This window comes from Catenibacterium sp. co_0103 (assembly GCF_004168205.1).
GTDB classification, from domain to species: Bacteria; Bacillota_I; Bacilli_A; order Erysipelotrichales; family Coprobacillaceae; genus Catenibacterium; species Catenibacterium mitsuoka_A.
The window spans coordinates 1-50,217 of sequence record NZ_RCYB01000009.1 but is presented as its reverse complement, the minus strand read 5'-3'; the positions used below and the strand labels follow the sequence as shown (position 1 = coordinate 50,217).

Below are 50,217 nucleotides of genomic sequence, written 5' to 3'. Positions count from 1 at the left end.
ATCAGGACTTCTTTTCGTCGTGGAGATAGAGAGATAGAGGGCGCGAAAAAAAAGAGCATCACCTTACGGTGATGCTCTTTTGGCAAGGACTGTCAACATTCTGTCCTTGACTTTTGAACCAGTTTAAGGATCAGGCTGGAACTTTAAGGGAAGTATTCGTATACACGATGAACTCCCCTCATAAGGATGTTCCGGCAAAACCATCGAAATTTTATCTGGATGGAATTCTGGAAGGATGTCTGGAAAATGGCTTGCCGACAAAGGCAGTGATGGATGCAGTAAAATGCACCAGACAGGAAATGAAAAAAGCAGAAAAGCAATACACAAGATAAATGTTACCGCAGAGGGAGAACCTTCTGCGGTATTTTACTGAACAATGTATTTATTATCAGAAAGGAAACACACATGAAGGTGAAGAATTTAAAAACCAGAATCGCAGCCTTTGGACTGGCTGTCCTGGTGGGCGTCAGTACCTTAAGCAGTGCCAATGCGTTTGCTGCCGAGCAGACGGATGTGGGGCAGGAGGTACAGGCATCCGAACAGGCGGCTACGAGTCGGAAAGAGAAGGCAGTTACGGCAGACGATATCACGAAAGAGATTTCGGATGAAACATTTGCAGTGGAAACCAGTATGGAAGGAATCCATTATGATGCAGAAAAAGAGGATGTTACGCTTGTCAGCATCCAAGATGAAAAGGGTGGGGAATACCATCCGGACAAAGCTGGAACTTACATTGCCTCTTACATGGTTGTACCAAAGGATCAGAGTGACAGCTACATCATCAGCCGAAAGGTGATCCTGACGGATACGGAAGGTCAGGCATATGCACAGGACAATGGTGGAGAAAAGCAAAAATCAGATACAAAATCTGAAGATGATTCGGACTCGCCTGTGCAGAACTATACCGATGTAGAGATCGAGGCATCCGGGGAAGATGCATCTGCACAGGCAATCGAAGAACTCAAAGAGGATATTGAAGAAGGGAATGTCATGGTACTGTCTGCGGCTGAAAGAGCCACAAGCAGTGGTTCAACAGTCACACTGACAAAAGGAAGAACGATTTATTATCCAAGTTATCTTGGAAATTATCTTACGTGTCTGTTTACCGTAAACGGAAAGATCGCATACTGTCTCCAGTCCCAGAAAGCATCCCCACCGAGTGGAAGTTATGTGGCACAGGTATTGGACAGTAACAAGAATCTGCAGAAAGTCCTTTACTATGGCTATGGCGGGGCAGGAGATCTGACAGGAAGTTATCTGTCCGGGAAATCAGAGGATGAAAAGTATGTGTATACGCATATTGCAGCCAGCTACGCTTACGCAGGAGAAGCCGGATTTACCGGATGTAATTATAATGACCTTGTAAATGCAGGGGTTATCGCATATATCAATTATCTGTTCGGACAGGAAGAACCGCCAAAAGGTGAACTGAGCTTTTCAAGCACAAAGCTGAATGCAGTACGGGATGGAAACATCCAGAAAACACCAAATATCACACTGTCTGGAGATCACAGAAACTATGTGACATTGAGTGTACCGGAAAATGTGACTGCACATAATCTTTCTAAAGGAACAAGTGTTACAAATGGAAAAATCCAGATTTATGGTGGAGATACATTCTATCTGTCTGCGGATTTATTACTGACAGGCAGTTATGCTTCCGGCAGCTTATATGGTTCTGTCGGAAAGACATGGAGAACGCTGGTGCTGACGACCGGAGATTCCAAACAGGATATCGGTGTATTTGAAAGCGAAACAGCAGCTCCGGTAAGCTTCAGCGTACAGTGGCTGAACATGACACGTATTGAGTTGACGAAGAAAGATATCAATACACAGAACCCACTATCTGGAGCAGTATACGGTATTTACACCGATAAGAAGTGCGAAAATCTGCTGATGACAATGACTGCAACCGGAACAGACGGAAAAGCAGTCAGTGATTATTTTGATGCCGCACTCAAAACTGTGTATGTAAAAGAAGTGACTACACCGACCGGATATAAACGGAATCAGGAAGTCTATCAAGTGGATGTTGCAGCCGGAAAGACATTGACGGTAACAGCAACGGATGAGAGGGTCACCGGAAAAGTAAAAATCGCAAAGATTGATAAGGAAACACTTGCATTCCAGCCACAGGGAGACGGCGCTCTTCGAGGTGCGGTGTATGGTCTGTATGCCAAAGAAGATATCGTGCATCCGGATGGAACAACAGGGGTGCTGTATAAACAGGACAGCCTGATCGCACAGGGAGTCATCGGTGATGATGGAACACTGGAGTTCTCAGAATTATACCTTGGGGAAATGTATGTAAAAGAGATCACTCCGCCGGAAGGATATACACTGGATACTACAAGATATGAGGTATCCGTAACCTATGAGGGACAAGATGTTGCAGAAGTGACAAGAGACCTTACGGTAAAAGAACAGGTGAAGAAACAGGCATTTCAGTTGATCAAAATCAGTGAAGATGAAGAGCAGACAGAAACAGACCTGGTCGCAGGCGCAGGATTTCAGGTATATCTGATTAGCAGCCTGTCACAGGTGAAAAATGGAAAGCTGAAACCGGTCAATGGAGAAAGCTACACGGCAAGTGATTTTAAAAATTATGATTTCAGTAACGAGCAGGTGGCAGTCACCTATGAAAATGGAACAGCCGTACCAGTGCCGGAACTGATCACGGATACAAAAGGATATGCAGTCAGCCCGGAACTGCCTTATGGAAGTTATGTTGTGGTAGAAAGCACGACACCGGAGAATCTGAAGACCATCGATCCATTTGTGGTGAATGTGGAAGATGACAACAGAGAACCTATGCAGTGGCGAGTGTTTGATGACCGTCCGTTTGAATTCTTGTTGAAAATTATAAAGAAGGATGCACAGACTGGAAATACGGTTTTAAAGGCTGGTGCTTCTTATAAGATTTACGATGTGACAAATAAGAAATATGTGGAACAGGTTGTTCAGTATCCGAAGAAAGAAAAGATCAGTGTATTCGAAACAAACGAGGAAGGATATCTGATCACACCGCAGGAACTGAAGTGCTCTACCTATCGAATCGAAGAAGTGAAAGCACCAGAAGGATTTGTAAGACAGGGAAGCGAAGAGTCCCTGTATGATGGAACAACGATTATTTCACCATTAGAGCAGACTACAAAAGGAACATATAAAGAAAATCCACAGAGCGGTATTGTAATTACAGTATCCTCAAACACTGCACATCAGATTGATCCAGATACAGGAGCAACGATTGTAGAGGTAGAACAGAAAAACGATGAACAGGTAGGAAGCCTGCTCCTGACGAAAAAGGGAGAACAGCTTACCGAAGTAACAGGAGATTCTGTTCTGGAAAAAGTAAAGACGCTTGTGTCAAAGGTAAAAAATGCGGTATCAGGGAAAGAAGAAACAGGTATCTATAAAGAATTTAAATATGAAGAAACCGGAGTAGAAGGTGCCCAGTTTGAAGTATATGCTAAGGATACTATTTATTCACCGGACGGAGCAAAGGACGAAGAAGGAAATCCAGTTGTCCGTTATGAGAAAGATGACCTGGTAGCCAAACTGACTACAGATGAAAATGGAACAGCAGTTATCTACAATCTGCCACTGGGAACTTATTATCTGAAAGAGGTTGTAGCAGGAGAGAATTTTGTCCTGAATACCGAGCAGAAAGAATTTACCCTGACAGCCGAGGATGATACACAGGCAGTTGTTTATGAAGGTGTTACCTATAAAAATGAAAGACAGAAAGTTTCCGTATCAGTAGAAAAGAAAGATGCTGTCACAGGCGAAAAGCTGGAAAGTGTTATTTTTGGACTGTATGCTGCGGAAGATATCGTTTCTAATCAGGGAGAAGTTCTTGTAGAGAAGGATACCCTGCTGGAAAAGAAAGCAACCAATAAGAACGGAAATCTGACTTTTGACAGTGACCTCCCACATGGAAAATATTATGTCAAAGAGGAAGTCAGAAAAGCCGGATATCTTCCGAACGAGGAAGTATGGAAGGTAGATGCATCCTACGAAAACCAGAATCTTGAAAAGATTGTACTGAGTAAAGAAGTTGAGAACCAGCCGACCGAGACACGTATCACCAAGACAGATGCGACTACCGGAAAAGAGCTGGAGGGAGCAAAACTTCAGGTGATCGACAAAGACGGAAATGTCGTGGAAGAATGGACCAGTACCAAAGAAGATCATGTGATTTATGGTCTGCCGGAAGGAACTTATACTTTGCATGAAGAACTGGCTCCTTATGAAGACGGCTATGTGTCTGCCAGCGATGTGACCTTTGAAGTCAAAGAAGATGGAAGTGTGACAAAGGTTGAAATGAAAGACGAATATTCCAAAGTGGAAATTTCCAAAACAGACATTAGCACAGGGAAAGAACTGGAAGGGGCAAAGCTTCAGATCATCCGAAAAGACGGAACTGTTCTGGAAGAGTGGATCACGGACGGAAAGCCACATTCTGTTGCGAAGCTTCCGGTCAATGAGGAACTTACCTTGCGTGAGATCACAGCACCGGATGGGTATGAGATTGCCGAAGATGTTACATTTACATTGAAAGATACGATGGAAGTGCAGAAAGTAGAAATGAAAGATGCCAGAACACCGGAGAAAACAACCGAAAAGACCAATGCACCAAAAACAGGGGATAACCAGAAAGTGTGGGCATTTGTCTTGCTTGCACTGGCATCTGCCGGAACAGTTACAGGAGTGACTGTGTACCGCAGAAAGAAGTCAAGAATGACAGAAAATAAAGAAGAAACAGAAGAAAAATAAAAGAAGAATAACTGGATAAATCAATCCGGCAGGGCAGGAGATGTGCATCAGGCAGCTCCTGCCCTGTCTATCTTGCCATGCATTCGTAAGTAAAGATTTGCTAGTGGCAGGACTTGTAGATATAAGGAGAAGAAAAATGAAACGTTATTATACAGCAGAATCAGTAACAGAAGGACACCCGGATAAAGTATGTGACCAGATCGCAGACGCAATCTTAGATGAATGCCTGAAACATGATCCGTCTTCAAGGGTTGCATGTGAAGTGCTTGCGACAAGAGGAAATGTGTTTGTGGCAGGAGAAATCAGCAGCGGATATGAGCCGCCAGTGTTTGATGTGATCCGAAAGGTTCTGGGGGAATGCGGATATTGTACAGATGGAATAGAAATGGATACATTTGTACACCAGCAGAGTCCGGATATCGCAAAAGCAGTGAGTGTATCAAAAGAATTCCGGGACAACAATGGAAAAAAGGGAAGAGACAGAAGCCGGGGAGCTGGAGATCAGGGCGTTATGGTCGGTTATGCGTGTGACGAAACCGCACAACTTATGCCAATGCCTATCGTCTTGGCACACCGAATCACCCGTGAACTTTCGGCTTGCAGAAGAAGCGGATATATCAAAGATATCTTTTCGGATGGGAAAGCACAGGTAACCGTAGAATATGAAGATGAAAAACCAGTGAGACTGGAAAGCGTGGTTGTTTCCTGCCAGCACAGTGCAGAAAAGAGCCTGAAGAAGTTAGAGACCGAGATTAGGGAGAAGGTGCTTCGTCCGGCACTCCGATTACTGCCTCCGGATGAGGATACGAAGATCCTGGTCAATCCGTCAGGGAGATTTGTGTGCGGAGGGCTTGATGCAGATACCGGACTGACCGGAAGAAAGCTGATGGTGGATACCTATGGCAGTATGGTTCCGCATGGCGGAGGTGCATTTTCGGGGAAGGACTGTTCAAAAGTAGACCGTTCTGCAGCATATATGGCAAGATATATTGCCAAAAATATGGTAGCTGCCGGACTTGCAAGCAGATGTCAGGTGTCTCTGGCTTACGCAATCGGAGTGGCAGAGCCGGTGATGATCGCAGTAGATACCTTTGGTACAGGAAAAGTGTGTGCAGATGATTGTCTGGCGAGAGCAATCCCACTGGTGTTTGGAGTGACACCTGTCCAGATCATGGAATCTCTCAGACTGAACCGTCCGATTTTCCGGCAGACGGCAGTTTTTGGACACTTTGGAAGAAAGGAGTTTCCTTGGGAGCGAACTGATAAGGTACTGGCTCTTCAGGATACCATTCTGTAATGCCTTGGGTAACGGAAGAGGAGATTCAGGCAGCAAAGAACATGACTGCATATGAGTATCTACGAACGCATCAGGCACAGAGACTGCAAAAGACAAGAACCAGAAATGAATGGCAGTTGACGGACCACGACAGTTTTAAAATCAATGAACTGTCCAGCAAATGGCATTGGAAGTCCAGAGATATCGGCGGCGTGTCTGCACTGCGTTTCCTCATAGAAGTGGATGGGATGAAATTTACAGATGCCGTAAAGCTGTTGTGCGAAGAGAGTCCGTCTTTTCTTCCAACACAGTCAGTTGAAAAAGAAAAACCACCATTTAAGCTGCCGGAGAGATTCTTAAACTGCCGGAGAATCCGGGCCTATCTGAACCACCGTGGGGTTAGCGATGCGGTGATCACGTATTGTATCTCACAGGAAATCCTTTATGAAAGTGTTCCGTACCATAATGCTGTTTTTGTCGGGAAAGATGAATCGGGAAAAGCGAGATATGCCTTCCTGCGAGGAATCTATGAAAAAAACAGGAAAGGATTCAAGATGGAACAGGTCGGGAGTGAAAAGAAGTACAGTTTTTGTATTCCTCCAAGAAAAGAGACGAATCGGGTTGCTGTTTACGAAGCCTGTATTGATGCACTGGCACATATGACACTGGAAGAGGGAAAGCAGGATAAATACCGGCTTTCCCTTGGGGGAATTGCTGCTCCGAAAGAAAACGCACAGATACAGAGTGAACGTTTTAAAAAGCCGCCGGACGCACTGGAAGCGTTCCTTAAGAACCATCCGGAAATCAAGGAAATTGAAATCTGTACGGATAATGATTTTGCCGGAAGATGGGCAAAAGAACAGATGAAAAAGCATTATGAAGGAAGATACAAGATCATCAGCAACCTGCCGGAAAGAGAAGGGGCAGACTATGCAGATCTTGCAAAAGAAAGAAAGCAGACGAATCTGTGCAGAGACAGACCATTGGAAAGCAGGTGATAGAAAATGGAAGAAAAAGAAACGATACACATCAATCTATTGACAGAACTAACTGGAAATCTTATTTCGGAAGAATCAGAATGGGAAGAAGAGTGGACAGAAAATGATGCATATGGAATGCCTTTGTATGGGACAGACCTTGCCTGGTATGAAAGTGCAATCCGTGAGGAACTGAACCGATATGGGGAAGATGACCTTATGCAGTATTTTTCCGGCAGTGCATCCATTCAGGAAAAAGTAAAAAGTGCAGTTGTTACCATAGAAAATCAGGAAGGAACCTTATATGGCTGTACAAAACTGGAATTAAATGAATTCCTGAACCCGGAAGAACTAAAAGAGCTTGGTGATTATATTACAGGGCAGTACAGTGATGGCTGGGGAGAAGGATTTGAACAGCAGGACATTCAGGTAGAGGAAGGAATTTTGAATGTCCATTTCTGGCATCCGGGGATGGAACGGGCAAAAATGCAGGAAGAAACCAAAACACAAAATGAAACACAAACAGAGAAATCACATCCGAACAAACCACGTCCCAAGTTACCGCTTCTGGGACATGATGGAAATATCTTTTCTATTATGAGCGATGCCTCAATCCTTCTGAAAAACAATGACCAGACAGCAGAAGCAAAAGAAATGTGTAAAAGGGTAAGGGAGAGCGGTGATTATAACAAGGCTCTTTGTATCATCAGTGAATATGTGGAAACGGAGCTAAGTTCACCGCCAAAAGAAAATAAAAAGGTAAAGAAAAAGCATCAGCCAGAACGATGAAAGGAAAAATATGAGAAAGTATAAGATTACAGAGAGTAAACATCCGAAGTATCCCTGGCTTCATAGAATACAGGCATTAACAGACGTGAATGATAAAGTACCAAAAGGAACAATGGGTGGTTTTGTTGAGAAGGAAAGCAATCTGTCACAAGAAGGTGCTTGCTGGATTTATGATGATGCGATTTGTTGCGAAAACGGTGAGATAAAGGAAGAGGCTGCACTCTACGACGGCAGCTTGGTCAGAGGTTCTGCTGTTGTTACCGGAGATATTACTTTTTATGACAGGGCAGTTGCAAAGAGCGACTGTTATATTTGTGGCGGTGAGATAAAAGAAGATGCCGTAATCAGTGGAAAAGCATTTATTGATACGGTAGGAATAAATGCACCTATCATCGGTGGGGAAAGTCATGTGTATGGAGAAGTAAGGGGAAATATCTATATTAAAGGGGATGTTTTTCCATGGGATATATTCGATAACCACATGAAAGATATGTTCTTATATAAAAAGGGGAAGTGGAGTGCATTCGCTATTCCTGAAAAATTGAAGCCACCGGAGTCCTACCGGAAAAGACAAATAAAGAAGAAAAATCAGCCGGAGCGCTGAGAACAGAAAGGATGATGCCTATGACAAATGACCTGAGTTTGGAAGAACTTATGAAAGAGGGAACATACCCGGAGGAATATGCCGAAGGGGAAAACTGGAGAATATTACATGGAGATACATTAAAACTGGTCAAAGCATTCCAGCCGGGAATCTTTGATGCAGTCATTACCGATCCACCGTATGCGTCCGGTGGAACAAAGCAGAATGAAAGAAATCGTACTACAAACCAGAAATACAGCAGTATGAGTGCTGCGAATGCACTTCCGGATTTCGATGGAGATAATAAAGACCAGAGATCTTGGACACACTGGATGGCTGAGTGGCTTTATGATGTGCGGAAAGCCTGTAAGAAAGGTGCTCCGATCTGCCTGTTCATTGACTGGCGTCAGTATCCATCGATTACCGATGCATTGCAGTGGGCAGGATGGATCTGGAGAGGAACAGCGGTGTGGGATAAGGGAAACTCCCGTCCACAGAAAGGCCGTTTCCGCCAGCAGGCTGAATACATTGTGTGGGGCAGTAACGGACCGATGCCGATCAACCGTCCGGTATCTTGTCTGCCGGGTGTTTTCCGATATGGAAATCCGCAGAACCGGATTCATGTGACAGAGAAACCATTGCAGCTTATGAAAGATGTCATTCAGATTTGCGAACCGGGAGGTCTGATCCTGGACCCGTTTGCCGGAGCAGGAACGACTGTCCTTGCAGCGGTTATGACAGGTTATCGTGCAGTGGGAATTGAGGTAACAGATGCCTACTACAAACTGGGAAGTGACAGAGTGAGAATTGCATTAGAAGCAGAGCAGAAAGAGGATGAAAAGTAGTCGGGATGTCCAATAGGACATCTTGTTTTTATAGAGAAAAAGCAGTGGCATCCAACTGGATGCAGGAAGGAGATGGAGCGTATGGAACAGGCGCTGGCTTATGTGTGCTGTTCAGCAGAAGAAAGCCGGGTAAAAGTGCAGAAATATTGCAGAAAAATCTATGAACTTGGGTATGTACCAATCTGTCCGAGATTTGTATTCTCACCATTCTTGGAAGAGTCCGATGCAGAAGATATGCAGGGATATGGAAGAATGTCACATATCCTTTTACGGAGATGCCGGATGGTAGTCGTATGTGGAAAAGAAGTGACAGGAACAATGAATACCGAAATCAGTATGGCAGACAGACTCCATATCATTTGTACGACACTTGATGGATTGGTACAGATAAAAGAATCAAAATAAATCAGAATCGAGTCAATCCAGTGCTACAGAAACTGGTGGTACTCGTATTGCAAGCATAGCGTTTGGATATCCAAACGCACTTTGGGGAGAACCCCAATCCCCCGGACACAGACGGAAATGGAAAGGAAGGATCAAGTCATGTTAAGAAATGGAGTAATGATTGTAATCGCATTGATGAGCGGAGGATTTATAGGAGTGATAGTGACCTGTTGCATGGTTGCAGCGAAAAAATCCGATGAGGATCTTGGCGGTATGATGAAAGAGGAAGAGAAAAAAGAAGGGACGGTGATGCAATGCGAAAACGAAACCATGTGATCCCGGTACGGCTTAATGCAAGGGAAGTCAGGGAACTGAATGAGCAGGTCGAAAGAAGCGGTCTGAGCCGGGAAGAGTTTATGCGTTCGTTGATTTTAGGAGCGCAGGTTCATGCAAAACCCTGTGAGCATCATCCCGAATTGCTCCGAAAGATTGCAGGCTTATGCAACAATGCCAATCAGCTTGCACATGTTGCCAATGCTTCTGGTATGGCAAGCGAGCAGAGTATTCAGGAAATGCTGCGGCTTACCAAAGAGACATGGCATCTGGTAAAGGAAGAGTGGTAATGACCGATGGCTTATACAAGTGTTATCCCCGTCCACCGCCTGGACCGTTCCATCGAATATGTGAAAGACAAAGAAAAAACCACACAGAAAGCAGACTCTTTGGAGGCTGCCATTGATTATGCCATGAACCGGACAAAGACGGAACAGGCGGTCTTCGAAGATACCATCGGATGTACCAATGAAAATGCGTATGCAGATATGGTGGCAACAAAAAAGAGATTCCATAAGATGGGCGGTGTGGAAGGATACCATCTGGTACAGAGTTTTGCAGAAGGTGAGGTGACACCGGAACTGGCACATCTCATCGGACAGGAACTGGCAGACCGGCTCTTAAAGGGACAGTATGAAGTCGTTATCACAACGCATCTGAATACCAGACATTATCATAACCACATTGTCTGGAACTCTGTGAGCATGGCAGACGGGCGTAAGTACCACAGCAATGCAAAGAGTTATTATACGGAGATCCGGAAGATCTCCGATGAGCTGTGCAGAAAATATGGTCTGTCTATCATTGAATCCAATCAGAAAAAATCAATCCCTTATGTACAGTGGAAAGCAGAACAGGAAGGAAAGCCGACATGGAGAACGGCGATCCGTTTGGATATCAGGGAATCGGTACAGGAAAGCTACTCCTGGTCACAATTCCTAAAAGAGATGGAAAAGCGGGGTTATACATGGAAACTGAACAGGAAATACATTTCTTTAAAAGCTCCGGGAATGGAGCGGTATATTCGTCTGCGTTCCCTTGGAAAAAATTATTCTGAAGAGGAAATACGTGGGCAGATACTACAGCCCAAGGTGAAACGAGTCTATCAAAAGGCAGTACAGATTCATCCCAAAAAGAAACTGACCGGGATTCAGGCACTGTATTATTCCTATTTATATCAAATGGGGGTACTGCCAAAAAGACCGAAAAGGAGTCCATACGCTGTCAGAGAGGATATCCGGAAACTGGATCAGAGGATTGAACAGATTGAGTTTTTAATGAAGCATGACATTACGACCAGAGAACAGCTTGCCACATACCGTGAGCCGTTACAAAAGCAGATTTCAGAACTGATGAAGGAACGCAGAAAGCTCTATCGGAATGACAGTGAAGACAGTGGAAAAGCACGGCTGTCTGAAATCAATGAGGAATTAAAAAATCTCCGAAAAGAAGTCCGTATGACCGTCCGGATTGAAAAGCATTCATTGGAAATCGAAGAAAGACTTCGAAAGGCAGAAGAACAAAACCAGAATGAGAAACGTGTGGAACACAAAGAAAAAGAGAGTCAGGAGGTGAGATAAGTATGAATTACGGAGCAGAACCGGCAGATCAGGTGGTGCGGTACAGTCTGGAAGGAATGGAATACTCTTTGAAGATTACCGGAAATGTGGCAAAGCATGTGGCAATCTTTATTGCGGCCGCCCTGAAAGATCAGAAAAAGACAAGAGGGAAAACAAGGCTTACCAGAATGTTAAAGGAACAGCGCCCGATGAAATTTTTTACCGTTCCGGGTGACCGCTTAAAAGAATTTGCGAAAGAAGCCAAAGCGAGAGGTATCTTATATGTTGTCATCAAAGATAAGGTGAATCCGGATCAGACAGAGGTCATGGTATTTGCAGATGATGCAGCAAAGATGAACCGGGTATTAGACCGGATGAATCTGGATTTTGTAAAAGCAGAATCAGGCTCTATGGTTACAGAAGCAGTGGAAAAAGAGAATGCACCGGAAAAGGCAGAGAACCAGATGGAAAAAGAAACCGGGGAGAATGTACGGACAGAGACTGTTGTCCTGCCGGAAGGCAAGATAGAATTTGAACTGGATGATGCGGAAGAAATGTTCCAGATCGGGGATGAGGCTTTCCCGGAAGGAAATTTTACACATGCGCAGGAGGGGAAAGCAAAGAATCCGTCCGAACCTTTCTCGCGCAACAAAAATATTTCTTCCGGTCGGGAAACTAGCTGGGAAGAAAAGAATGAAAAACCATCTGTGCGGAAAGAACTCGGAGATATCCGTAAGGAACAGGAAGAGAAACGTAAGAGGCCGGACAGACGGAAAAATGCCAGAGAGAGCAGGAAGAAACGTAAGAATATGAAAACGAAAGGCAGGTAATGTATATGGATTTAACAGACATGATTTCAGGTGGAACGGAAGAACAGCAGATTCCTGAACAGAAATTGACCAAGGAAGAATATGCAGCCAAGAAGCAGCAGGAAAGAGAAGAGGTATGGGCTGAAGTAGATTCACAGGCACAGGGAGTTTTTCAGGATGGAGAAAAACTGAAAGGCTTTCTGGATTTTATGGCAGAGTGTAATACACAGAGAACTCCGAATCTGCTTTTGATCTACGGACAGCATCCGGATTTTAAGGTGGTAAGGTCTTATGAACGCTGGAGAGAAGAACACCGTTCAGTAAAAGCAGGGGAGCATGGCATTACTTATATGATTTCCACTGAATACGAAAAAGACGGAGAAATGCGGAGAGGATATACGATCGGAAAAGGATTTGACATCAGTCAGATGTCAGGAAAGCCATTAGAAGAACGCCCACAGCGAAGTCTGACAGAACTGGTAGGAGTTGTCTTAAAAGACCAGTCGGTGCGTGTACAGATTGAGGATAATCTGCCAGACAAAGTGCAGGCCCAGTACAATCCGAGATACCGTACCATTTATATCCGCAACGGAATGAGTGAAGTAACGACATTCCATGCACTGAACAGAGAACTGGCATGTGCAGCACTGGACCAGCATACCGGAACCTACAGCCGACAGAAAGTCAGCGCACAGGCATATTGTGCGGCCTATGTGATTGCAAAACGTTATGGTGTGGATGTTACCGGATTCAATCTGGAGTATATTGCACAGAGAAATGAATGTGGAAAGAAAGATCCGCAGGAACTGAGAGACTTTTTAAATGATGTCCGTCAGGCTTCCTACAGTATACGAAACCATATCGAACGCAATTTTGGTGCAAAGGAACAGGAGTATATAACCGATGAGTTCGCAATCGGAGATCCTGTAAAAATACCGGAAACCAAGGATGAAAAACCATCTGAAAAAGCATCCGGAAAAGAGAAAAAAGCAAAGAGCCAGCCGGAACGATAAAAGTGAAAAAGTTGGACGGTTGGAGTAGCTATTACGGAGGTCTTGTGATATGTTTGGTGTAACAAAAAAAGGAGGTCAGCCAGATGACAAAATACTATTTGAAGATGGATAACATTATGAAAAATATGTTCGTGGTGGCACTGAATGATGAGCTGCAGGCACAGAGTGAGCAGGATGAATGTTTGGAAGAAACGAAAGCTCTTCTGAAAAAAGTAAGTGAATACGACCTCGCCCAGAAACGGCTGCAGATTACAGCCGGGGAACAAAGGCAGATCCGTAAGGCACTGAACAGGCTTAGAAGTAAATATCTTGCAGCCGGAAGATATAGTGATGGAATAGATAAAATCATTATTCAGGTTGCAAAACCGAATACCACCAGACACATGTTCTGGTAGAGAAAGGAGTGGTTGATTGGTCATTTATTCAAGAGAAAAAGTGGCACGACTTAGAGAACAATATCCGGCAGGAACAAGAATCTGTCTGGATTCGATGGACGGAGAAGCGGGTATGCCGCAGGGACTGGAAGGAACTGTGCAGTATGTGGATGATGCAGGTCAGCTCGGCATCAGTTGGGACAACGGCAGAAGTCTCTCACTGATACCGGGAGTGGATTCCTTTCATAAGAAAGAAGGACAGGAACATCCAGAAGAAAAGCCACGCAAGAAAAGAGAATCTGACTTGCAGAGATAAGTAAAAAAAAGCAGGACTTGGTTCTGTGTCTTGTCTTTCTGCCATTTGTCTGGTGGGCGGCAGCGATTACCGCTTGTGCCATTGCACCGGATAAGAATTTTATTCAAATCTTAGAAACGCTGAGCGAAAAACTCGAACAGCCGTTTTTTATCACGTATACACCGTATACGTTCAAATGTATTCTGATATTCACAGCAGCCTATTTCTTAGGCATTGGTATTTATGAATCCCAAAAAAGAAATTATAGAAGAGGTGTGGAACATGGTTCCGCAAAATGGGGCAACGTGTCCGAAATCTGCAGACGTTACTGCGAAAAACGATACACGCAAAATCTGCTTTTAACACAGCATTTCCGTATGGGACTGGACGGCTATAAGCACAAACGAAACCTAAATGTGCTGGTAGTCGGAGGTTCAGGAGCTGGAAAGAGCCGGACGTATGCAATCCCAAACATCATGCAGTGCAACTGTTCGATGGTGATTACTGATCCCAAGGCAGAACTTTTGCGTAAAACCGGAGGTGTTCTGGAACGGAATGGATATGAAGTCCGGGTTTTTGATTTGATCAATCCGGAGACTTCCTGGTGTTATAATCCGTTTGCGTATGTCTGGGATGATAAGGATGTACTGAAGCTGATCAATAACCTGATCCGCAACACAACACCGAAGGGAGCGCAGAGTTCAGACCCGTTCTGGGAGAAGTCCGAGACTGCACTTTTACAGGCACTTATGCTGTATTTGCTGCATGAGGCTCCACCGGAAGAACAGAACTTTCCGATGATCATGGAAATGCTTGGAAGCGCTCAGGTCAAAGAAGATGATGAGGATTACCAGTCCCCATTGGACATTTTGTTTGAAAGACTGGAAATGCGGGACCCGGAGAGTATTGCGGTCAAGCAGTATGCCATTTATAAGCAGGCAGCCGGAAAGACTGCAAAGTCTATTTTGATCTCGGTTGGTGTCCGTCTGGCAGCTTTTAACCTGAAACAGATTGCAAATCTGACCTGTACAGACGAACTGGACTTATACAGTATCGGGGAGAAAAAAGTAGCACTGTTTTGCTGTATTCCGGATGCCGACACCAGCATGAATTATCTGGTCGGCATGATTTACAGTAATCTGTTTCAGACACTGTATTATGTGGCAGACCGGAAGTACGGAGGAAGGCTTCCAATTCCGGTACACTGCATTATGGATGAATGGCCAAACGTAGCCTTGCCGGATGATTTTGACAAGATTCTGGCAACCATGCGTTCCAGAGGGATTTCCTGCAGTATCATCATCCAGAATATCGCACAGATGAAAGCCTTATTTAAAGACTCGTATGAGAGTCTGATCGGCAACTGCGATGAATTTTTATATCTGGGTGGAAATGAAAAAGAAGGACATAAGTATGTCTCGGAATTATTGGGAAAAGAAACATTGGATACCAATACCTACGGACAGACAAAAGGGCGTAGCGGCAGCTATTCGGTGAATTATCAGCAGACTGGAAGGGAACTTTTAACACCGGATGAAATACGGCTTTTAGATAACCGCAAAGCGATTTTGTTTATTCGTGGGGAGCGTCCGATCATGGACGATAAATATGATTTAAAAAAGCATGTGAATTTCAGATACACAGAGGACGGTGGTGCATCGCCTTATGATTATGCGAAAACACCACTGGCTCACGACGACCTAAAGATTGACATTAACAGATTAGACGACTACGAACTGCTGTCTACCGAAGACATCCTTGGTGAATAGCAGTTTTTTGATGGATTGGAGTGATGTGTATTGAAGAAATTTCTCACAGGAGAAAAGAATAGAACAAAAAAGAATACAACTGAAAAAATGACAACCCCGATGCCGATGGGGAGAAAACAGAAAAAGTGGATGAGCCTTTACATGGCACTGGTACTGACCGTAACGGTTGGAGCAACGACCGCATTCGCAGCCGGTGATCCGTTGTCCGTTATCAATAACCTGTCTACTTTTATTTTTTCCCTGATTCGTGCAATCGGTTTGATTTTGCTTGGATTTGGTGTTGTGCAGGTTGGTCTGTCTTTAAAAAGCCATGATCCAAGCCAGAGGGCAAATGGATTTCTGACACTGGCCGGAGGAGTAATTATTACGTTCGCCAAAGAAATCCTGGATCTGATTATGGCGTAAGCCTCTTTGAAAAAGTATATCAGGAAACAGCAGGAGTGCCGGAAGGTACTCCTGCATTCAAAAGTATGTTCAGGGAGGTGAAAGTTTTTGAGCGATAACTGGATTGTACAGAATCTGAACTCTGCGTTGTCTACATGGAGTGAAAAGATGGCAGAACTGTGGACACTGCTTACTGAAAATCCGGCAACTTTTAAAGGCGGCGGCATCTGGCGGATTATGACCAATATCAATGATGCACTGACAGCTATTGCCTATGGATTACTGGTGTTGTTTTTTGCAGCCGGAATCATTAAAACGTGTGGCAGTTTTACAGATCTGAAAAAGCCGGAACATGTGCTAAAAGCATTTATCCGGTTTGCACTTGCTCAGGGAGCAATCACGTATGGAATGGAACTTATGCAGGCACTGTTTTCCATTGTGCAAGGAATCGTGACAACCGTAATGAGTGGCTCCAGTATGGCAGGAAGCGTGACGGAACTGCCAACGGAGATTGTAGATAAGATCGAGAGTGTGGGAATGCTGGAATCCATTCCATTGTGGATTGTCACACTGCTTGGCAGTCTGCTGATCACCGTATTGTCATTTGTGATGATCCTGACAGTGTATGGCAGAATGTTCAAAATCTATATGTATACGGCAATCGCCCCGATTCCGATTTCCTCGTTTGCAGGAGAACCCACGCAGTCTATTGGAAAGAACTTTATCCGTTCTTATATAGGCGTGTGTCTGGAAGGGGCAATTATTGCACTGGCGTGTATTATCTTTTCTGCTTATGCGGCAAGTCCTCCGGCAGTGGGAGATACGGAGCTGAGTGCAGTTACAATCGTGTGGAACTATGTAGGAGAACTGGTATTCAATTTATTGGTACTTGTTGGAGCAATTAAGGCATCTGACCGTATTGTCAGAGAAATGATGGGACTTGGAGGTTAAAAAATATGGATACAAAGAAAACATTAAGATATAACTGGGAATTCGGACGTGAGACAGTAGCGATACGAGTGAGCTCTTATCGGAACAATGGGAATTTATATGTAGGACTCTGCCATAAGGAAGGGAGAGACTGGGAAGATTTTGGAGATGTAACCATTAATCTGCCCTATCAGTTCTTAGAGCCAAATGAGGCTTTTATAACAGGAGATTTTACCAAGGATATGCTTCATTTTATCAAGGAACATAAACTTGGAAAAGTGTTGAATGAAACAGGAAGATCAGGATATGCAACCTATCAGAAGGTAGCGTTTGACCTTGCAAGACTTGCGGAATTTGATCCGGAAGGCGTTGCGGAACACTGTAGATTTGCCGGGATAGAAGTACCGAAAGAAAAACCACAGAAAACGAAGAAACAAAACAGGGGAGAGGAACGATAATTTATGGAAGTAAAGATGAACAAAGAAATCAGGGACTATCAAGAATCCATGTTTATGGGACTGGACCTGAGACAATGTGTGTGTTCTGTTCTTGCGATTCTTACAGCAATCGGAATTTACTTTGGAATGCGTGATATTACCGGACAGGAAATAACCGGATGGCTGTGTGTGCTTGGTGCTGCTCCATTTGCTGCCTGTGGCTTTTTCAAATATCATGGTATGACAGCCGAACAGTTTTTATGGGCAGTGATCAAATCCGAATTGCTGTATCCGAAGAAACTGGTGTTTCAGTCGGAAGATATCTACTACTCCTGCATGCAGGAGACCATCTCGCTGGGAGAAAAGAATCAAAAGGATGGAGCGGAAATCATAAAAGAGCGGGAGCAAAAAGCAGAAGCAAAACAGAGAAAGAAACGCAAGGGAAGGAGTGATGCCTTTGATTAAAACCTTAAGTCAGGCACTTCGGATGGATAAGGAACGCTTCAAAGTTCCGAAATCCGTCCAACAGGCAATTCCCATCCAGCGAATCTGGCCGGATGGAATTTTTCAACAGGGAACGAAATTCTCAAAAACATATCGTTTTACAGATATCAACTATTATATTGCGAGTAAGGACAATAAGACAGAAATGTTTCTGGATTATTCTGAACTCTTAAATTCACTGGATTCCGGCATTTCTGCCCAAATTACCATCAATAATCGGAGAATCAATAAAGAAGAATTCGAAAAGTCTATTCTGCTTCCAATGAAGGAAGATGGACTGGACCACTATCGGGAAGAATACAACGAAATGCTCCTGTCTAAGATTACAGGAACAAACAACAGCATCTATCAGGAACGGTATCTGACCGTCAGTGTACATAAAAGATCGATTGATGATGCAAGAACCTATTTTGCACGTATCGGAACAGACATCGTAACACATCTGGCAAAGTTATCGTCCACAGCAGAAGGACTGGACGCAGAGAGCCGGCTCCAGATTTTCAGGGATTTCTTCAAGGGAGATGTCCCACAGGCATTTCCGTTTGATCTGAAACAATTTGCCAAGAAGGGAACAAGTTTCAAGGACTGGATGTGTCCGGATTCTATGGAATTTGAACGTGACCATTTTAAAATCGGTGACAGATACGGAAGAGTCCTGTATATGCAGGATTATGCAAGTTATGTCAAAGATGACATGATTTCAGAATTGTGTGACTTTAGCCGGAATCTGATGTTGTCGATTGACATCCTGCCAGTCCCTACGGATGAAGCGGTAAGGGAAATCCAGAACCGACTGCTTGGTGTGGAAACTAACGTGACCAACTGGCAGAGAAGGCAGAACGCTAATAATAACTTCTCGGCAATCGTACCATACGATATGGAACTTCAGAGAAAAGAAACCAAGGAAATGCTCGATGATCTGACAACCAGAGACCAGCGTATGATGTTCGGGATTTTGACAATGGTACATCTGGCAGACAGCAAAAAGCAACTGGATTCCGATACGGAACTGATTCTGTCAATCGCAAGAAAGCATCTGTGTCAGATGGCAACATTAAAGTGGCAGCAAGTGGACGGACTCAATACAGTGCTTCCTTACGGACTGCGAAAGATCAATGCCCTGCGTACATTGACAACGGAATCAACGGCTGTTTTAATCCCGTTCCATACACAGGAAATCCTGCAGCCGGGAGGTATCTATTATGGGCAGAATGCAGTCAGCAAGAACCTTCTGGTAGCCGACCGGAAGAAACTGATGAATGGAAACAGTTTCCGGTTGGGCGTCAGTGGATCAGGAAAGAGCTTTTCGGCAAAAGAAGAGATTGTGCATCTGGCATTGAGTACCGATGACGATATCCTGATTCTTGATCCGGAGTCCGAATTTACAAAATTAGTAGAGGCTCTGGGCGGACAGGTTGTAAAAGTATCTGCGACATCAGACAATCATCTGAATGCAATGGATATGGACGCAGCCTACGGCAATGAAAAGAATCCACTGATTGAAAAATCGGAGTTTATCCTGTCTGTGTTCGAGCAGTTGGTTGGAGCAGGAAATCTGTCGGCAAAAGAAAAGTCGATTCTGGACCGCTGTGCTGCAGATGTGTACCGGGATTATATCCGAAGTGGTTATACCGGAGAAGTTCCGACATTGAAAGATATGTACCGACAGTTGATGTTACAGCCGGAAGAAGAGGCAAGGGGACTTGCACTGTCATCCGAACTTTTTATCAATGGAAGCCTGAACACCTTTGCACAGCCGACCAATGTGAATAAGAAGAACAGGATCATGGATTATGATATCCGGGAACTGGGGGAACAGCTTATGCCACTGGGAATGCTGGTTACCTTAGACAGTATTTTCAACAGGGTAATTCAGAACTGGAAAGAAGGAAAAACGACATGGATATTTGCCGATGAGTTCTATCTGTTATTCCGCTATGAATACAGTGCAAATTTCTTCTACCGACTGTACAAGAGAATCAGAAAATACAATGGATTCGTGACAGGTTTAACCCAAAATGTTGAGGAACTTCTGAAATCGGACACTGCAAGACTGATGTTGGCAAACAGTGAGTTTTTGATTCTTTTGAATCAGGCAAGTACAGACAGGGAAGAATTGGCAGCTCTTTTGAATATTTCCGAAAACCAACTGTCCTATATTACAAATGTATCGGTTGGCAGTGGCCTAATCCGTTGCTCTGGGAATATCGTACCATTTGAGAATACGTTCCCAAAGAATACAGACCTTTATAAACTAATGACAACAAAACCGGGAGAATCATAATGAAGAAAAAAGAAGAAGTAACGATAACTTTTTATGCTGCAGAGTGCGGTGAGTTCCATGATTTAGGAGAATATACAAAATGCAGAACGCTGGAAGAGGCATATAAAAAGTACCAGAAATATTGTAGAACATCTGCCAATATGTGTCCGGCTATTGAGTTTTCTATTCATGATCCAGAATCAATTTATTCAGACATGGAATATCCATTACCGTTGTCATCAAAAGACAGGGGAGACTTGGAACTTGTGCCATATTACAACGAACATCCACTGGTAAATGAGGCAATCAGACAGGTGGAGCAGTTGCAGAAACAGCAGGAAAAAAAGAAACATCGGGATGTTGCCCGATGAGATAAGAGATACGGAAAGAGGGTGACCGGATGAAAGATATCAAGGAACGGGTAAGGGATAAGAATCCGAAGATTCGAAATCCGGCTGCCCGACTTCCGAAAGAACTGGTTCGCTCAGCGGTTCTGGAAGCAAAAGAAAAGCCAAGGGAACTACATGAAAAAAGCAGTGGGCAGTCAGAATCCCCAACACAGTATGGAACTGAAAAAATAGAATCCGTACAGTACAGAGCGGCGAGTGTGGCAGGAAAAAGTATAGGGAAAACCACATATCAAGGTGGAAAAAAACTTGCTGGAGTGACCTACAGGAAGATAAAGGAAAGAAAAAGCAGACAGGAAGAAGCGAAAGCTGCCGAAGAAGCAATGGAGCAGGGGGCAGAAAGCGGAAAGAAATTAATCAAGTTGAAACCGGAGCAGGCAGCACTTGCCAAGGAGAATGGTAAACGGCAGGTGAAAGCAGCACCGAGAGTGGTAAAAGTATCCGGTCTGTCTCAAGAAAAAATAAAGACACAGGCATCCATGCAGAAACAGCAGATGGAAAAAAGTCTTCAGGCGATGCAGAAAGCAAGAGCAGCCCAGATGGCAAGAAAGTCAGCACAGGCATCGGCAGAAAGTGGAAAAGCAGTCCTTCAGGTAACTGGAAAGGGTTCAAAGTTATCCGTACAGGGAATTACAGCAGCGATTCAAAAAGGGGTAGTAGCTCTTGAAAAAATGGGAAAATGGATTGCTGCCGGAGGTAGTGCATTTCTTCTGGTATTTATTCTGATTGTGGGAATCATTGCAGGAGCAGCTTTCAGCAGTAATTCGGAAAGCTCCGAATCCCTAAGTGAAGAAGTGCTTGCGTATACTTCTGTGATACAGCAGTATGCATCCCAATACGGCATTCCGGAATATGTGTCTGCGATACAGGCCATCATGATGCAGGAATCTGGAGGCAGGGGAACAGACCCGATGCAGTGTTCGGAAAGTCCATATAATACAAGATTCCCACACACTCCTGGTTCTATTACTGATCCGGATTATTCGATAGAGGTTGGAGTACAGACCTTTGCAGACTGTATCAGACAGGCAGGATGCAGCAGTCCACAGGATCTGGACAAGCTGAAACTTGCATGGCAGGGATATAACTATGGAAATGGCTACATAGGATGGGCATTGCAAAGAGGCGGTTATACAGAAGCCAATGCATTGCAGTTTTCACAGGAACAGGCAGCTTCGCATGGATGGAGCAGTTACGGAGATCCCCAATACGTTCCCCATGTGATGCGGTATTATTCCGGTGGCAGCCTGTTTGCTGGTTTGTTTGGTAATCAGCAGATTGTGTCGGTTGCAATGGGGCAGCTTGGAAACAGTGGCGGTCAGAAGTTCTGGAGCTGGTACGGATTTGACAGTCGGGTAGAATGGTGTGCCTGTTTTGTAAGCTGGTGTGCGGATCAGAGCGGTCTGATTGCAAGTGGGAATGTTCCTAAATTCTCATTGTGCAGTGATGGAGTGTCCTGGTTTCAGGGAAAGAATAAGTGGCAGAGTGGCGGAACAACTCCGACAGCTGGAATGATCATCTTTTTTGACTGGGATCATGATGGAACATCGGATCATGTAGGAATAGTAGAAAAGTGTGAAGGTGGAAGAGTTTACACGATTGAGGGAAATTCCAGTGATCAGGTACGGCAGAGAAATTATGCAGTAGATTACAGTTCTATAATGGGATATGGGGTGATAAATTGATGGTTTCTTTCATAATTTGTTAAGGATTTTATAAGGGAGTTAATGAATTCTTTGGAAAATAGTCACAAAATAGGCACAGTTGATTGATAAATTGTTATTGTAACTTTTAGTGATAGACATATAAAGAGTTAGAAATCTTTATAATTGACTTGAATTAGGAGGTAGTGAATATGAGTGATCAGAATGTAAAAGCAGCACAAAAATATTTAAATGCGATGTTTGGTGGACATAAGGATTGGGTAAAACTGGATGAAGATGGAAAGACCGGAACAGCCGTGATGCAGGGAATCATTCGTGCATTTCAGATTCAGAATGGAATCTCAACGATTACAGGAACGGTTGGACCACTTACTATTAATACCATGAAGAAGTTAGCCATTATTACAAAAATGGATCCGAATGATACTCCGCAGGTTAATGTATGCTTGATTCAGTGTGCTCTGTTTTGCAAAGGATATGCTGCTGGAGGAATTACTGGAATTTATTATACATCAGGAGTAAATGCAGTTAAAAAGATGCAGGAAAATGCAGGACTGGAAGTTACGGGCAAAATTGATTGGAAAGTTTGGTCTGGATTGTTATCCCTAAACTGGTTTACAAAGGTTTCTGGTGGGGATTCCAATATTGTTCTTATTCAACAGCAATTAAATAGTGACTGGTCAGATGTTATTGGTGTTGGACCTTGTGATGGAATTGCCTCAAGACAGACAATTTTGTCTTTAGTTGGTGCATTGCAGGCGGCTGAAGGAGTTACAACTGAATTAATTACAGATTTGAATTCAGTTAATTTTGGCGATGCAACAACAAATGCGTTTCCGGGTACATTACAGAACGGACAGAACTCGACGAAATATGTTCCATTTAATAAGATTGCTCAATACGGACTATATTTTAACGGATATAATCCGGGAAGATTCGATGGCGTGTTTGATTCGACTACAGAGTCAAAGGTGTCAGAATTTCAGGAGTTTTATGGTCTGACAGGAATTGGACTTGTAACAAAAGGAAAAGTAAATGTTTCTACTATGAAATCATTGCTTACGAGTAAAGGCGATACAAACAGGGCAGCAAAAGCGTGTGACTGTGCAACAGTATTAAATAAACAACAGGCATTAGATATAAAAAATGCAGGGTATACTCATGTAGGACGTTATCTGACAGGTTCTGTTGGAAAAGAACATACACCGAAATATTTGACATCAACAGAAGTGAAAAACATTGAAAATGCAGGATTATCGGTATTCCCGATATATCAGGATGGAGGATATGAATTAAACTATTTTAAGGATCCGTCCCAGGGAAGTGTTGATGCACAGACAGCAATTTTAGCAGCCGAGAGAATCGGTATACCAAGTGGAACGACTATATACTTTGCAGTGGATTTTGATTGTTATTCATATCAGATTGATACATTTATTATACCTTATTTTGAACAGATTCACATGATCTTTTTCAGTTCGACAAATGATAAAAATTATAAAGTCGGCATTTATGCACCAAGATATGTATGTACTAAAGTTTATGAAGCAGGATTGGCAAGTAAATCATTTGTGGCAGATATGTCAACTGGATTTAGCTGTAATTTGGGATATTCGATGCCGAAGAACTGGGCATTTGATCAATTTTGTGAGTTGAACTCATTTTCTTCATCACCTTCGTTCCCACTGGATAAAGATGCATATTCAGGGAGAGATACTGGATTTAAAAAGTTCGATGCCGTATCGACAAAAACAGATGAGGAAATAGCGCAAGAAAATCTTCGGGCAAAGGTAAAAATAGCACGAAATCAATATGTCTATAATGTAATGGAGCCGCTTGGTTATCTGAATAAAATTATGGATGTGGGTGTGGAGTATGATAAGGAAATTTCACTGGGAACAATGATGAGTCCTCAAGGAGCAATTGATATTTCTACTAAAATATCCACATCGCTTGAAAGTTCAACTGGTAAAATTTATAATATAAAAGTGGATATAGGAAATGATGGAGAATTGACACAAACTTGCAAAAATCAAATTATGGAGATTTCATCAAATTTATCAGATACAGGTATAGAGGGAGCAGATAACTTTGGAAATACGATAGAAAAAATTGCTTTATCGGTTAAATCTGGTAATATTGCTTTTGAAATAAATAATGTTTTTGCCAATAGTGTAGAGTTTTCCATTGTATTTAGTACATCAGATTTGCTGCCAGAAGAGGAAAAAGAGTGGACAATATCGGTTGCTTTGATTTTTACAATGACATTAAATTCTAATAGTGGTCTTGAATTTAATGTTGTAGAATTCACAAAAGAGCATAGTAATATACTGGCAGGAGCCGTAATATTAGTTCTTGCGGGTGCATTAGTTGTAAATGCAATTCCGTCAATTATTGCTTTATTTTCAGCTGGAGCAGGTACTGTTTTTGGTTTGTTGATTCAAGCGCTGTAAATTGTAAAAGAATAAAAGAGACAATGGCCAGAGGTTCGATTTTATAAAGAGGACCTCTGGCAAAAGGGGGATTAAGAAGAATGCATATTAAATCAATTGTGTCAGATGAGGATAGGGAAGAATTAGAAAGAATGCTTTCGCTTGGGTTTATAATTCCTAATCAATTATTTAAAACAAGACAGAAAAGTAGAATGATTATCTATATTTTTACACCTGTAGAATTTTTACTGTCGATTAATTGTTATCTGTCGGAAAGTTATTTGATGTTTGGAATAGGGATTGGAACTTGTGTGGCTTGTGTGGCTTGGATTATTTGGTATCAAATGATTGGTAAAAATTTTGAAAAAAATGTTCATGAATTTGTCTGGGGTAGATCAGGATATGAAACGGTGGATATCGATGAAAACGCAATTAAAATAGATGAAGATCAAATTTATGAATTTAAAAATATTGATAGAATGTTCTTATATAAAAACTTCTTTTTTTTCATAACAAATGAAAAGAAAATATTTATATTTAAAACGACAGATATGGAGTCGGATGAACTTATAAAAATTATTAAAACAACAGGGATTTTATTTGAAAAAAAAGAAAAACCATTTAATATTTATAAGTATTGTAAAAAAGGAAAAAGTTTTTAAAAATAAGCAGAGGATGGTGGATTTATCATCCTTTTAGAGAAGAGCATGTATTTTAAAGGGAATCTGGTTTTGCAGGTTCCCTTTTTGCCATCAAAAACGTTGATGTTTTATCAAATGACGCTAAAAATAAAAAGAATAATGCAGGGGGTGACATTATTAGTTATCGCTGTAATATTTGGATAAAATATAAATAAAACATAAAAAATATAAATAAATTATAAAATGGCGACAGTTTTTTCTTGTTCAAGTGTTTATTATATAGAGGACAAAATAAGACAGCAAAGGAAGTGGTGCTGTTGCATCGGAAAAATGACACAAAATTAGTGATGTCCATTCGGGAAAAGAATTGAAGGGGATTCTTTTCCCCATTTGTCGTGTTACGAAAGACTGAGGGTAAGAAAATATGCTAGAACTTGCAATCTGTGATGATGACATCATCCTATGTAATTGGTTAGAACAGAAGCTGCTCCATTATGGGAAAGCGAATGACTGTCAGATATCTATAGAAATATACTATTCTGCGGAGCAGCTTCTTAACAGGCTGGAAGAAGAATCCTACGATATGTTATTCCTTGATATTTGTCTGGAACATGAGAATGGAATTGATATCGGAACGGAGATACGAAAGAAAAATTATGGAAAAGAACTGCGGATTACCTATATTTCAACATATCAGGAATATGCTATGAAATTATTCCGTATTCATCCATTTGATTTTCTTGTAAAGCCAATCCGAGAGGAAGAACTTTTCCGGGTGATAGGTGAATTACGGGAACTGTTAAAATAACGGAAGAAAATATTTGAATATACGGATACAAAAGGAATCCACAAGATTTCTTATGACAAGATCCTGTATTTTTATAGTCTGGGAAAAAGAGTACATATCGTGACATCGGAAAAAGAATATGAATATCGAGGAAAATTAAAGGATGTAGCGGATGTAACAGAAGAATATTTCTTACTGATTCACAAGTCCTATCTCATCAATATGGAACACGTGGAGCATTACGAATATGACAACGTGGTTATGAAAGACAAGACACGTCTCAGTATCAGTAAAGCAAATCGCAAGAAGGTCAGGGAAAGACTATTACAAACGGAGAAGAAAAGATTATGAATATCCATTTGATCACTTATCTGACAAGTAAATTATTCTGGATTTATACTGTGTTCCGTTACAATACCATCCTGTATCCAAAAAATGAGGATACACAAAAGCTATTTGCATATTTTTGTGCATATCTGCTTTCATGCTGGGGAAGCATGCAGTGGGGAACGATGTACGGAGATCTGATCTTTGAGCTGATAGCTCTGTTAATTATAACAGTGGCATATCAGGCAGACTGGCAACATCATGTCTGGAATACACTTATGGTATATATTATGGGAATTTTATGTGATGGGATTCCAATCGTGTTCTTTCAACGGTATGCGGTAGCAAGAAATCCGGTGCATCATCACATGGGACCGGGAACTATTGTAATGGGAAATTTTATATTCTTTTTACTGGAAGTCATTATTGAAAGAAAAGTAGGTGTAAAGAGAAGTTATTATATAAAGAACCGTCATTGGCTTGCTATGCTTTCTGTCCCGGTGATCAGCATTATAGTCTGTATCAGGATATTGCTGCCAGACAGAAGAGGTGTGCGGTCTACGATTGTATTATTCTTACTGTTTATCAATGTGTTTATTTTCTATCTGCACGATGAGGTTCAGAAAAGTTATATTGAAACAGCAAAACAGGAAGAGATGAAAATTCAGATGAGCCAGTATGCAAAAGAACTGGAGATGATGATGAAATCACAGGACAGGCTGAATAAGATACATCATGATTACAAGCACCATCTTACAACAATAGGGGCAATGGCAAAAACGGGAGGAAATGAAGAGATTCTATCGTATCTGAAACAAATGGAGAATATAGCCGGAACAGCCTTATGTCATCATTTATATACAGAAAACCGTAATATGAATAATCTGCTGAATTATATTTTGGAAGATTCGAAATCAGTAATTGAAAATCCGGAGATTTCTGTAGAAATACCGAATCATATAGGGGAAGAATTATTTGATATAAGTATAATAGTGGGAAATCTTATGGATAATGCTATTCGTGGGACAGCAGCTTCAGATGAAAGGAGATTATCGTTTCAGATGTATTATGGAAAAGGAATCATGAATATCCAGATTGAGAATAGCATAAAAGATACACCAAAAGTGCGGAATGGAATTTATCTGACAACGAAAAGCAGGAAAGAAGGACATGGAATAGGATTACAAAATGTGAAACTCGTAGTAGAAAAATATCATGGTCAGATGGAGATCTGCCATACGGAGAAATCCTTTCAAGTGAAAATATTATTATATATGAAATTAGATGAAAAATAGTAAGGCGATGGTGTCTTACTATTTTTTTCGACCGATTTCGTCTATTTTTGCCACCTCAAGGGGCATTTTTACCATTTATGAAAATTTTGTGATTTTTTAGATTATAGTAGTGCCAAAGTCAGAAAAAAGGAGGGTAGCGGTTATTTTGTAAAGGAATTATAGAAAAAGATTACAAGAGGGAGAAAGAGACTATGAAGAGATTTCGAAAGTCGGCTATAGCCTTAGTACTTGCACTCCTGATGGCACTACAGGGAACAGAGCCTATTTTTGTACAGGCAAAAGAGGCCATTGAGGATGTACAGAAGAATGCAGATTTCTCCAGACCAGAGGCTTTGACGGAAGAGGAAGCAGGGATTACAGATTCCACATCTGGAGAACAAGATAAGAGTCAGCAGTCTGATGCGGACGTACAAAATGAAACGACGCCATCAGAAGATACAGAGACGCAGGAAGAACAGACAACTCCAGCGGAAGAAACAGAAGAAAATCCGCAGGAAAAAGAAGTGGAGTTGAAAGAACCACAGGATTACTATCCGATTCCAGAAGAACCGGAAGGTGAACTGATTGATTATGATGCCATTTCCAAGACTTATAAGACAGGGGACAAGCAGTATACAACCGTTTATGGAGGTTATGTCGGAACTTATAAGAATGAGGATGGAGATACCGAGCTGGTTGATAATACACTTGTAAAACCAGAAGAAGCAGATACTCCGGCATCCGAAGAAGCACAGGAAGCCAGCAGTGTAGTGGCAACTGAAGAAAAGGAAGAGAAAACAGAAGTTTATCAGAACAAGGCAAACGATTATGCTATCCTTCTTCCGGAACAGATGTCAGAAGAGAATGGTGTAACGATTGAAAATGGAAAGACCAGAATCGGGATCATTCCGGTAGATGGAGATTATACACATTCCGTTATTAAAGACAATGCGATCCTTTATAATGAAGTTTACGAGGGCGCAGATGTTCAGTATACAGTACTGGATTCCAGCATTAAGGAAGATATCGTACTTCAGCAGCCAACAGACAGGGAAGTCTATGAATACGAGCTGCAGATTCCGGGGTATCAGGCAGAAGTAAAAGACAATCAGGTCTATATCTATCCGGAAGGGAAGACAATCAAAGATGCGAAGTATCTTCTGGAGACGCCATCAATGGAAGATGCTGCCGGGGAAATCAGTTTCCTGATCACATTGGAACTTCGGGAAGAAGATGGAAAAACAATCCTGACCGTAAAACCAGATAGGGATTGGCTTTCGGCAGAAGAACGTCAGTATCCGGTCAGGATCGATCCGACACCAGTAGAGATTCAGAAGAGTTCCTTTAACATGATCGGTGTGGAAGAGGGAAGTCCTACCAGTCAGATTGGTGACAACAATTATCCGTATGTCGGATTTGATGATGGTATTAAGTCTGGGAACCTTGCAGGATTTGGTACTGCACACCAGAACTGCCGGACTTATATCAAAGTAAATTCAAATTTTAGTCAGATTCCGAAAGATTCCAAAATTGACAGTGCAACATTTGCAGTCAGTCAGAAAACTGCATACAGTGGTGGTGCATCCCAGTTTGGACTTTATCGTGTAGATCAGTCGTGGAACACCTCCATCACATGGAAAACAAAACCAGTAAATCTTACGTTTCAGGATGTACAGAATGCAAGTACCAGCAGGAACAGCTATATCAATTATGACGTCAAAGATCTGGTCAATGACTGGGTGCAGGGAACTCATGCGAATAACGGATTTGCACTGGTAGCCATTGCCGAGGCAAATAACCTTGGAGCTTCTATGCAGTGTGAGGTACTGAATAACAGGGCATCCGTTTATGGACCGAAACTCAGCATCCAGTGGTCACCGGCTGAAGATCCATATCTGCGAGATATGTCACTGGATGAAACAACGATCCTGCTTCGCCCGATGACAGAAAAGAATACAAATGGAAAGCTGAAGTTTGATGCCGTATTTGCAGACGGAATTGCAAAGAGCAAATCTACAGTAGAATATTATCTGCTTCCAGATGAGGAAAATGAAGAACATCACGAAACAGATGCAAAACCATTGTATTCCTATCCAGACAGTACTGAATACAATAAGCAGTTCCCGGAGGCGAATAAGTATTACAGCAAAGATTCCAACTGGCAGAGTGCACTGTATTCAGGGCTGACGAAGGACAAGCTTTATAAGATCAAAGCAAAAGCATCGAAAGAGATTGATGGAAAGCTGGAAACAGGAAAAGAAGTGACCAGTGACAGCTTTGTGATCTATGAAGTGAAGCAGTTTGATACATTCCCGAAGATTGCAAAATATTATGGTGTTCCGCTTAAGAACATTATGAAAGACAATCAGGTTATGGACGCACTGGTAGTCGCAAATAACACGATCTTTATCCGTAACCCACAGACAAATGTTCCATATAGTCCTGCACCGCTTACCGATCAGGATAAGATGCGGATTGACGGAGCATTGATGGGAAGAGGCCTGCACTGTGAATTTGGATTTGAACCAGTCAACTTAAATACTGGTAACTTCTACATGGATCAGTCCGATGCGACGATGAATGAACTGAATGGAGAATTCTCCATTACAAGAAGCTACAATTCCAAAGGAACAGACCAGCATTCCATGTTCGGACGTGGATGGAGCTTTAACTATGACCAGTCACTTTCTCAAATGGAGGACGGAAGTCTTCTGTATATGAGAGGGGACGGAAGTTATCTGATCTTTGATAAGAATGAAGATGGAAGCTACACTGCTCCGGATGGTTATGTATATGATTTAAAAGCAGTCAGCTATAAAGATACAGACCATGACTACATCGGATGGGAACTGACAGATGCGGATCAGAGCGTCTGGTCATTTGATAAATATGGAATTTTACGTTATGTAACGGATGTGAATGGATTTAAGACAGTATTAGATTATGACGATGATTATAATCTGAGTAAGATTACAACACCATCCGGAAAAACATTCGGGGTAAAACAGGATAAATTCGGGCATATCAAGGAACTGTCTCTTCCAGATGGTGGAAAAGTTTCTTACAAATATGATGAGCAGGGAAATCTGATATCTGTAACAGATCCGAATGGAACAACAAAAGAGTACAAATATGATGATGACAGCCGTATGACAAGCTGGAAAGATGAGAATGGCAATACGGTTGTAAAGAATACTTACGATAAAGAAGGAAGAGTTGTAGAGCAGACTGATGCAGAAAAAGGAACGGCAACTTTCAAGTACGGAAAGAGTTCTACTACAACAACGGATAACGAAGGAAATAAGACCGTTTATCATTATGATGATCAGTACCGCACAACATCCATTGAATATCCGGATGGAACAACCTGTGAAAAGACTTATAATGCAGAGAATCAGCTTGCTTCCGAAACGACAGCAGCCGGAACAAAAACTTACACTTATGATACATTTGGCAATGTAGCAACGGAGACAAGAGAGGATGGAAAGACAGCCTCTTATACTTATAATGAGCAGAATAAGCTGACCAGTGCAACTGGATATAACGGAGCAACGGTTACTTACAGTTATGACGGTAATGGAAATATGGTCACATCTACAAAACCGGATGGAACAGCCATTACCTATACTTACGATGACAAACATCGTATGGTATCCCAGACAGACGGCAGAGGTGTCACAACAACGTATTCGTATGACGGACCGAACATGACCGGATATGTGGATGGAAATGGAGCAGCATGGGGATTCACGTATGACGCGATGAATCGTGCAGTTACCATGACAGATCCACTTGGAAATGTAACCTCGAACAGTTACGATGCGAATGGCAATCTGACTTCCAAGACAGCAGCCGATGGCGGTGTGACCGCTTATACGCTGGATGGTGTGGGAAATATTACAGCAAGTACTGACGCACTGGGGAATACCACCACTTATACTTATGATAAGATGTACAACATGACCAGTGGTACAGATCCGAAAGGAAATCAGATCAGCTACGTTTATGATAAGAATTATCAGCAGGTCAAAGCAACCGATGCAAAAGGAAATACAATTACTTATAAGTATGACAGCATGGGACGTGTCATAGAAGAGAGTAATAAAGATTTTGGAACAAAGCTCTATGAATATGACAAAGCAGGAAATCTGAAAAAATATACCGATGGAAATGGAAATGCAACCGTATCCAAGTTTGATTCTCTTGGACAGGTGCTTCAGTCCAAAGATGCAGTTGGTAATATAACCAAATATGAATATGACGCATTAGGAAATGAAACCAAGATTACTTATGGAGATGGAAGCAGCCATTCCAAGGAATATGATAACTGCGGAAGACTCGCTAAAGAGACAGATGAATTAGGTGCAGTTACCACTTATACTTATGATGCGGCAGACAATCTGGTATCAAAATCAGATGACAGTGGAAGAACCTGGACTTATACCTACGATAATACAGGAAACCGCTTAAGTGAAACCAACCCAGAAGGTGGAACTACCACATATACTTATGATAAAGCAGGAAATCTGGTATCTTCTACCGATGAAGAGGGAAGAACAGATACTTATGCTTACGACAAGGCAGGAAATCTGACTACATCCAAAGATGCCCTTGGATATACCGTATCCATGAAGTATGACTTAAATGGAAATCTGGTATCCTCTACCGATGAAAATGGAAATACCAGTACCATGACTTACGATGGTAATGGAAACATGACATCGGTAAGCGATGCAAAGGGCAACATTACAGCAATGAAATATGATTCCACCGACAATCTGGAACAGACGGTGGATGCCCTGAAAGGAAAGACCACTTACGAATACGATTCACAGGGCAACAGCACAAAGATGACAGATGCCCTCGGCAATGCGTATAGTTATGTGTATGATAAAGAGGGAAATAACACATCCATAATACTGCCGACAGGGGACAAGGTGCTGATGGAGTACGATGCCATCGGACAGCTTGTAAAATGTACGGATGCACAGGGACTCGTAATTACCTATCAATATGACGGAGCAGGCAACCTGATCCATTCCTCCGACAATGGTGGAAACAGTATGGATTATACTTATGATGGTGCCGGAAATGTACTGACACAGACCGATGAACTTGGCAGGACAGCAACATACAAGTACGATCAGTACGGCAGACTCCTGAAACTTACTGAAGCAGACGGAAGTATCACATCTTATGAATATGATGTTATGGACCGCATTACAGCGGTAACGGATGCGGAAGGTCATAAAACAACCTTTACCTACGATAAAGTCGGCAACCAGTTATCCATGACAGAAGAAGAGGAAGCCACATATAAATACGCTTACGATAAGAAAGACCGGGTTATTTCTCAGACAAATCCACTGGGAGCATCCAGCACCTTTAAGTATGACGGAAATGATAATGTGACGGAATCTGTCGATGAAAACGGTACGGTTACCAAGTATGCTTACGATAAAAATGACAATCTCGTATCCCAGACAGACGGAAATGGAAATACGACAACCTACCAGTATGATGAACTGGACCGCAAGATCGGTGAGACTTCTCCGTTAAAAGAAACAAATGAATACCGTTATGATGCCATTGGAAATCTTACCAAATCAAAAGATCCGATGGGACTCATTACCGAATACAAATATGACAGCCTGAGTAACATGACGGAACAGATTTCTCCAAAGGGAGCAGTTACCAAATATGATTACGACAAGCATGGCAATGTCATTTCTGTAACGGATGCAAAGGGAAATGAGACACAGTACAGTGTTGACCTGAATGACAATGTCACAAAGATGACACAGGCGAATGGTGGAGAGTATACCTATAGTTATGATAAAGCCGGACGTCTGAAGAGTATGACCAGTCCACTGGGTTATACTAAAAATTTCTCTTATGATAAAGTGGACAACGTGGTAAAAGAAAGCGACAGCTTAAAGAGTACCACTACTTATACTTACGATAAGCTCCATAACATGAAGTCTTCTACCAATGCACTGGATGGAACAACCAGCTTTTCTTATGATAAGTATGGCAATCTGGTGAAGGAGACAGATCCGCTTGGACGGAGCAATACCTACAGTTATGACCTGGCAGGTCAGATGACTTCTGCAGCTGATCCGCTTGGTAAGATAACTGCTTACACTTACGACCCGGCAGGAAATATTACTGAGATCACCAAACCGGGTGGAAGAAAGACCAGCTATGGATATGATAAGAATTATAATGTTACATCTGTAACAGATCCGATGGGCTATGTTGCAAAGACAGTCTACGATAAAGACAACCGTGTAACAGAAGAGACCGATGCACTGGGGCAGAAGGAATCCTATACCTATGATAAGGACAGCAGGGTAACTTCTATTACAGACAAGCGTGGATTCACAACGGGATTTGATTACGATGCACATGGGAATATTCAGGTTGTTACAGATAAGACCGGATTAAAGAGCCATCTGGAATATGACAAGAATGACAACCTGACCAAAGTAACTGATGCCCTTGGCGGTGTAACAACTTATGGTTACGACAACATGGATAACCTGGTGATCTTCACCAATGCAGCAAATAAGACAACGAATTATACTTATGACTTAGAAGGCAACCTGACATCCATCAAAGATCCGGCAGGAAGAACGGAGAAATTCGACTATGATGAAAAAGGCAGACTGACCGGACATACACAGGCAAGCGGCAAGAAAACCACGTATGATTACGACAAACTGAATGTCCTGTTGGAGAAATCTTATCAGGACGCAAAAGGCGAGACATCCGAAAAGGACGTGACCTACGCATATAACAGTGCCGGGGAACGGGTATCCATGAAGGATCAGACAGGCAAGAGCAGCTACGAATACGATGCACTTGGAAGAATCACCAAAGTGACAAGCGGTTCGAAAAAGGATGTCAGCTACGTTTATGATGACGCAGATAATCTGCAGGCAATCGTATACCCGGATGGGACAAAGATCAGCTATGAATACGACTTAAATGATAATCTGGTAAAACTGACAGACCGTAATAGAAAAGTAACCACTTACAAGCATGATGCACTGAACCGTGTGACAGAAGTTACTAGAAGTAATGGAACAAAGACGGAAGTATCTTACGATGCAGAAGATCATATCACAAAGATTGTGAATACCTGTGGTTCCTGCGGCAAAGTAATCAGTACTTATGAGTACAAGTACAATGATCAGGGATATGTAGTTGGAGAAACAGCTACGGAACTGGAAGCTGGAACAAGAAAGACGCCAAGCTGGGAAGACTGGTACAACTGGGGCGATACACAGAAAGAGACAGACAAAGCAGACTGTGAGCATCAGGAAAAAGAGATCCAGACGACACGTACCTATGAATACGATGACAACTGGGAACTGACACGCTGTACAGAAAAAGCAGAGGGCGGTAAAAAGACAGTCCATAATTATACTTATGACAAGATTGGAAACCGGACCTCTTACGAGAAGATCGAGGATGGTGTCAGCAAAGCAAAATATAACTATAAGTACAACGATTCCAACCAGCTCATCAAACGCACCAATGCAAAGATCTGGGGCGATCCGGGAACAACCTACAGCTATGATAAAGATGGCAATCTGATCCAGGAATGTGATAAGACAAACAGTGCAGATCCGGTTACTTATGAATACACAGCAGAGAATCGTTTGGCAGTAGTAAAACAGGGTGGAACAGTCCTGATGGCAGCCATGTACGATGGAGATAACAACCGGGTATTCGAACTTGATAACACCTATAAATGGGAAGACTGCTATGGCGATGAAGTCCTGATCCCGGCGAACCAGCGTACCGAAGATGGAAACAGCCCGAAAGAGCAGCTTGCCTCTCTGGTAAAAGGCGGTTCCAATGCCAAAGGATACACACTGACAGAGTATATCAACGATATCAATCGCGAGAATACAGAAGTCCTTGCAGAGTATGGAGCAGACGAGAAAGTACGTCAGGCTTATACTTATGGAGAAAGTGGAATCGGAGAACGGGTAAGCGTTGATAAATCGGAAGAAAGCAGTTATTATTTATATGACGGAAGAAACAGCGTGACCGGAATCCTGACCGAAACAGCTAATCTGACGAACAGTTATCAGTATGATTCATACGGTAACCTTACATCAGGAACAGCAGACGGTGTCAATTACTACGGTTACAATGGGGAGTCCACAAATGTAAAAACAGGACTTCAGTATCTGCGGGCAAGATACTATAACGCAGAGAACGGAACCTTTACAACTGAAGATAGTGACCTTGGAACGACAGAAAATCCATTGACCAGAAACCGCTACGATTATACGACCAATAATCCGCTGAATTACAGTGATCCGACAGGACATTCATTGTGGAGCAGGATTAAGAGTACAGCTAAAAAAGCAGCGAAAGCAGTCAAGAGTGTCGGCAAGAAAATCGTTAATACTGCGAAAAAGGTAGTCAAAACAGTAGTAAATACAGCTAAGAAAGCAGCAAAAACTATTGTTAACACAGTGAAGGGGGTAGCAAAAACTGCCAAAAATGCAGCTAAACATGCAAAACAGACATATCAATCTGTGAAAAATCGTGTAACCAGTAGCAGTACATATCAAAAGATCACATCCAGAGGAAGTCAGTTTATTCGTTCTGTAAGCAATGGGGTACAGAAAATTGGAAAAACTTATACATCTTTCAAATCCTATGTTTCAGAAAGAACGGCAGAAATCCGCTCAGAAGTGGTACGACATATGTGTACGACAACAAATCGTATTACAGATAAGCTTGGAAAAGTAGACTGGAATGCGGTGAAAAAAGTAGCCATTGGTATAACTGCGGTTACAGTTTCTGGTCTTGTAGTTGCTGCAACAGGCGGTTTGGCTGCAGGAGCAGTTCTGGCAGCATTGCCAGCAATGGGTGGCTTAGGAACGGCGATGGTTTCAGGAGCAGTTATTGGAGCTATTGGTGGAGCTTCATATAGTGCAGTGAATTCAGGTTTGTCTGGAAATAGTCTGAAACAAGTAGCAAAAGATACGTTAGTCGGTGGTATTGCAGGAGCAGTGACAGGTGGCGTTATGGGTGGCCTTAGTTATGGGGCTGGGAAACTTTTGAATGTAGTAAGGAGTGCAGGAAGTACCCATAATGATGGGATTGATAAATCGTTTAAAAAATTAGTTGCAGAAGTAACCGAAACAAAATTGCCAGAAGGCACTTGGGAAAAACCACCATTAGAGCGAGGAGATATTATTGACAAAGCTATGGGAAATAACTTGGGACACAATTTCCCGACCATAGATAAAGTAGAAAATGGTGTTGTGACTAGTGTTAAAAGCCGAGACTTAGGTGCAAAGACTTATCAAAATGGTAATAAATTGGAAAAGGTAATTGTCAAGGACATTAATAAAGTTTCAGGATTTATAGGAGAAACATTTAATGGTAAATTTGTTAATGCGGAAGAAATAGTGGGTAGACAATTACAAGTAGTTGTTCCAAATGTAACATTAAGCGAAGCTCAGATAAATGCAGTTAATAATGCTACAAAACATGGTATTGATAAAGGTGTTAAACTCATTATTACAGTAGGAAAATAATAGCAAAGTAAATAGCTTAAGGGGAATATTTTATTCCCCTTAAGTAATAGAGAGGAGAAAACGGATATGATTTCTGTATATTATAATCAAAAATATGGTTTCTTAATTGTGCCTAATGCCATTGAAAGGTTTATGGGATGTTATATTTCTATCGAACCTACAATTGAAATTATGGCTGAAGAAACAATAGATAAGATAGGCTGTGCAATTAGAAAAGGAATAAAAATTGCAGAAAGTTCCCCAAAAGTAGACGAATCTCAATTAAACAATTTTTGGAAACAAACAAAATATAAAAGTTTTCCAACATTTTCCAAGAATTATCAAAGAATTGATTTGAAACAAAATGGAGATGAATTAGAAATTAGAAGATGGGAACGGAATAATAGAGGGGGATATTCGCGAAAAACGGAAGAAAAAGATTATATTAATTTTATAGAAATGTCGGATTATGAATTGGGCTTGTTTATAAAAAAAATGTTTGAACCATGTGAAATTAGAATTGATGAAACAGAAAGATTTGAAACATTAGAGGGGAAAATAATTAGTTATTCGATTCCAAATGAGCATTATAAAAATATTGGTGATGGTCATACAGATTCTTATATGACATATAGAAATGAAGATTATGATAAGTTGTATATTTCTTTTTTGATAGGTGATGGAACTGATTGTACAGATGAAGTAAGCATAAAAAATCATTACAAAAAAATATACAAGCAAATGTCGAATATTAAATTTGAAAGTAAATGTAATAAAAAATATGTACATTTTTTAACAGAAAATGGAGAAGTATTGCTGAGTTTTATTGATAATGGTTATGTGGAGTTTTTTATGTGCATTCCATATAATATTGAAAGAAAAGTTCAAAAGGAGTCAATAGAACAGTATTTAAAAATGTTATTTTCGATAAAAATTGAAGATAAATAAAGCGTGAAGGAGAGAATATGCAAAAGAAGAATTGTGTTTTGTGCATAAGTATAGGAATTATAGTATGTATATTGTTATCAGCTTGCTCCAGACAACCAGACTTTGATGCCAAATCCTACGTCCAAAGTTCTCTTGATGCACACTATCATGGAGAATATAAGGACTATGCGAATCTGTTAGAAATCTCGGAAAAAGATGCCAAGAAAGAAATCGAAGAGGATTTTAATGAGAGTATCCAACAGCAATTTGATGATTCCGATAACATTACGGATAAAGGAATTGCTGATTATGCGGAAAAACTGACAGAAGTAAAGAAACTGGCAAAATACAAAGTACAAGATGTGAAAGAAGAGGATGGAGTCTATACAGTAAGTGTACAAGTTGAACCATCCAATGTATTTCAGACATTGCAACAAAGCTCTACAGAGGTAAGCAATGAAAAAATAAAGCAGGGATTGGATGGAAATGATCCGGAAGTCTTTGCAGCTGTATTAACAGAAAGTGTCCAGAAGAGTCTTGAAAAGAACAGATATGGAAAAGCTGTTACTGTAAACGTATCCGTGGAAAAAGATAACTCAGGAAAATATGGTCTTTTGGATACAGAGATGAATAAGTTGGAAGCAGCGATGTTCCCAACAGAATAAGAATGAATGGAAAGCTATCAGAGGAAAAAAACTGGTAGCTTTCTTTTAAACTCCAAGACAAGAAAACTTGTTAAAAAAGCTATTGTAATAGTAGAAAAATTATAATAAATAATGGATGACAAGAGTCTTTTATTCATTATGAGAAAAAGAAGGAATCTCCTATGAACCAACAAGAAATATTCACGTAAGATGGAAAAAAGTGCTGTAATCGAAGAGGTTGCAGCATTTTTTTCTTCGACATTTTTCGAACATTATAACGTACCTATCCGGTCACCGCCATGCTCCGATTTGATTTCTATATCAAAAATCAGATCGGAGGAAAGATAAATGGCTTATAACAAGACAAGTGAAGAACGAAAGTGGAATTATTGGAAAGAACAGGAAGAAAAGAAATTGCGTGAACTGGGAATGGAAGAAGAGAAGATCCAAAAGCTGCGCCAGATGGACAGGGAAGACTTTCTGGAAGAGCGCAGATACCGGGAACATCTGGATGAAACGATGCAGGATATGGATTCCATAAAAGAAAAGGACAGCGAGCTGTTTGCAAGGGATGTAAAGGAGCTTCTGGATCACATAGGTGATAAGCGAATCTATGAACTATTGAAAGAAACGGAGCATCAGACACTGGAAATCCTCTTACTCAGTACATGGGGATATTCTGGAAGAGAAGTTGCTAAGATTATGGGAATGGCAGAACAGACGATTTATACCAAAAGAAACCGTTTGAGAAAAAAATTAAAAAATTTATCAAAAATTGAATAATTATGGCGTTTTTCGTCGGCTATTTAATAGGCAGGTAAATTTTGCCAGTGTACTTTGACAACCTCATACCAGCATTACAGGTACGTTCCCGTAAGTAGAAGCGTGGCAGGAAGACGCGAGGACAGATGAAAAGGGCATGGAAGAAATTAGACCAGAAAGTGAGAGGCAGAGTTCTTTTGTGGCGTTTTCGTTTCGAGCGAATCATCTTTAACTGAAACAGGACCGTGGCGGTCTTTTGCGAGGATCACTTACGAGGGGATAATGATACATAGGAACTGCCAGTGAGCAGAGGATGGACTTTGGGTTGTAATCAGCAAGACTTTTAGAAAATCCGTGAGCGGTGCAATGCCAAGCATCCGCCTGTAATGTTCCCGTAAGGCAATGGGGGAGTCGAGGACAAATACAACGCCAAAAATCAAAAGTATAAGAAATCAAGGAAGAATGTGTCGTTGATATCAGATACATACGGCTGTAGGGAGAAATCCTTTACAGCCGTATTGATGTGATATCAGCACGCATATCAGGTAACAAATTATGTATTACACAAGAGAATATCTCAATAGAGCGCATCGAGAAATTGATACTATTTTCCGAGTGCTGTTCCCGGAACATGGAATGGCAGTAAGGGAAGAACAGATTATGTTATGCCACAAAATGCTGGATAACCTGCTGGGAAGAAACATAGCACTGTGTGACGCGGGTGTCGGTATCGGCAAGACGTATGCCTATCTGGTGGCCTGTGTTCTGATGAGAAAATATTCCCTCCTTGCAGAAGGATGTTCCCCTTATGAGCAGCGTCCGGTCGTGATATCCACTTCCAGCATTGCACTCCAGAAAGCAATTCTTACAGAATATATCCCTTTTCTCTCCCGGATTCTTCAGGAGAACGGGACGATTCAGGCCCCTATTAAAGCTGTGATACGAAAAGGGAAAGAGCATTTTGTCTGCGATGAGAGGTTGGAGCACCGAATCGTTGCAATCGAAGAAAAAAACAAAAATGCGTTGCAGAAAGAAGCTCTGCTGTCGTTGAAAGAACATTATGATATGGACGAAGTGTCCAACTTAAGTGGGTTTGACAGAAGGATGGTGAGTGTACCGAAGTTCTGTTCGGGAGACTGCCCGAAAAGAGGCTCATGCAGGTATCAGCAGTATCTGGAGCGTTCCAGAGATCATGAAATGTTCATTCAGATCTGTAATCACAATTATCTGCTGGCTGATGGTTATCACAGGCTGCAGGATTACCGCCCGTTATTAAAAGACTACCGAGCATTGATTGTCGATGAAGCACATAAGCTGCCGGATGCGGCAAAGCAGATGTTTGGGAAGAGCCTCTGTTATGACGATATCCGAGAAATCTGCTTTTATCTTGGGAATGAGTACCAAGGCCCGGAGATAAGAAAACTGTCCGGGACGATCCGGATGGTGCTGGACATCATAGGAGAAAACCACAGAACCAGATATGGGATAAAAGAAGAATTCCACATGACAGAAGAGTGTGCAATGTATTTATATGAGGGGATACAGACCATGAATAAGATCATAGAAAAATTAGAAAAGAAGATTCCAAAGTGGATCAGAAACAAGCTGGAAGAAACCAAAAGTGTGCTGGAATGCTTTTTCCATCAGGATAAGAAGTATGTGCTGCATCTGAAGCAGGACCATGACCACCGGATTATATTGTGTGCATCCAGCAGACGGATTCCACAGTATCTGGACCAGATGTTATGGAGCAGAGGAATGGGAGCGATTCTGACAAGCGGAACTTTAAAAACCGGACAGGGATTTTCCCACATTCGGAAAATGACAGGATTACAGAGAGTGCGGAGAGTCCGGGAATATGTGGCAGACTCCCCGTTTGAATATCAGAAGAACTGTCTGTTATATCTGCCAAAGAATTTGAAGACATGCAGAAGAGAAAGTCAGGAAGAGGCAGAGATGATAGCAGACCATATCCATTCACTGATCTGTTCGACTTACGGGCATACGCTAGTGCTGTTTACATCTTATCATTTGATGGGAAACGTTTACCAGATGTTAAGGGATGAAATTCCGTTCCCGATGATAGAGGTGTGGAGACATTCACCGGAAGAGATCACAAGATTTAAACAGATGGACAATGCTGTCCTTTTTGCAGCCGGCTCCTGTTGGGAAGGAGTAGACTTCCCTGGAGATATGGTATCTTCGCTGATTATAGTAAAACTGCCCTTTGCTGTTCCTGATCCCATCAGTGAAGCACAGAAGAAGGAATATGCCAGCCTGAAAGATTATATTCAGGCAGTGATTGTTCCAGACATGCAGAAAAAACTAAGACAGGGATTCGGACGTGCTCTCCGCACCGAGACAGATACTTGTGTCGTGTCCATTTTAGACGAGCGTGCAGGAGAAGGTGGCAGGTATCATGAGGAAGTAATGTGTGCGCTTCCGAGCTGCAAGATGGCAAAAGATATCAAGGATGTCCAGCACTTTATTCGAAACCGGAAAGGCGTGGAATACTACCTGTAACCGTTCGTGGTTCTGCTACAGAAAAAGCAGATTTTGCACGAAAAGTTTGGTGGTATTTCAAGGGCGTTTTCGGTGGGATTGTTGGTATTGATGAATAGCTATTTCGGCATGAAGTGGGTATACTGTGTATAGCGTTAGAGGAAAGGAGGCAGCTTATGATATACAAGGTGGAAACGATAAAAGATGGAACAGAAAAATATTTTTTCATCAGAAATCTGGAAACAATGAGTATTGAAGAACTGCCAAGTAAATATCTAATGCATAAGATTAAATGTAAACGTTCACCAAATACAGTGAAACGCACAGCATTTTCAATCTGCTATTATATGAAATATATGGCAGAGAAAGAAATGGAACTCACAGAAGTCTATCAGTTAGATTATGAAAAACAGACAGAACACTTTGTGGAATTTTTATACTGGCTTAAAGCCGGAAACCATACAGAGCAAACGGCTGGAGAAAAGAAGTGTCCGAATGAAGGAACCTGCAACGCATACTTAAAAGATGTGTTCAGGTTCTATTTATTTATAGAGGCAGAATATGAACAGTACGGAAGTCTCAAAACCTTATCGTATAACCAGATTATAGCGGTTAATCAGGTGGGAGTAAAAAAGGTACTGCGGAATCATTCTTTTAAAGCCTATCTGAAGGAAGAGGAACATCGTGGGAGAACAGCAAAAGAAAATCAGATTATTACAATTTTACAGGCCTGTACGAACCGAAGAGATCAGCTTCTGTTACTTATGTTAGCAGAAACCGGATACAGAATTGGGGAACTACTGGGAGTAAAATATGTCAAAGATATTGATTATAGGAATCACATGATAAGGGTATGCTTCCGGGAAGATAATGAAAATGAAGCGAGAGCCAAAAATGCGGAATACAGAAGTGCCAAGATAAGTAATGATACGTTTGAATTTCTCATGGATTATCTGGCAAAATATCGGAAAATCCTGCAACATCAGGATTACCTGTTTGTGAATATCATGGGTGAGAACATTGGAAAGCCATTAAGAGTGGACAGTGTATATGATATGTTGGACCGAATGGAAAAGAAAACCGGAGTTAAAATCACACCCCACATGTTACGTCACTATTTTGCAAATATGCGAAAGCAGGCAGGATGGGAACTGGAAATGATCAGTCAGGCATTGGGGCATAAACATTTGGATACGACTATAAAGTATCTGGACTGGCTGGATGATGAACTGATAGAAGCAAGTAATGAGTTTTATGCACAACACACTGCTATTTATGGGGCGGAACGTCTGCTGGAGTAGGGAGGTGTGAGAAATACCTATATATTTATTGCAACAGGCAGAACACATAACAGAATCTGAAGTAGATATTGAGAAGAAAAAGCAGGAACTATATTCAGAAATTGATGCACTTGGAATAAAAAGCGATTCAAGAATTAACAAATTGAAAAAGTTCTTGGCAGATAGAAAAATCTGGCATCTGGAAGAAATGGATTATCCTTTGCGAAATTCGTATGAACAATATTTAAGAGGACAGATACGATCACAAATTGTATCTTTCTATTTGAAAATATATGATACGGTAAAACAACAACATATCTATCAACAAATGCAGACGCTAAATGGAAAGCGGATATATGAATGGAAATATCAAAATAAAATTTATTTTCTGAAGTATTATCCGGAAAAGGAAATAGCTGAGACCTTTGAAACTTCTTATAAAACAAACCTATTGGTGTGGGATTTTACACAAAATTGTTCAGAAGTTTTAAAGAAACAAATTTTTTATACGTTGAGTCGTATCATTGCCAATACTTCAATGTCTAAGGCTTATAGAAATGTCAGGTTAAAATCCTTAAAACTTCTTTATGATTCTTGTGTTCAGTTAAATATTACGGATATTGGATTGCTGGAAATGGAACAAGTGGAAACTATTTTAAAGAATTTTCCCGAAACGAGTCAACGAAGTATTTTAGGTGAATGCAGAAGAGATGCGTTTATGCAGCAGGAACAGATCCAATGGGAAGCAAATGTATGGTATCTGGAACGATTACATCTTGGAAAACATCGGATAGACGAAAGTAAATCCTTAATTAGCATTTCTTTTATGGAAGTCAAGGAAATACAGAATCGAGAAATTTTACAGGCATACATGAAATATGAACTGGGAATTACTGGACAGGCAGTCAGCACGATTGTACGAAGATTTGTATGTATTAGAAATTTTATTGAACTGCTGGAACAAGAAAAGATACTGGCGATTCATGCAACTGTCGCAGAAGTAAAAAAGTATGCAGACGGCTTGCGAGAACGGGGAATACAGGCAAAGGGATTTAATGAAAGAATTTTCGGTATCGGTCATTTTTATAAATTCATGGAAGTTAAACAGTATATTACAAGAATGCCATTCCGAATTGAATATTTCCAACAAAAAGAAGTAATAGTACATCATGATCGTAGCGTTGAGGAAACAGTATATATGGAAATTTTGAAAAAATTATATCTTTTTCCAGAGCGATTACGATGTATGTTCCTACATCTGTGGTGTCTAGGATTACGGGCGAGTGAAGTGTGTACATTGAAAGGAAATGCTTATTATCAGCAGGGCGAGGATTATTGGATTCAGGTGTATCAGGTCAAAATGAAGAATTATAAAAGGATTCCAATCCCACAGGCACTTTATCAGATTATGAAAGTATACTTGAAAAAACATGAAATTCAGCCTGAAGAATTCATTTTTAAAAACAGCAGAGGTGGTGCTTGTCTATATGGTACATTCCGAACTCAGATGATAGAAGCGTGCCGGGAAAATAAGATTGCAAATGGAGAATATTTATTTCAATCACACGATTATCGACATACAGTAGCAACTATGTTTTATGACAGTCATGTATCACTGCAAAGTATCAGGGATTATCTTGGACATACTTATGAAGAGATGACAAGACAGTATATTGATTATATGCCGCAAAGGATTGCAAAAGCAAATGATGAGTTCTTTGAAATGCAAGGAAGTAGTTTAGCATCATGGCTAAAGAAAGAGGAAAAAGATGGAAAATGATATTATATACTTCAGCGATTTCCCCAATTTACAAGAAACAGGGACACGTAAGGATAATGGAAAATTTGATTTAACGTTGCTTCCAACGCAAGAATTAAAGGAAGAGTTTCGAGGTTATATTATGTATCGCTGCAAAAACGGAACGTTTAGAGCATTGATTCAGGATCGAACAGCTTATAATCATATTGCAAAGTTTTTGAACAGCAGAATAAATCGGAGAATCAAAAGCCTTGGAGATAGAAATCCAGAAAAATGGATATCACTTTTAAAAGGCTGGATGTTAGAACAGGGAATAACTATTGTAAAAGAAAAGAAGAGTGTGTATGGTACAGTAAGCTATGGCGAAGCAGTGACGATATTATATTTCAGAAACGTACTGAAATTTTTAGGGCCAGAAGATTTACGGGATGAGATAGAAAAAGATGTTTGGGAACTAAAAAATCTGGATATTAAAATCAGATCCAATCCAATTTATAATGTAAAAACACTGGATTTCAGAAAAATATATCAGCCAGATATCAGGGAAGAATGTAAGAAAGCTGTTTATATGAATCTGCAGTATGAAGCAATAGGAACTGTACAGGGAGAATTGACAATAATGAGGATATTCTCAGAATATCTCCAAAAAGAGTATTCCAAAATAAAAAGCTGCAGTGAAATAGACAGAGAAGTGTTGGAAGAATTTTTGATACATCTGTCAACAAAAGATACTTCCCATAGTGCGAATAGTTCTTATGTAATTTCATTAAGACGACAGTTAGAGACAATCGGAAAAATTTACAGCTATGAAAGATTGGAGCATTTATTTATTAATACGGATATTCCACCGGAAGTAAATGCAGAATTTAGAGTGTATTCTGATGATGAAATGAAACGACTGAATGCGGAAATTACACAGATGGATGTACAGATTGCAAGATGTCTTCTGATACATCAGATGCTTGGAACTAGGATATCAGATACCCTTACACTGAGACCAGATTGTCTGACGAGAGAAAATGGCCAAGATATGATTGAAATATATCAAGTTAAAACTAAAAGATATAAAAAACCGATCAGTAAAGAACTTGCAAAACTGTTACAGAGTTCTATTGAATATACACAGGAAAAGTTCGGTGATACAGAATACATATTTGTTAATGAAAAAGAACCTGACCGCCCGATGCAGTATATGGCTATAAAAACAAAAGTCATGTCCATGATACAGGAAAAGCAGTTGAAAGATGATCATGGCGAATTATTCGGGTTTGGAACGCACATGTTCCGGCACTACTATGGCGTCAAACTTACAGAAATGCATCTGGATGACTGGACGATAGCGAGACTATTGGGGCATAAAAGACTGAATAATGTACAGCATTACCGGAAAATGAGCAATCAAAGAATGGCAGACGAAACCAGAGAAGTAAGACAGAGGATGAGTGACATCATATATATGAGTCTGGCAAGATGGGGTGAAGAATATGAGCAAATACGACAAGATGATTGAGGAAAATCAGAGAAAAAGTAAAGAGAAAATTGAACTGGCATTGCAAGCAATACAAGATATGCTGGCAAATAAAGAACGTATCAGCGTTCCAAAGCTGATGAAGAAAACTGGATTGTCGAGAGGATTCTTTTATAAAAATCCAACCGTCCGGGATACATTGAACCAAGCAGTAGAGCAACAGGCCGGAATGATAGATCCAAGAAGAGAAATTCTGAACATGGCGATGGAAAAACAGATTGAACTGTTGAACCAGAAGGTGGCAGCTCTGAGCAGAGAAAATAAGGAACTGAAGAGAAAGAACGAAAAGTTACAGAAGGCATTACGGAAACAGGATTTGAATTTTATTAAGAACTTATAACATTGAAAATAATAAGATGGAAGAGATGTGTGCAGACACATCTTTTCATCGTTGAGGATAAAATATATAGAATGAGAATGGGATTGTTTTATGGTATACTAAAAGTGAAATGCTAACTTTGATATGAGGTATAAAACAATATGACAGAAATACAAATTAAAAATTTAATTAAAGAATATGAAAAAGAATATATTGAGTTTATGGAAATTGAGAAATTACCACAGTATAAGATAGATTTTTTTGAAATTAATGTTGAGGAAAGCGATGCAGCAGGATTCGCTTCAGCCGCCCAAGCTTACTATAATACGAAAACAGATGAACATATATTAAGGATATGCAAAAGTTCGGAAATACCAAGGTATATTGTGTTTCATGAATTTACGCATATTTTAGATACGGAAATGTATGCAAAGCAAGATTCTTGGAAATATATGGCTTTGTCTGGTTATACAGAATATCATGCAGCACAAGTTGAATTGATGATAATGTTAGGAGCAGATAGTATACAAACTCAAGATTTTTCATTTACAGTTGATGTTGAAATAGGTAATAGTACAGTTAGGAATTACCTAAACTCAAGACATCAATTAGTAGTGAATATGATGAATAGAACAGATTTTCCAAGAGATATTGAAGCATTAAAAACAACGGTAGGTGTGCTATATAATTATTTTGGAGTGCGTTCTATATGTAAAATGTATGCGAAAGATTATACTGAAGAAGTGGATAACACAATTATTATTCAGAAACTTTCAAAAGTATTATTTGAAGAGATAAATAGCTTTATGGTTGGATGGTTTAATGAAGCACAAGTAGAGCTGAGCTTTGTGTCATATATGAAAATAATGTGGCCTATGCTTCAAAGCTATTTTGGAAAAGAATGAAAGATAGTAACAGTAAACACAGTTTTGTATACAGTTAAACCCAGTAAAATCAACGCATGAGGGGAACTGGCTACATTTTACATTGCTATCTGGTGGTATGTAGCACCTACAATTATCAATACATTCCTAGAAGCGTACGATTTCTCTAACAAGACAATTACGCTATTCGCAACATCAGAAAGCAGTGGTTTAGGAAATACTGTAAATGAATTAAAAGTATCAGCACCCAATGCACTCATTAAAGAAGGGTTATTACTCAATAATCTCACAACTCAAAAAGTCAAAGAATTATTGGCCTTATGATTATTCATAAATAAATCCTTTCGTTTGTCATAGGCTCCTCCCACTGCCTTTAGGCGGTGGGAGGAGCCTCGTAAATCGTATTTATTATCCCTGACTTTCAATATATTTTTGTTTAGTTGCTGATGAGACTTCTCTAATGCTGCAAGCAAAATAACCATCTGACCAAAATATTTTTTCCTTCCAATACTGTTTTGATAAGACCGAACTATACTTTTGCCATAAGTGGTATGTTGTTTCCTGCTTTATAATTTTGACAATATCGCAAACTTGATCTGTTGTATCGTAACTTAATAAGAAATGTATATGGTCTTTGTCAGTTTCTATCGCAATAATTTCGTAGCCACGAGTATTAGCTATATCGAGAATCTTTTATTTAACATCATCAGCGATAGAGTCTTTTAGTAGTTGTTTGCGGTATTTGGTTACTAGAACTATATATACTTTCAGGCTGTATTTTCGTCTGTTATGACGATTGTATCTACTATCCACAGCTCACCTCAAAATATAGATGTTTCGCTATAAATTAGATATAATATATAGTGAAATATCCATGAAAGGAGTACATCTATGGAACAGATGACTATTACAGCTAAAATTCAAATAATCGCAGCTGAAACAGATAAGGTTTTGCTTGATGAAACTATGTCTGTTTATCGTAATGCCTGTAATTATGTTTCAGACTATGTATTCCGCACTCGTGACTTAAAGCAGTTTTCACTTAATAAAGCTTTGTATTCTACATTACGAGAAAAGTTTAACCTTAAATCGCAGATGGCTCAGTCTGTTTTGAAGACTGTTATCGCCAGATATAAGACCATTCTTGAAAATCAGAATGAGTAGATTAAACCATCGTTCAAAAAAACTCAGTATGATTTGGTATGGAACAGAGATTACTCCTTCTAGTGAAACAACAAAAATATTGAAGGAGTTATTTGTTTCTCTAGGATTTAAAAAAGATGATTTAAAAACTAGAAGCTTTGGTATTAATACCAAATATGAAAGTTATAAAGCTAAAGATCAAAGCTGGAAAAAGAGATTAATAGGATATACATATACACATCATATGTTGATAGAATTTGATGCAGATAATAAGAAACTAGGGGAGATACTTTATGCTTTGGCACATAGTGTGATTACACCAGAAATTTCAATTGAATATACAGCGAGTGATGCTGAAAAATATAAAGATGAATTATTGAAGAATGCGATAGAAGATTCTAAGCATAAAGCAAAAGTCTTAGAACATGCTGCAGATGTAGAATTAGGTGATATCGTATCTATTGATTATTCTTGGGGTGAAATCAACTTTGTCTCAGAACCTATACAGAATTTTGCATTCGCAAGTGCAGAAAAAACAATAGGTAGTCCTGGATATGATATAGATATTGAAGCAGACGATATTGATGTTACAGATACAGTGACTGTGATTTGGAATATAAAATAATGTTTTAACAATTATTACTGAAAGGAGTTGAATCCTATGCCTAACATTAAATCTGAATGAGCATAGTAGACATGTAATTCCTAATATACAGGACTTTAAAAAGAGACAGGCCACGCTACAGCTAATGAATGAACTAGCTAAAGATGTAAAATCTAGTAAAGAAAAAGGCTGGGTCACGTTAGAAAACCGAGAAAAACTATTCGAAGCCGGCATAGTTGTATTTAAGTTATTATTAACAAAAATAAAAAATAAATTTGAATACCCACAAACCACAGGTTAGTGAAAATTAAATTTCATAAGCACCGATTAAACGGCGTTCATGAAGCTGAACCAGACACATGAATTTCCCATCTGTTCTATAATTAGATTAGAAATTAGATGGAGGTATAATCATATGTCAAACAAAGTATTAAAGCCTAAGAAAGCTTCTCTTTATCAGTTCACTCAGAAATATTCCAACAATA

41 protein-coding genes and 1 pseudogene are annotated in these 50,217 nt (G+C 40.7%); 41 read left to right on the top strand and 1 reads right to left on the bottom strand.

The features are described from left to right. Nucleotides 1-405 precede the first annotated feature (405 nt). From EAI80_RS02905 to EAI80_RS02725, 38 genes and pseudogenes are all read left to right on the top strand, one after another. Nucleotides 406-4,776, top strand: coding sequence for a SpaA isopeptide-forming pilin-related protein (locus EAI80_RS02905; RefSeq protein ID WP_129980865.1), 4,371 nt, complete (start codon nucleotides 406-408; stop codon nucleotides 4,774-4,776). A gap of 136 nt (nucleotides 4,777-4,912) precedes the next feature. Continuing rightward, complete coding sequence (gene metK / locus EAI80_RS02900; protein WP_129980864.1) at nucleotides 4,913-6,073, top strand: methionine adenosyltransferase; 1,161 nt, start codon at nucleotides 4,913-4,915, stop codon at nucleotides 6,071-6,073. Beyond that, on the top strand, nucleotides 6,073-7,050 hold the full coding sequence (locus EAI80_RS02895) for a DUF3991 and TOPRIM domain-containing protein (protein WP_129980863.1): 978 nt from the start codon (nucleotides 6,073-6,075) through the stop codon (nucleotides 7,048-7,050). The genes metK and EAI80_RS02895 overlap by 1 nt, the downstream gene beginning before the upstream one ends. Nucleotides 7,051-7,056: 6 nt before the next feature. Then, nucleotides 7,057-7,818 carry a hypothetical protein gene (locus tag EAI80_RS02890; RefSeq protein WP_129980862.1) on the top strand — a complete coding sequence of 254 codons (762 nt, stop codon included), beginning with the start codon at nucleotides 7,057-7,059 and terminating at the stop codon, nucleotides 7,816-7,818. Nucleotides 7,819-7,828: 10 nt separating this feature from the next. Then, nucleotides 7,829-8,422 carry a hypothetical protein gene (locus EAI80_RS02885; RefSeq protein WP_129980861.1) on the top strand — a complete coding sequence of 198 codons (594 nt, stop codon included), beginning with the start codon at nucleotides 7,829-7,831 and terminating at the stop codon, nucleotides 8,420-8,422. Between the two features lie 11 nt (nucleotides 8,423-8,433). Beyond that, nucleotides 8,434-9,246: a site-specific DNA-methyltransferase gene (locus EAI80_RS02880; RefSeq protein ID WP_129980860.1), complete on the top strand. Its 813-nt coding sequence runs from the start codon at nucleotides 8,434-8,436 to the stop codon at nucleotides 9,244-9,246. A gap of 81 nt (nucleotides 9,247-9,327) precedes the next feature. Then, entirely contained in the window at nucleotides 9,328-9,651 is a 324-nt protein-coding gene (locus tag EAI80_RS02875; protein WP_015513330.1) for a hypothetical protein, read from the top strand. Between the two features lie 138 nt (nucleotides 9,652-9,789). Then, nucleotides 9,790-9,966 (top strand): DUF3789 domain-containing protein, encoded by a 177-nt coding sequence (locus tag EAI80_RS02870; RefSeq protein ID WP_015513331.1) that lies wholly within the window; start codon nucleotides 9,790-9,792, stop codon nucleotides 9,964-9,966. After that, entirely contained in the window at nucleotides 9,945-10,253 is a 309-nt protein-coding gene (gene mobC / locus EAI80_RS02865) for a plasmid mobilization relaxosome protein MobC (RefSeq protein ID WP_015513332.1), read from the top strand. Before EAI80_RS02870 ends, mobC begins: the two co-directional genes overlap by 22 nt. Before the next feature lie 6 nt (nucleotides 10,254-10,259). Next, complete coding sequence (locus EAI80_RS02860; protein WP_129980859.1) at nucleotides 10,260-11,543, top strand: relaxase/mobilization nuclease domain-containing protein; 1,284 nt, start codon at nucleotides 10,260-10,262, stop codon at nucleotides 11,541-11,543. 2 nt (nucleotides 11,544-11,545) lie between these two features. Beyond that, nucleotides 11,546-12,352: a PcfB family protein gene (locus EAI80_RS02855; protein ID WP_004614511.1), complete on the top strand. Its 807-nt coding sequence runs from the start codon at nucleotides 11,546-11,548 to the stop codon at nucleotides 12,350-12,352. Then, nucleotides 12,352-13,344 (top strand): ArdC family protein, encoded by a 993-nt coding sequence (locus EAI80_RS02850; protein WP_004614510.1) that lies wholly within the window; start codon nucleotides 12,352-12,354, stop codon nucleotides 13,342-13,344. The genes EAI80_RS02855 and EAI80_RS02850 overlap by 1 nt, the downstream gene beginning before the upstream one ends. An 83-nt stretch (nucleotides 13,345-13,427) precedes the next feature. After that, the gene (locus EAI80_RS02845) at nucleotides 13,428-13,739 is read left to right on the top strand and encodes a hypothetical protein (RefSeq protein ID WP_004614509.1); all 312 of its coding nucleotides are present in this window, start codon (nucleotides 13,428-13,430) and stop codon (nucleotides 13,737-13,739) included. A 40-nt stretch (nucleotides 13,740-13,779) separates the two neighbouring features. Next, nucleotides 13,780-14,034 carry a DUF4314 domain-containing protein gene (locus tag EAI80_RS02840; RefSeq protein ID WP_227084817.1) on the top strand — a complete coding sequence of 85 codons (255 nt, stop codon included), beginning with the start codon at nucleotides 13,780-13,782 and terminating at the stop codon, nucleotides 14,032-14,034. 17 nt (nucleotides 14,035-14,051) lie between these two features. Then, complete coding sequence (locus EAI80_RS02835) at nucleotides 14,052-15,782, top strand: type IV secretory system conjugative DNA transfer family protein (RefSeq protein WP_110102389.1); 1,731 nt, start codon at nucleotides 14,052-14,054, stop codon at nucleotides 15,780-15,782. 87 nt (nucleotides 15,783-15,869) lie between these two features. After that, nucleotides 15,870-16,187: a hypothetical protein gene (locus tag EAI80_RS02830; protein WP_006426976.1), complete on the top strand. Its 318-nt coding sequence runs from the start codon at nucleotides 15,870-15,872 to the stop codon at nucleotides 16,185-16,187. Between the two features lie 87 nt (nucleotides 16,188-16,274). Next, complete coding sequence (locus tag EAI80_RS02825; RefSeq protein ID WP_171027960.1) at nucleotides 16,275-17,117, top strand: hypothetical protein; 843 nt, start codon at nucleotides 16,275-16,277, stop codon at nucleotides 17,115-17,117. Between the two features lie 5 nt (nucleotides 17,118-17,122). Further along, nucleotides 17,123-17,554 (top strand): DUF4313 domain-containing protein, encoded by a 432-nt coding sequence (locus EAI80_RS02820; protein WP_055215240.1) that lies wholly within the window; start codon nucleotides 17,123-17,125, stop codon nucleotides 17,552-17,554. Nucleotides 17,555-17,557: 3 nt separating this feature from the next. Beyond that, nucleotides 17,558-17,998, top strand: coding sequence for a PrgI family protein (locus tag EAI80_RS02815; protein WP_023923453.1), 441 nt, complete (start codon nucleotides 17,558-17,560; stop codon nucleotides 17,996-17,998). Next, on the top strand, nucleotides 17,985-20,321 hold the full coding sequence (locus EAI80_RS02810; protein ID WP_055215243.1) for a DUF87 domain-containing protein: 2,337 nt from the start codon (nucleotides 17,985-17,987) through the stop codon (nucleotides 20,319-20,321). Before EAI80_RS02815 ends, EAI80_RS02810 begins: the two co-directional genes overlap by 14 nt. Next, nucleotides 20,321-20,671, top strand: coding sequence for a hypothetical protein (locus tag EAI80_RS02805; RefSeq protein ID WP_006426970.1), 351 nt, complete (start codon nucleotides 20,321-20,323; stop codon nucleotides 20,669-20,671). Before EAI80_RS02810 ends, EAI80_RS02805 begins: the two co-directional genes overlap by 1 nt. Before the next feature lie 29 nt (nucleotides 20,672-20,700). Further along, nucleotides 20,701-22,392, top strand: a complete 1,692-nt coding sequence (locus EAI80_RS02800) for a lysozyme family protein (RefSeq protein WP_006426969.1) — start codon at nucleotides 20,701-20,703, stop codon at nucleotides 22,390-22,392. Between the two features lie 170 nt (nucleotides 22,393-22,562). Then, a complete protein-coding gene (locus tag EAI80_RS02795) occupies nucleotides 22,563-24,824 on the top strand; it encodes a glycoside hydrolase domain-containing protein (RefSeq protein ID WP_007884642.1) in 2,262 nt (753 codons plus the stop codon). A gap of 80 nt (nucleotides 24,825-24,904) precedes the next feature. Next, nucleotides 24,905-25,465 (top strand): hypothetical protein, encoded by a 561-nt coding sequence (locus EAI80_RS02790; protein WP_006426967.1) that lies wholly within the window; start codon nucleotides 24,905-24,907, stop codon nucleotides 25,463-25,465. A 403-nt stretch (nucleotides 25,466-25,868) separates the two neighbouring features. Further along, nucleotides 25,869-26,252 (top strand): response regulator, encoded by a 384-nt coding sequence (locus EAI80_RS13750; RefSeq protein WP_238634365.1) that lies wholly within the window; start codon nucleotides 25,869-25,871, stop codon nucleotides 26,250-26,252. 9 nt (nucleotides 26,253-26,261) lie between these two features. Beyond that, complete coding sequence (locus EAI80_RS13745) at nucleotides 26,262-26,582, top strand: LytTR family DNA-binding domain-containing protein (RefSeq protein ID WP_342771499.1); 321 nt, start codon at nucleotides 26,262-26,264, stop codon at nucleotides 26,580-26,582. Beyond that, nucleotides 26,579-27,853: a sensor histidine kinase gene (locus tag EAI80_RS02780; RefSeq protein WP_055215245.1), complete on the top strand. Its 1,275-nt coding sequence runs from the start codon at nucleotides 26,579-26,581 to the stop codon at nucleotides 27,851-27,853. Before EAI80_RS13745 ends, EAI80_RS02780 begins: the two co-directional genes overlap by 4 nt. A gap of 191 nt (nucleotides 27,854-28,044) precedes the next feature. After that, the gene (locus tag EAI80_RS02775) at nucleotides 28,045-37,401 is read left to right on the top strand and encodes a DNRLRE domain-containing protein (RefSeq protein ID WP_202976588.1); all 9,357 of its coding nucleotides are present in this window, start codon (nucleotides 28,045-28,047) and stop codon (nucleotides 37,399-37,401) included. 66 nt (nucleotides 37,402-37,467) lie between these two features. Then, entirely contained in the window at nucleotides 37,468-38,328 is an 861-nt protein-coding gene (locus EAI80_RS13305; protein WP_007884653.1) for a contact-dependent growth inhibition system immunity protein, read from the top strand. 17 nt (nucleotides 38,329-38,345) lie between these two features. Next, nucleotides 38,346-38,972, top strand: coding sequence for a hypothetical protein (locus tag EAI80_RS02765; RefSeq protein ID WP_007884654.1), 627 nt, complete (start codon nucleotides 38,346-38,348; stop codon nucleotides 38,970-38,972). A gap of 327 nt (nucleotides 38,973-39,299) precedes the next feature. Beyond that, nucleotides 39,300-39,734 carry a hypothetical protein gene (locus tag EAI80_RS02760; RefSeq protein ID WP_007886453.1) on the top strand — a complete coding sequence of 145 codons (435 nt, stop codon included), beginning with the start codon at nucleotides 39,300-39,302 and terminating at the stop codon, nucleotides 39,732-39,734. A gap of 534 nt (nucleotides 39,735-40,268) precedes the next feature. Next, nucleotides 40,269-42,236, top strand: coding sequence for an ATP-dependent DNA helicase (locus EAI80_RS02755; protein ID WP_110102393.1), 1,968 nt, complete (start codon nucleotides 40,269-40,271; stop codon nucleotides 42,234-42,236). Nucleotides 42,237-42,391: 155 nt separating this feature from the next. Then, a complete protein-coding gene (locus tag EAI80_RS02750; protein WP_006426957.1) occupies nucleotides 42,392-43,516 on the top strand; it encodes a tyrosine-type recombinase/integrase in 1,125 nt (374 codons plus the stop codon). 28 nt (nucleotides 43,517-43,544) lie between these two features. Next, a complete protein-coding gene (locus EAI80_RS02745) occupies nucleotides 43,545-45,275 on the top strand; it encodes a tyrosine-type recombinase/integrase (protein WP_007886448.1) in 1,731 nt (576 codons plus the stop codon). Next, complete coding sequence (locus tag EAI80_RS02740) at nucleotides 45,265-46,764, top strand: tyrosine-type recombinase/integrase (RefSeq protein WP_006426955.1); 1,500 nt, start codon at nucleotides 45,265-45,267, stop codon at nucleotides 46,762-46,764. The genes EAI80_RS02745 and EAI80_RS02740 overlap by 11 nt, the downstream gene beginning before the upstream one ends. Further along, a complete protein-coding gene (locus EAI80_RS02735; protein ID WP_015513361.1) occupies nucleotides 46,739-47,122 on the top strand; it encodes a DUF6262 family protein in 384 nt (127 codons plus the stop codon). The genes EAI80_RS02740 and EAI80_RS02735 overlap by 26 nt, the downstream gene beginning before the upstream one ends. A 140-nt stretch (nucleotides 47,123-47,262) precedes the next feature. Beyond that, a complete protein-coding gene (locus EAI80_RS02730; protein ID WP_006426953.1) occupies nucleotides 47,263-48,006 on the top strand; it encodes a hypothetical protein in 744 nt (247 codons plus the stop codon). Between the two features lie 87 nt (nucleotides 48,007-48,093). Beyond that, nucleotides 48,094-48,309: pseudogene (locus EAI80_RS02725) on the top strand (flavodoxin); the annotation flags it as partial. 84 nt (nucleotides 48,310-48,393) lie between these two features. On the opposite strand, the gene tnpA reads toward EAI80_RS02725, so the two are convergent. Further along, a complete protein-coding gene (gene tnpA, locus EAI80_RS13740; RefSeq protein WP_275055400.1) occupies nucleotides 48,394-48,666 on the bottom strand; it encodes an IS200/IS605 family transposase in 273 nt (90 codons plus the stop codon). Between the two features lie 210 nt (nucleotides 48,667-48,876). Between tnpA and EAI80_RS02715 the strand changes: the two genes are divergently transcribed. The 3 genes from EAI80_RS02715 to EAI80_RS13300 all read left to right on the top strand — a co-directional run bounded on the left by EAI80_RS02715 (nucleotide 48,877) and on the right by EAI80_RS13300 (nucleotide 50,033). Beyond that, nucleotides 48,877-49,149, top strand: a complete 273-nt coding sequence (locus tag EAI80_RS02715) for a hypothetical protein (RefSeq protein ID WP_202976587.1) — start codon at nucleotides 48,877-48,879, stop codon at nucleotides 49,147-49,149. After that, nucleotides 49,142-49,753, top strand: coding sequence for an SIMPL domain-containing protein (locus EAI80_RS02710; protein ID WP_129980858.1), 612 nt, complete (start codon nucleotides 49,142-49,144; stop codon nucleotides 49,751-49,753). Before EAI80_RS02715 ends, EAI80_RS02710 begins: the two co-directional genes overlap by 8 nt. Before the next feature lie 124 nt (nucleotides 49,754-49,877). Then, on the top strand, nucleotides 49,878-50,033 hold the full coding sequence (locus EAI80_RS13300; protein WP_193760854.1) for a hypothetical protein: 156 nt from the start codon (nucleotides 49,878-49,880) through the stop codon (nucleotides 50,031-50,033). Nucleotides 50,034-50,217: the final 184 nt, after the last annotated feature.

Excerpts from the sequence above, each read along its gene's own strand:
- EAI80_RS13300 (WP_193760854.1), top strand. The coding sequence starts at position 49,878 with ATGAATGAACTAGCTAAAGATGTAAAATCTAGTAAAGAAAAAGGCTGG.
- EAI80_RS02860 (WP_129980859.1), top strand. The coding sequence starts at position 10,260 with ATGGCTTATACAAGTGTTATCCCCGTCCACCGCCTGGACCGTTCCATC.
- EAI80_RS02760 (WP_007886453.1), top strand. The coding sequence starts at position 39,300 with ATGGCTTATAACAAGACAAGTGAAGAACGAAAGTGGAATTATTGGAAA.
- EAI80_RS02890 (WP_129980862.1), top strand. The coding sequence starts at position 7,057 with ATGGAAGAAAAAGAAACGATACACATCAATCTATTGACAGAACTAACT.
- EAI80_RS02895 (WP_129980863.1), top strand. The coding sequence starts at position 6,073 with ATGCCTTGGGTAACGGAAGAGGAGATTCAGGCAGCAAAGAACATGACT.
- metK (WP_129980864.1), top strand. The coding sequence starts at position 4,913 with ATGAAACGTTATTATACAGCAGAATCAGTAACAGAAGGACACCCGGAT.
- mobC (WP_015513332.1), top strand. The coding sequence starts at position 9,945 with ATGCGAAAACGAAACCATGTGATCCCGGTACGGCTTAATGCAAGGGAA.
- EAI80_RS02735 (WP_015513361.1), top strand. The coding sequence starts at position 46,739 with ATGAGCAAATACGACAAGATGATTGAGGAAAATCAGAGAAAAAGTAAA.
- EAI80_RS02880 (WP_129980860.1), top strand. The coding sequence starts at position 8,434 with ATGATGCCTATGACAAATGACCTGAGTTTGGAAGAACTTATGAAAGAG.
- EAI80_RS02710 (WP_129980858.1), top strand. The coding sequence starts at position 49,142 with ATGAGTAGATTAAACCATCGTTCAAAAAAACTCAGTATGATTTGGTAT.
- EAI80_RS02850 (WP_004614510.1), top strand. The coding sequence starts at position 12,352 with ATGTATATGGATTTAACAGACATGATTTCAGGTGGAACGGAAGAACAG.
- EAI80_RS02755 (WP_110102393.1), top strand. The coding sequence starts at position 40,269 with ATGTATTACACAAGAGAATATCTCAATAGAGCGCATCGAGAAATTGAT.
- EAI80_RS02885 (WP_129980861.1), top strand. The coding sequence starts at position 7,829 with ATGAGAAAGTATAAGATTACAGAGAGTAAACATCCGAAGTATCCCTGG.
- EAI80_RS02805 (WP_006426970.1), top strand. The coding sequence starts at position 20,321 with ATGAAGAAAAAAGAAGAAGTAACGATAACTTTTTATGCTGCAGAGTGC.
- EAI80_RS02905 (WP_129980865.1), top strand. The coding sequence starts at position 406 with ATGAAGGTGAAGAATTTAAAAACCAGAATCGCAGCCTTTGGACTGGCT.
- EAI80_RS02795 (WP_007884642.1), top strand. The coding sequence starts at position 22,563 with ATGAGTGATCAGAATGTAAAAGCAGCACAAAAATATTTAAATGCGATG.
- EAI80_RS02750 (WP_006426957.1), top strand. The coding sequence starts at position 42,392 with ATGATATACAAGGTGGAAACGATAAAAGATGGAACAGAAAAATATTTT.
- EAI80_RS02775 (WP_202976588.1), top strand. The coding sequence starts at position 28,045 with ATGAAGAGATTTCGAAAGTCGGCTATAGCCTTAGTACTTGCACTCCTG.
- EAI80_RS02820 (WP_055215240.1), top strand. The coding sequence starts at position 17,123 with ATGGATACAAAGAAAACATTAAGATATAACTGGGAATTCGGACGTGAG.
- EAI80_RS02730 (WP_006426953.1), top strand. The coding sequence starts at position 47,263 with ATGACAGAAATACAAATTAAAAATTTAATTAAAGAATATGAAAAAGAA.
- EAI80_RS02810 (WP_055215243.1), top strand. The coding sequence starts at position 17,985 with ATGCCTTTGATTAAAACCTTAAGTCAGGCACTTCGGATGGATAAGGAA.
- EAI80_RS02790 (WP_006426967.1), top strand. The coding sequence starts at position 24,905 with ATGCATATTAAATCAATTGTGTCAGATGAGGATAGGGAAGAATTAGAA.
- EAI80_RS02800 (WP_006426969.1), top strand. The coding sequence starts at position 20,701 with ATGAAAGATATCAAGGAACGGGTAAGGGATAAGAATCCGAAGATTCGA.
- EAI80_RS02780 (WP_055215245.1), top strand. The coding sequence starts at position 26,579 with ATGAATATCCATTTGATCACTTATCTGACAAGTAAATTATTCTGGATT.
- EAI80_RS02845 (WP_004614509.1), top strand. The coding sequence starts at position 13,428 with ATGACAAAATACTATTTGAAGATGGATAACATTATGAAAAATATGTTC.
- EAI80_RS02765 (WP_007884654.1), top strand. The coding sequence starts at position 38,346 with ATGCAAAAGAAGAATTGTGTTTTGTGCATAAGTATAGGAATTATAGTA.
- EAI80_RS13750 (WP_238634365.1), top strand. The coding sequence starts at position 25,869 with ATGCTAGAACTTGCAATCTGTGATGATGACATCATCCTATGTAATTGG.
- EAI80_RS02715 (WP_202976587.1), top strand. The coding sequence starts at position 48,877 with ATGGAACAGATGACTATTACAGCTAAAATTCAAATAATCGCAGCTGAA.
- EAI80_RS13305 (WP_007884653.1), top strand. The coding sequence starts at position 37,468 with ATGATTTCTGTATATTATAATCAAAAATATGGTTTCTTAATTGTGCCT.
- EAI80_RS02815 (WP_023923453.1), top strand. The coding sequence starts at position 17,558 with ATGGAAGTAAAGATGAACAAAGAAATCAGGGACTATCAAGAATCCATG.
- EAI80_RS02740 (WP_006426955.1), top strand. The coding sequence starts at position 45,265 with ATGGAAAATGATATTATATACTTCAGCGATTTCCCCAATTTACAAGAA.
- EAI80_RS02855 (WP_004614511.1), top strand. The coding sequence starts at position 11,546 with ATGAATTACGGAGCAGAACCGGCAGATCAGGTGGTGCGGTACAGTCTG.
- EAI80_RS02875 (WP_015513330.1), top strand. The coding sequence starts at position 9,328 with ATGGAACAGGCGCTGGCTTATGTGTGCTGTTCAGCAGAAGAAAGCCGG.
- EAI80_RS02870 (WP_015513331.1), top strand. The coding sequence starts at position 9,790 with ATGTTAAGAAATGGAGTAATGATTGTAATCGCATTGATGAGCGGAGGA.
- EAI80_RS02830 (WP_006426976.1), top strand. The coding sequence starts at position 15,870 with ATGACAACCCCGATGCCGATGGGGAGAAAACAGAAAAAGTGGATGAGC.